Source organism: Exiguobacterium sp. s146 (assembly GCF_018618415.1).
In the GTDB taxonomy this organism is placed as follows: domain Bacteria; phylum Bacillota; class Bacilli; order Exiguobacteriales; family Exiguobacteriaceae; genus Exiguobacterium.
On sequence record NZ_JACSMA010000002.1, the window covers coordinates 573117 to 630580 of the forward strand.

Here is a 57464-nt window from a genome sequence, read left to right on the forward strand (position 1 = left end):
GAGTTGTTCGTTAACCAAATCATAATAAGGTTTTGCGAGTTCAGTTATCGAAATCGGCGCAGACCAATCTTGAGCACCTCGCTCCAACATTATTTTCAGTACGTTCATTTTATAAGGTCCTTGTCTATCGAACTCATCAATATACTGAATCAATCGTTTAAGTCGATTTTCCACAATTACGTCACCTTCATTCTGAAGCTTTTCGACTGAAGTAGTGATGCAGTCGCACTTCAACGATTTGATTAACCCATTCGTAAACCAAAGGATGAGCAAACGCTTCATTATGCTCAATATGTAACGACTCCCCTGACACGAAGAACGGTCCCTTAGCTATTTTATCAAACGGCATCCGTAAGAGTAACTTTTCGATTCGTTGTTGTCGGAACGGCGATTGGAAGTCTTTCGTTTGCCCATCAATCTGTTGTCGATATGGGATCGCATTGATGAACTCATAAAATGGAAGAGCCGCTTCGCTCGCCGAGAGTGGCTGAAGCCATCCGTCTTTCCCACGGCTCAACATGATTGATAACACAATCATCTTATAGCTCTTCGTCATGTCAGTGTATTCCACTTCGAGCAACAACGACTTCGACTCTTCAAACAGATGGTTCTCCTCGTCATTCAGTTCTCCTATCCGTTTGAGGAATCCGTAAAAACCACCGTCTTTCTTCCATTCAGACCGATAGGCGTCCATTGAGTATTCCCCTCGTTGAATCAACTCTAGATAACTCGGTCGTCTCCCGAGTTCCTCCTTCACCATGAAGTAGTTCCGCTCCAGCTGTTGTCGGCGCGTCGAAGAACGGGTCACCATCCGCTTCAACAAATCGATGGCGTGTAAATCGAATTCAATCGTACATCCTTTTGGTAAATCAGCTCCTGCCGGAAGCGATTTGACGAGCGGTTGCCGCTTCGTTGTCAACAGCGCCAACTTCTTATCGATGTTCTTATAGTTCCCAATCAAGTCGATGATGGTGCAATGCGTCTTCCCACTCAATAGACGTAATCCACGGCCGATCTGTTGCGTAAAGACCGTCAACGATTCAGTCGGGCGACAGAACAATAACGTATCAATCTCCGGGATATCGACACCTTCATTGAATAAGTTGACCGCAAAGATAATATCGAGATGTCCTTGTTTCAATTGACTCATCACATCGGCGCGGTCATATTCGGTCTGGCTATGTAACGCGACGGCTTGAACACCTTGCAGGCGGAAATAGTCGGCCAAATATTCAGCCTGAGTGACCGACGAGCAGAATCCGAGCGCTCGCGTTTGATGATGCATCTGCCATGCCTCAAAGATTTTTTGAGCAATACTTTCCTTCAACTGTTCCGCCAACAGTTCGTCCTGATCATAGCGACGGCCATTGATCAATCGAATCTGGGAATAGTCAATTTCATCATAAACACCGACATAATGGAACGGTGTCAAATACGACTCTTCAATCGCTTCAGTGAAGTGCATTTGATACGCGACATTGTCATCGCACAATGCGTAGACGTCTCCCCCATCCAACCTGTCCGGCGTTGCCGTCAATCCGAGCAAGAATTTCGGCTCGAAGTAATCAAGGACACGCCGGTAGGATGGCGCAGCCGAATGGTGGAATTCGTCGACGACAATTAAATCGAACTGATCTGGGGCAAGCTGTTGCATCCGATGTTTGGATGCCAATGTTTGAATCGAAGCGAAGAGTACGTCGGCTGACTGCTCATCTCTCGAGTCACCACCCAGTAATAGACCTGTCTTCCAGTCACTCGACACTCTTTTGTATGAAGCTTCCGCTTGGAGCAAGATTTCTTTCTGATGCGCGATAAAGAGCACCCGCTTGAACTGACGAGCGAAGAAAGCGCTCAAATACGTCTTCCCTAGTCCAGTAGCGAGCACGAGCATCGCTTTACGTCTTCCTTCGTCTATCGTTTCCCGTAACGCCTTCAAGGCGGCGTCTTGCACAGTGTTCGGCGTGATTGTATCGTCCTCGATATAAACAGGTGGTGGTTCTGCAATCAGCTCCGCTTCCTTCATCCGCTGTTGCTTCGCATCGTATTCTTCGCGATAAGGCTGTAACGAGATTGGGTTCATGATTTGAGCATAATCACTATAAAACAGGTCATGAAACGCGTCGACGGACTGTTCGAACACATCCTCCGAGATGCTTGCCGGAATCTCGACGTTCCACTCGACACCTCGATTCAAGGCACTATGCGACAGATTGGACGAACCCACAAAGAACGTCCCCCCATCTTTGGTACGGAACAAATAGGCTTTTGGATGGAAAGACTGTCCCTTCGAACGATACAGTCGCAGTTCAACGCCATCAATCTTCATGAGCATCTCGAGCGCATCCGGATTCGTCAAATAGAGATAATCCCCGATTAAAATCCGAACTTGTGCCCCTCGTTCTACTGCGTTCTTTAGTGCCTCAGCGATTTCCTGAACACCTGATACTTGCGCAAACGCGACGACCATATAAATTTCAGTCGCCGCGTCGATTTGGTGTTGTAATGGAATTCGTAAATGACTCGTATGCAAGCGTAACTCACTCATGATCAAGAACCTCTTCTAAGAAGAGACCTTTTTCAAACCCGCCCCGCTTCTCACGTTTCTCCTCACGAATACGATTCAATTCTTCAAAACTCGCACCATGCATCTTCCCTAACGTATAGACGAGTTCCAAAATGTCAGCAAGTTCTTCGAGCGATTCTTCATCGATGTTCGTCTCCTCATACTCTTTGATTTCTTCATAGAGTTTCAAGCGAGCCTGTTCGAAATGTTCGGCTTGATTAAGGTGTTTGACGACAGGAATTTGACCTGCTTCATGGATGATTTCAGGAATACGGTCGCGGATTAACTTACTATACTTAGTCATTTAATCGCCACTTTCTGAATTAAATTGAAAGACTCTTGAGTAACAAGTCAAACTCTTATTTACTTACTTTATTGATTTATTTTAAATTTCTTAAATCGTTGGTCATTTCAATTACTAGTTCTTCAAACAAATCATTAATACTCTCGATCATATAATGATTTTCCATTGGAATACTTCTATATTCATGAACAAATAAGTTTCTAACATTGTAGAGAGCTTCTGATGGATCGGTAAACTGTTTCCTACCAATTGACCTTAAAATCTCATTACATGATTCCATTAATCGAATTTTAATGTCTTGCTTTCGAGTATAAACAGTAAAAAGCTTGTTAATGCGTTTTTTTTCTTTCGCTATATTTCCAAGGTCCTCTTTGATTTGAAATAGTGTTTTTTCGTCTGTGCCTAAACTATCTAACATTTCACTAAATTCTTTCTTGAAGACTTTTTCAATTAATAATTCGATTACTTGATAAAGTAAATAAAATCTTACTAAATGATGATTATCTTGTAGTAGGAGTTTTTGAAATAACTGAATTATAAATTCGTCATTTCTAATTTCTTCTGATGTAACTTTTAAATTTAACCTTTTTCCATTACAACTTATAGGGGATTTATAATTATAATTATCAGCATAATATCCCTTGCCATATAGAAATGGAAGATAATTAATAATACTGAAATTCTCAATGTCTCGTGTCTGATTTTTATTCAATACCATAATTATCGTCTCATCAGCATTATAAAAATCACCCAAATTATACTCCCCATCTAAAGTAACTTCAGGAATTAAAGAATTAGGAAACTCTTCAATAATAAGTTTTTTAAAAGCCACTAAAGCATAAGGTAAAAAATGTTCATTATGTGCATAATCATGATTATTTGATAATAGTGATTGTAGCGGAAAAGTCCAACCTATCCGGGTACTACTCGCGTGATCATAAACTTGGTATATATCATTCTCTGCAAAAGAATTATTATAAAATGTAAATACCATATAATCATTCTCATTATGAATTTTATCCACATTTAACAGATGTTTAATTTTGTAAGTATATTCTATAGGGTTCATTTCTTTAAATACAATACTGGAGTCTTCTTGAAAAAATGCACCTTCACCTAAATTAACGATATTTTCATCACTTACCTTTAATTTTAAATTCATTTTTTTATTCCATTTGACTTCTGTATCTTTGATAGCCATTAGTCACTGCTTCACTTAAATTCAAATATGAATCACTGTCTTCATTAAATAGTTCTCTAAAGAACCAATAAAAATAGAGCCTTTGCGAATTTCCGATTTTTTTTGAATTAACTTTGATTTTGTCCAAATGCCAAATTAAATCTAGAATCCAATCTTCGAATTCTCCATTAAAAGTAATGTTTTGAATTTTTGATTCCCATTCTTCAAAATCATTAATCTTATTAAAATCTTTTAATTTCCCTAGTGCAGCTCCAAATCCAGTTATAGGTTGAGATTTATTAAATATTTTAAATACTACTCTACCAAACGGCTGTCCATCCAACTTTCGCGAACTTACTTCCAATTCTTCTTGACTACTTTGATTGAATTCCCACCCATCAGATAATTCTTGTACTTTAATTATGAATGTATCATAAGCAATCAAGAAGTCTTTAAATAAATCTTTCTTATGATTTTCTACTGATAGTTTTTCAAGACCTTTGATGTTATTTAATAATTCAAACCGATCAATTGGTAACTCATTTCTTTCCAAATAGGAATTAAATCCATCGATAATATCATTAAATTTGTACATTCTAATTTCATTGATACTGTCATTATCAACTTCTGAAACCAAATTTATTCCATTTATATTTTGATCTAGATAGTCTTTATACAAAATTTCTAATTGATGTCGAATAGACATAGGGGTTTGACCTGTATTTAAAGTTAACATTCTGTAGAGTATTCCAAATTTGTTTATCCCCAAGTATAACTCCATTCTTAGTTTATGATTATAAAATTTTTGAAGTTGTTCTTCATCTTTTGAATTCATCAATTCGAGTTCAACATCTAAAAAAGTGTATGTTCTTTGCAAACCATCCAAAATAATTAAGTTTTCTTTATGCTCACTCAAATAGTTAAGAATTTCTTCATCTGAGATTTCTGAAAGTTCTTGATGATTGTCATTTGACAAAGCTAATACAATAGGAGGCACTAAACAACCTTTCTTCAAGTCATTTCTTAACAAAGAGTATACCGTATTAGAAGATTTTACTCTCTTTCTTTGTAAAGGATTATTGAGTGTAATCAGTCGCGCAATTTCAATGTACTCCTTGTATGATAATTCAATAAAAATATTTTCAGCATTAATTCTTGTATCAGTAATTCTAGATTTAATCTCCATAAAATCTCTCCTTAACATTTTTTATTTCTAGTATAACTTATTTATAAAATACAAAATTAATATTTCGAGCTTAAATTACATTCTAATAAAATTTTGGTTTAGTTTTTTTCTGATGAATATCTTACTCCACAATCTCAAACGCTTTCACATATACGACATGGTCGAGGAAAATAATCCACTCGTCCTCGAACTGGACGAACCCGTCCGTCGCATGACGGAACGACTGATAAATCGATTCGAGTGCCGCATAACGACTCTCCGTCTCCACCACTTGCGTCAACACTTCATCATTGATCATATGGAACTCAATCTCGAACTGTTTCATCATGTCCACTCCCTTTCAATCCATTTCATGTCCTATTATCTCTTTTCCCAACTTGAGACGTCCTTTTAACCACGCTCTGGCTTCCTCGCATCGATGATTAGTGAAGGAAACGCAAGCTGATCCCCTTGGTTTCGAGGATTGTACTTCTTGGACCGAAAGATGACCCCCTCGGCCCCATCCCAATCCTGTTGATGAAACGTCCCGTCCTCATCGCAGTATTCAAGCAGTTCAACCTCAAAGCCCGCACTTTCAAACAAATCGATGATCGTTTGATACGTATGAACAATTTTATGACTCGCTGCCGGGTGGTCTTTCGGACCGGGTCCACCGACTTGAACAATATTTTGATACGATTCATCCGGAAAATATCCATCCGGTACTGCACAGCGAACGTAGCCTGAGGGCTTTAGATAAGTGAAACAGATTTCCGCTGCCGCCACCCCTTCCTCATACGTCAAATGTTCCCATACGTGTTCGGCTAGAATCGCCGTGATTGAATTCGGTTCGAATCGATGTTGCCACGTATGTATGTCCAATATATTTAATTCTTCTTCCTGTGTATGAATCCAGCCTGGATTGTTGTTGTATTCCCCGGCACCAATCACCAGCTTGATGTCCTTCTCCGTTTCATTCAATTGTCACATCCCCTTTCACTCGATTCAGCAATCCCTCTTACACTCTTTTCCCCATTCCGTCCCATACTCCTCTCGAAACCAAGATGAAAATTTTCTCGGCTATCAACAGGAAAGTTTTTCCTATACACTATGATAAATAGTCAGAAAATTACGTGTTCTTACATATTTAATATGACTATCGTAGTTCAACTTAGAGAGGAGCATTCCTATGGCCTATGACTTTGAATGCAAACACGTGACGAAACGCTTTGATAACGGCGACATCGCAACGCTCGCTCTCGACGATGTGAACCTCCACTTCGCCCACGGCGACTTCATCTCGATTATCGGTCCATCCGGTTCGGGCAAGTCGACGCTACTCAGCTTGATCGGCACGCTCGACCGTCCGACCGACGGCACGCTCTTGTTTAACGGCGAACCAATCTCGATCTTGTCCGCAAAACAGCTTGCCGACTTCCGCTTCGACAACATCGGTTTCATCTTCCAACAGTTCCACTTGATCCCGACGTTGACCGCGCTCGAGAACGTCATGGCACCGCTGTTCGGACGCAAAGTCGATTATGACGGGGAAGAACGGGCCCTCGAACTGTTAAAAGAAGTCGGTCTGAGCGACAAGGCGAACTCACTGCCGTCGCAACTGTCCGGAGGTCAGCAACAGCGCGTCGCCGTCGCCCGTGCCCTCATCCACCGTCCGAAGTGGCTGCTCGCAGATGAGCCGACCGGGAACCTCGACACGCATACGGGTGATATCATCTTCGACCTGTTGACGCGTCTGAATCGGGACAACGGTTGCGGCGTCTTGTTCGTCACGCATGACCCGGAGCTCGCCGACCGGGCGAACCGAAAAATCGAGATGCGCGACGGGCAGGTCGTCGCCATGAGCGACGTCCATCATGCTTAAGTTCATTTGGAACTCATGGTGGCGGAATAAGGAACGCTTCATCCTGCTCATGGTCGGGATGCTCATCGTCAGTACCGGGCTCAGCTATTTGCTCGGGGTGACCCAGGCGAACAACGGCACAGTCGTCAACGAGCTACAAAAGCGTTGGGACTCCTCGTACCATATCGTCGTCCGTCCGGAAGGTAGCCGCAGTGTGACCGAAGACTTGAACCTACTCGAGCCGAACTATATGAGCGGGCTCGAGGGCGGAATCACGCGCGAGCAATACGAGACGATTCAACAGATTGCCGACATCGATGTCGCCGCACCGATTGCCATGATTGGGTCGACCTATTCAAATTCGTTCACCCAAACGCATACGTTTGATAAAGTGGGTCTTTATCGACTCAAGATGAATACGCTCATCGATACGGGCATCGAAAAAATCAACGACTTCCAAGATTTGAAAGCTTATTTTTGGGTCGGCTGGATGCCGAACGGCGATTCGACCCATATCGGAATCGGCCCGACCGCCCTGTATGAAGAGTTTCCCCTCTCTTACGGGAGCGATGTCATGCTCGCCGGGGTGGACCCGGTCGCCGAAGCGAAGCTCGTCGGCTTAGACGATGCCGTCCAAGCGACAGAGTTCAGTCGTTATTTCAATGAAGAAGATGTCCCAGAGCCCTACGATCAGGACATCACGACGATTCCTATTTTGATGAGTTCAAAAGACTACGTCGATGCTTCGATCAACTACACGATTGAAGAAGTGGATGTCGATACGAGCGATCAAGAGGCGTTCATTAAAACGTATCTCGAGAAAGGGAAAGATGAATACCTCGATAGCTTGAAAGGGACGAAAGTCGCCTCATACGACTTTACAGCGCAACAAATGCACGACAATATCACAAAACACATTTTAGAAGGGAAACCTCAACCGCAAGACCCTCGTGTCACGGTTGACTATACTTGGCTTGCCGAAAAGGCGTCACCCCTCGTCTACGAGGGCGTGACGAGCCCGTTCCCGAAACGTTGGCCATACTCGTATCAAATCAAGCCGTTTCTCGCCGAGGGTCGCGTAGCTTATGGCCAAGAAAGTATGTATCGCAAGTCAAATAAATACGCGGAAGACATCAACGATGCGCCGAAAGTGAGATATAACTACATCGGCTTGTTCGACCCATCGAAACTGAATCTGTCAAAAGACCCACTGACGGAACTGCCGATGGAGACGTATTTCCCGGCCAGTGCCGAATGGGTCATGAACTCGAAGGACGAACCGGTCAACCCACCGACGACGGTGAAGCCGACGAACAACCCGTATAGCTTCCTCACGAAGCCACCGTCGATGTTGACGACGCTCGATGCCGCGTTCGCCATCGCCGGCGACAAAGCCATCTCAGCGATTCGCGTCAACGTCAAAGGCGTCGACGTGTTGAACGAAGCGAGTGAGGCAAAACTGCAAGCCGTGGCCAAAGAGATCGAAGACAAGACCGGTCTCATCACCGACGTGACGCTCGGCTCGTCGCCACAGTATGCCGTCACGTATTTACCAGGACTCAAAGGCGAGAGCGCCCTCGGCTGGATTCAACAGCCGTGGATCAAGCTCGGTTCGTCAATCACCATCTTCCAAGAAGCGAAACTCGGCTTCTCCGGTGTTGTCGCGAGCGTCATCCTCGTCGCGATGCTGTACGTGTTCAGCTCGAACATCATCATGCTGTACGCCCGGAAAAAAGAGTTCGCCATTCTGCTGTCGCTCGGATGGCGCCCGAGCCAGCTGTCGAAGCTGTTGTTCCTCGAAGCGACGATTCTCGGTTCGATGGTCGCGCTCATCTCGTGGATGATTCTAGGGACATTCCTGTGGACGGCAGCCGGCTCGACGTCGATCACGCGCATCCTGTTGATCGGACTAGCCGGTCTGTTGATTTATTGGCTCGGGACGCTCATCCCGATTCGACTCGTCCGGCGCATCAAACCGTACGAGACGATGCAGTCAGGCGAGGTGTCGAAAGGACGTCGATTGCTCCGCTCCCGCTCGAGCGTCGGCATGAGCTTGAACCAGCTCGTGACGTATTGGCCACGGACGACGTTGTCGATTCTCGCCATCGCCTTACCGACGAGCCTGTTCGGCTTCTTCCTATTCGTCACCTTCCGCCTCCAAGGCGTCTTGTATACGACATGGATCGGCGAGTTCGTCGCCCTTGAAGTCGGGACGATGCATTACGTCGCCATGGGTGTCGCCTTGCTCATCGCGATGCTGACGACGACCGAGATCATGTGGCAAAACGTCTCGGAACGTAAACCGCAGCTCGCCGTCTTGAAAGCGCTCGGCTGGCAGAACTCGTCCATCCGTCGCCTCGTCTTGACAGAAGGCGCGCTGACCGGGTTCTTCGCCGGACTGCTCGGCGTGACGGTCACCATCATCATCGTCACGATCATGTATCAGAAGTTCCCGACGTCCGAGTTGCCGTTCCTGCTCGCGACCATCCTCATCCCGGTCGTGACCGGTGTCCTCGGGGCGCTCCTCCCGGCGGAGCGGGCCGTCCGCATCACACCGGCTGAGGCCATCGGTGGGCACGTCATCAACCAGAAGAACGTCGAGAAACGGTTCCGAGTCGTGCTCGGGACGACGGCGACCGCTCTCGTTGTCAGTATCATCAGCTTGTTCGTCTTCACGTCACCAGAAGTGAAACCAGTGACGGAAGAAGCGAAGTCGACACCTGCCCCGACCGCGCAGACGACGGGTGCGAAACAGGCTGATTTAAAAGCTGATAAACCGAAAGAAGCCAAAGCCACCACACCAAAAGAAGATGACCTTCAAAAAATCATGAACCTCGGTACGTTCCAAACGTATATCGGTGACCCGAAACTGAAGAAACGTGAATTCCAAGTCGGTGAACCGGTCTACGCCTCACCGGATGGGACCGAACCGGAAGCCGGAAAACGATTCGTCAGCCTGCCCATCTCTCTCTTTAATGAGGATGATGGGTATGGTGGCACTATGGACTATCGACCGAACGGGTTCCGCATGTACACGCCAGACGGCACAGAGTACAGTCCGGTCGACATGGTCAACCACAACAAGAAAGCATTTCGGGGTGGATTCATTTACACACCAGGCGAAAAGTCCGAAATCGATTTAGTCTTCCTCGTTCCAGAGAAAGAGAAAACGCTCGTCTTGTATGCTTCAAGCGGTGCCATGCCGAAAACCTATACCGTTAAAATTGATGTGCCCTAACCCGAATCCATCTACCTGGGTCAAACAGAAAAAGGAAGATTGAACCGACTCGCATCGGGACAATCTTCCTTTTCTTTCGTCTTATTCAGTCTGTTCAATATGGTTCGTGAACGAATTTGAACGTTCGTTTTCCGGAAGACTTGGCACGGTACAGCGCCTCATCCGCTTGTTTCAACAGCATGTCTAATGTCGCACATTCGTCTGTTGTATATGTGACAATGCCGATGCTCGTCGAGACGTGATACGCCGTATCCCACGCACTCAACGTCTCGATGATCCGATTGGCGAGGGTGCGCCATGTTTCCTGACTTGCCGCGTGAGCAAAGTGGAGGACGAATTCATCGCCTCCAATCCTCACGGCGAACGCCTCTCCATGTTCATTCGCGATATGTTGCAGCCTAGACGCCACTTCTTGTAAGACCACGTCTCCGACATCATGGCCGTATGTGTCGTTCACGTTTTTGAATCCGTCCAAGTCGAGGAAGAAGAGCGCCCCGTGCTCGTTGACACGGTCTTCGAAGAATTTCGTCAAGTAGCGTCGGTTATACAGTTCCGTCAGCATGTCCCGCCATACGAATCGTTCTAATTCTAAATAGTACGAGAACAGCTTCACGATTCGTTGCAACAACGCGATGCTCCTCGAATCTAACAGACTCGCCTCGTCGTTGACGGCACAGAGCGTACCGAACTTTTCACCGTTCGTCAGCGAAATCGGGATGCCTAAATACGAGCGGATGTTCACGTCGTCAAGTAGCTTCTCCACTTCCTCCACATCACAGTCCTGCTTGACGTCCTCATACAACAACGGTTGATTCTTCTCAAAATCGATGCGACCACAAACAGAATTGCTCAAATCCACGACCATGTTTTCCGTGATTTGAATCGATGATTTTTGATTTGAGAGTTTTAAAATCACCTGTTGTGAGTCCGTGAACGCAGTCAGATAGAACATTTGCTCGGGCAAGATTTCATTTGCGAGGTCCAGGACATCGTTGGCCAGCTCGTCAAAGCTCTCATACATCTTCAATTCTTCAAATTGCGTGTTCATACATTCTTCCACCCCATCCCATTCTACGTACAACCTATGGCATTGAAAGGTTGTGCTTCTTTCTTCATCTTTCTTCATCTTACCATGGGAAGATTGAAAATAGAGACAGACGTGTGGACGAACGCTCAATTTGATCACTCGCTACTTCGTTTTCGTTCATGCCTCGTCCATTACCTCAGTAACGACGCCCGTATCCCCGACTTTCCCTAAATCGAGCACGGTCGGATCTTCGTATGCCAAGACATGAAACTCTTGCTCAATCGTGCGAATAACATAATGCGAGAGTTCGCCTCGGTCTGTATTGACCCGGTCCGTCCCCATCCATTCCGTGGCGAACTTACTCAAAAGAGAGGTTTTCAATTTCACGATGGGATGCCCGTTCGCTAACCCTTCTTCTGGAATCCCATGTTCTTCAAGCGTCCCGAGAAACACCGCATATTGCTCAAAACGGATCATGATACGGTCGCGTTCCACGTCCCATGTCAGCAAAGGCGTCGGGTCACTCGCCCCGAAAAACGTCCACTCGAGTGGATAGTAGGTTACACCCTTCATTTGGAACGACTCCGTTTCGAGCACATAGTCTTCCGTCGTCATCAAAAAATTTAAATCAATCGTCATTTATGCTTCCCCCAATCGATTCTTGTGATTGATCAGTACTGTCTTCATTCTCTACCGATAGAGATGATTATAATTCAAATCAGATTTACTCATTGCCCAAAATTCAAACAGCAAGGGCATACGTTTTTAAGAAACCATTAAAAAACGGAGCGTCCATCTCGGACGCTCCGTTTTTCGAATCAATAAAAGATAAACCACAGCGCCGCTGCCACTAAAAACAGGCCGGCCCCGATGAAGAGAATCTTCGCTAGTCTCTCGTATACCATGTCTTCACCTCACCAACGCTGCGCCGACGACGAGCGAGACCCCAATCGAGAGCAGGAACGCCATCAGACCGACGGCGATGTTCCCTTTCCCGATCTCCTCGTTCACTTTGAGCGACGGCGTCAAAAATTCGAATAGCCAATACGTCACCAACAAGAGCACGAAACCGAAGCTCCCTCCGACCATCACATCCATCGTCTGGTCGTGATGACTCTCGACGACGCGGAAAATATTGGCGAGCCCGACGATCTTCCCGCCGGTCGCGAGCGCGACGGCGATATTGCCTTTTTGAATCTCACGCCAATTGCTGTACGGCGTCGTCACCTCAAAGATGGCGAGACCGACGACAATCATGAGCCCGGCGATCGTATACAGACCGAGCGATTCAAGCAATACGTTGATGTTCACATTCCCCATTGCCATTGTTCCCCTCACTTCAGTTCGACGACCGTGACACCGAGTCCGCCTTCACCCATCCCACCGGGGCGCTGACTCTTCACGTGACGATGTCCTTTGAGGTACTCCTGCGTCGCTTGGCGCATCGCCCCGGTCCCGAGACCGTGGATGATGCGGACGTTGTCATACCCGGACACGAGTGCCTCGTCGATATATTTGTCGAGGCGGGAAAGCCCTTCTTCGACCCGGACGCCGCGCAAGTCGAGCTCCGACTTCGTCGAGCTCTGACGTTTGAGCGAGCTGCCTTTCGACTGGAGCGACTGCTCTTTCGACGGGCCGATCTTTTGAAGGTCGTCCGCTTTGACGTTCACTTTCATAATCCCGACTTGGACGTTGTACTCGTTATCGTTCAATTGCTTCACGATATAGCCCTTTTGGTTGAACGTCGTCACTTTCACTTCTTCGCCTTTACTGAACGTACGTTTCTGTTGCGCTTTTTGTTTCACTTTTTGGATCTTTTTATCTTGTAGTGTCGGTTTCGCCGATTCGAGCTGTTTCTTCGCAGCGATAATCTCGTGCTCTTTGACGATGCCTTCCTCACGCAGCTTCTTCAAGCGGTCGATGACTTCGTTCGCCTGGCGCTTCGCCTGTTCGACGGCCTTCTCGGCACGTGCCTCGGCCTCGCCGTACATCGTGTCGCGCTCACGCTCGAACTCGGTCAGCTTCGCCTCGAACGCCGCCTGTTCTTCTTCGAGATGGTGGCGTTTGACAATCAATTCTTTCTCGAGCTGCTCGGCACGATGCTTGGCCGCTTCGAGCTCGTTGATCATCGATTCGACCGACTCGGCGTCGGTGCCGACATGGCTCCGCGCCTTGTCGATAACTTGTTCCGATAAGCCGAGACGTCGGCTGATCTCGAACGCGTTCGAACGTCCCGGTACGCCGATCAAGAGGCGATACGTCGGGCTGAGCGATTCGATATCGAACTCCATCGAAGCGTTCATGACGCCTTCGCGGTTATAGGCGTACGCCTTCAGTTCCGAGTAGTGCGTCGTCGCCGCCACACGGGCGCCGCGACGTTTCACTTCGTCAAGGATGGCGATGGCAAGGGCCGCCCCTTCTTGCGGGTCGGTCCCGGCACCGAGCTCATCGAACAGGACGAGTGACATGAAGTCGATCTTGTCGAGCATGCTGACGATGTTCGTCATGTGCGAGCTGAACGTCGACAAGCTCTGCTCGATCGACTGCTCGTCGCCGATATCGGCGTAAATCGCGTCAAAGACGGACAGCTCCGTCCCGAATTCAGCCGGCACGTACAGACCTGACTGCACCATCAGTTGGAGCAGTCCGAGCGTCTTGAGCGTGACCGTCTTCCCGCCGGTGTTCGGTCCGGTGATCACGAGCGACGTGAACGCCTCGCCGAGCTCGACGGTGATTGGCACGACCTCGTCTTGCGGGATGAACGGATGTCGCGCCTGTTTCAATTTGATTTCGCGTTCGTCGTTCAGCTTCGGTTCCGTCGCCTTAAGCTCGTGGCCGTAGGCGACTTTCGCGAACACGAAGTCGAGCGTGGCGAGCACGTCGAGGTTCGTCACGACCGAATCGGCGACACCACCGACGAGGTCCGAGAGCTCGCTCAAAATGCGATCGATTTCAGCGCGCTCTTTCAAGCGGACTTCTTGAATCTCGTTATTGATCGATACGATTGCCTGCGGCTCGATGAAGAGCGTTTGGCCCGATGCCGATTGGTCGTGGACGATCCCGCCGAACGCTTGGCGGTACTCCATCTTGACCGGGACGACGTAGCGGTCGTTCCGAATCGTGACGATGGCGTCCGACAGCATCTTCGCGTTGTTGCGGAGGATGTTGTCGATCCGTGAACGGACGCTCCCCTCGAAGCTGCGGAGCTGGGTCCGGAGGCCACGGAGACGGTCGCTCGCCGAATCTTGGACCGTGCCTTGGTCGTCGATGGCGTGACGAATCGACTGCTCGACCTCGATCAGCTTCGTCAAACGCTCGGCATACTCGTCGAGACGCGGGATGCGGAGGTCTTCATTGTCCTCGTGCAGCTTCTCGAAGAAGTTCTTCACTTGGCGGCCGCTGTACATGACGGCGGCGACGGCGAGCAGTTCGCTCGTCGAGAGGACCGAGCCGATGGCGGCCCGCTTCACTTCACTGCGGACGTCGGTCAGTCCGCCGAGCGGCAACCGGTCGCGGAGCCTTACGACCTCGGTCGCCTCGCGGGTGACGTTCAAGTTTGACAATACTCGGTCGTACGTATAGTCGGGCTGCATGTTGAGCGCCCGTTCTTTCCCGAGCGAGCTCGCGGCGTGGGCGGCGAGCTGCTGGCGGAGTTTTTCATATTCTAAAACGCGTAACGCGTGATCCATCTAGCATGTTCCTTTCTGTCGCTTCGCGTCGATGAACGCCTTGGCGTCCTCGAACGAGAGGCAGTTGATGATGTCTGACGGTTCGAGATAGGCTTTTCGGGCGTGCAAGACGCCGAGTGCCATATCTTCCATCATATCAGGGTGGTGCGTATCGGTGTTGATCATCAGTTTGACGCCGGCCGCCTTCGCTTTCTTCAGCGTCGAGGCCGTCAAGTCGAGCCGGTTCGGGTTCGCGTTCAACTCGAGCGCCGTCCCCGTCTCTTTGGCGAGGGCGATCAAGCGCTCCTCGTCGATCGGATAGCCGTCACGACGACCGATGAGACGACCGGTCGGATGGGCGATGACGTTGACGTATGGCGAGCGGCAGGCGTTCTCGAGCCGGGCCATAATCTCGTCGACGGGTTGGTCCATCTTCGAATGAATCGAGGCGACGACGTAGTCGAGCGTCGCCAAGAACTCCGGCTCATAGTCGAGCGTCCCGTCCGGGCGGATGTCCATCTCGACACCGCGCAGGACGTGCATGTCATGTTTCTTGGCGGCGGCGAGAATCTCTTCCCCTTGCGCCTCGAGCCGTTCCTCGGTCAAGCCGTTGACGAACGACATGTATTTGCCGTGGTCGGTGATGGCAATCCATTCATAGCCGCGTGCCTTCATCGCCGCGACGAGCTCGTCGACGGTGAGCTTCCCGTCCGACCAGACCGTATGCATGTGGGCGTCGGCCTTGATGTCATCGAGCGTGACGAGCTTCGAGAGGTCGTGCTCGAATTCCGCGTTTCCGGCGCGGAGCTCCGGCGGGATGAACGGCAGGCCGTATCGTTCGAACAGCTCGGCTTCCGTCTCCGGCTGCCATAGTCCGTCCGCGGTCTCGACGCCGTATTCGGAAATCGACTCACCTTTTGCTTTGGCGAGCTGGCGCATGCGGACGTTGTGGTCTTTCGAGCCGGTGAAGTGATGGAGCGTCGACGCGAAGGCGCCCGGTTCGACCATGCGGAAGTCGACCGACACCATCTCCTCACGTTCGAGGACGAGCGACACTTTCGTCTCGCCGGCCGCAATCACCTCGTTGATGAACGGGAGGGCGAGCAACTTGTCACGGAGAGCGACAGGCTCTTCGGTCGCGATGATGAAGTCTAAGTCTTTACACGTCTCCTCGGCACGGCGGAAACTGCCGCCGACCGAATGCCGGAGCACGAGCGGTTCGGCTTCGAGCACCGCTTCAATCTCTTCGACGACCGGGCGCATCATGGCGTACGCCAGGCGTTCCGGACGTGACTCGAGGTTCCGTGCCGCCGTGAGCAACTTCTCGACGCTCTTGGCGCCGAAGCCAGGCAGGCTCGCGGCCGTTCCGTCTTCTAATGCGGTGATGAGCGTCTCGAGGTCGACGACGCCGACTTCCCGGAGTTTGGCGAGCTTCTTGCCGCCGAGCCCTTGGATTTTGAGCAACTTCATCATCCCGTACGGAATCTCTGCTTGGAGCGACTCGAGCACTTCACTGCGTCCCGTGTCCCGCCACTCTTCGAGGACGGCGGCCGTCCCTTTGCCGATGCCGGAGATGGTCGTCAAATCCTCGATGTCCTCGAGTTCGAGCTCCGTGTTCTCGAGCGCCGTCGCGGCTTTGCGGAAGGCGTTGATTTTGAACGGGTTCTCCCCTTTAATCTCCATATATTGCGCGATTTTCTCTAGCAGCATCATCGCTTCGACTTTATTCATCGTGCTTCCCCCTTTTCCATACAGAAAAGGCCGAGACACAAGCACTAGCTTGCATTCCGGCCTGTCGTGTTACAACATCTTATTCGAGAACCATTCAGAGAGATATGGCGTATCTTGAATGATGTACGTCGCGAGCGACGAGTTGTCGACGGCGCTCTGGACGCTTGCCATCGGTACGAAGGCGATGACCCACAAAATGAAGAACGTGATCACGTACGCCTCGAAGAAACCGAGGACCGCTCCGATGATCCCTTTCAATTGACGCAAAATCGGCAAGTCCGTCAAGAAGTCGAGCATCGATAGGATGAGATGCAGGACGAGCTTCGTGATGACGAACAAGACGACGAACCAGAAGACGTTGTAGAACGTCATCTCGAGTCCTGTCAATGCGTTTAAATCGATGACACCTTCCGGTAATGACCCGTCGAGTTGCGACGGATATGGAATCCATAGCTTGAACGCCTCGGCGAGATCACGGTAGTATGCATTGGCGACGAGGAAACTGATGATGAGCGCGACCCAATGGCCGAGCTGCAAAATCGCCCCGCGACGGAATCCGTTGATGATCCCGATGAACAAGAAAAACAGTATAAGTAGAGTAACCATAAAGTGATTTATTCTCCCGTATTTCGTTTAGTTTTGACGTGATCACTCGCGATTTGGATAGCGGCGAGCACCGCTGCCTGACGAGCGTCTAGATGAGGGGACTGTTCACGAATCTCACGGATCTTCGTATCGACGAGAAAGCCCACTTCCCTCACATGATCGGCCGGCTCTTCGCTGACGATCGTATAGTCCTGACCCGCGATATGGATCGTTGTTCGTTGTACCTGCACGCGTCACCCCTCCTTTACGTCTATTCAAAATTAATCATAACATCGTTTGTATATTAGGAAAAGAAGAAGGTCCCTCCCTTTTCCACTCCAACATTTTGTGATACCCTATTTCAAAGTTGTCAAACGTCAATCTTCGTTGAAAAATGAAAGATAGGGTGGCAACACGCCGTTAAATGTGCGAAAATAGCAACAATTCAAACATTAAGAGAGGATGATTTTTTTGAAATTACGTATTGGCCTTCTAGGTCGCATCATCATCGCTATCGCATTCGGGATTTTAGTCGGTAGCATCGTACCAGAAAGCCAGAACTGGATTGTCCGGACGTTTGTCACGTTCAACACAGTCTTTGGGCAGTTCTTAGGCTTCGCCATCCCACTCATCATTCTCGCCTTCATCATTCCAGGAATCGGGGAACTTGGAAAAGGCGCTGGGAAATTGGTTGGTTTGACGGCCGCCATCGCTTACATCTCCACAATCGTCGCCGGGACGCTCGCTTACTTCACGACGAGCACGTTGTTCCCTCAAATTTTGTCACGTAGCAGGACGTCTGCCGAAAACCCGGAAGAAGCTCTTTTGAAAAGCTTCATGGAGTTTGAGATCCCACCAGTATTTGGCGTCATGACGGCGCTCATTCTCGCCTTCGTCATCGGCATCGGGATTGCCGCCATCGAAAGCAAGCGCTCGCTCGACCTAGCTATGGATTTCCGCGATATCATTGAACTACTCATCAGCAAAGTCATCATTCCACTATTACCGATTCACATCGCCGGAATTTTCATGAACATGACGTATGCCGGACAAGTCGCTGAGATTCTCTCGGTGTTCTCGCTCGTCTTCGTCACGATTATCGTTCTTCACTTGACGATGCTCTTGATTCAATACTCAGTCGCAGGTGCTCTCAACAAAGAGAACCCACTTCGTCTCTTGAAGACGATGATGCCGGCTTACTTCACAGCCATCGGGACACAGTCGTCAGCGGCGACAATCCCGGTCACACTTCGTCAATCGAAAGCGAACAACACGGACGAAGGCGTCGCCAACTTCGTGGTGCCGCTCTGTGCGACCATTCACTTGTCAGGGTCGACGATCACGCTCACGTCGGTCGGTGTCGCCCTCATGTACTTGAACGGCATGCCGATGTCATTCGCCATCGTGCTCCCGTTCATCCTCGCCCTCGGCGTCACGATGATCGCGGCACCAGGCGTACCAGGTGGAGCCGTCATGGCCTCTCTCGGTTTGTTCGGTTCGATGCTCGGATTCAGCGAAACGATGCTCAGTCTCGTCATCGCCCTCTATTTGGCACAAGATAGCTTCGGCACGGCGACGAACGTCACGGGAGACGGGGCCATCGCCAAAATCGTGCATTACTTCAAACGCAACACAAACATTTTGGATGACGCAAAAGAACGCGAGGAAATCGCGTAATCTCGTCTCTAATTTGATAGAATGAAAAAGACGGGCAAGCCATCAGGTTTGCCCGTTTTGTATACATACGCTGAAAGGGTGTTCATATGGAACTGATTCGTTGGAACGACCTGTCCGGATTTGAAGAACGTGTCATGCCCTACCTGCTCGAACATGAGGCCGAAAACAGCTTGATGATCGGCGTGCTCGATGCCATCAAGCAAGGCCGGTACGAGACGTATCATCAACTGACGGTCGAAGAGGACGGTGAGGTGCTCGCGATCCTGCAAGTCACGCCACCTCATCCGCTCAACTATGTGCTCGTGAAGCCGGAGCGTGAGGATGACGTCATCCGTTTCCTCGTCCCTGAACTGATGGAGAGCGGTATCCCGTTCACCGAAGTCGTCTCTCAAGCCGACCAGGCGATGAACTTCTACACCGTCTGGTACATCCTGACGGCGCGCGAGCCAAAAGTATTCATGGAGCAAGGCCTGTATCGCCTCGACCGCGTCAATGACATCCCGCTCGCAGAAGGATCGATGCGGCCGGCGACCGAGCACGATGAGACGTTCCTCGTGAAGGCGTATAACGCGTTCGAAAAGGAAACTGGTCTTCCGGCCTCCTCGAAAGACGAGGCCCGGCACAAAATCGCCGTCATGCTCGACAAGCACGAAGTGTACGTCTGGGAAGTCGAAGGCGAGGTCGTCTCCTGCGCGAAGAAGTCGCGTGAGACAGCGAACGGGGTCACCGTCTCGTTCGTCTACACGCCGAAAGCGTTCCGCAAGCGTGGCTATGCCCGCTCGCTCGTCGCCGAGCTGAGCCGAGAGCTCCTGACGACGAAACAATATTGCACGCTCTATACGGATTTGAGCAACCCGACATCGAACAAGATTTACAAAGAAGTCGGCTATCAAAAAATCTTCACCTCGGCGTGGATTCGATTGCCTAGCTGATTTGATGCGCCTCCCCTATACTGTAGGTGGAGGCGATTTTTGATGAACAGATTATTCGGTTGGTGGCAACGTATCCCGAGCCGGATCCGGATGACCGTCTTGACGCTTGTCACGCTCGCCGTGCTCGGCTATATGGTGTTTCTCGGGGGCCGGAGCATGCTTGACGACCCGAACCGGGACACGCTCTGGCTGAGCGTCATCGGTGCCGCCCTACTAACCTTTATCGCGTATAAGGCAACAAAAAAGTGATCGACGCGTTCGTCGATCACTTTTTGTATAGGCTTAGAAGAATGAAGCTGGGTTGACCGTGCTGCCCGCGCTCGAAGATGAGTACGAGTAACCGCCACGGTGGATTTCGAAGTGCAAGTGTGAACCTGTCGAGTTCCCTGTGCTACCCATCGCTCCGATGTTTTGACCTTGTGTCACACGTTGACCGGCCGATACCGATACCGAGCTCATGTGTGCGTAGACTGTCGTCCAAACTTGACCGTTCAAGACGTGCGTGATGATGACGTGGTTCCCGTAAGCGCCACCCCATCCGGCACGTGTGACCGTACCTGTTTGGGCTGCGTTGATCGGTGTGCCGACCGGTGCTGCGATATCAAGTCCGTTGTGGAACGAGTAGCCGTTCGCACCGCTTGCCGCGCCCCATCCTTGTGAGAGACGACCGTTCGCTGGACGTTGGAACATACCGCCGCTCGCTGGAACAGATGCCGCTGCCGAAGCTGTCGGTGTGCTTGCCGCGCTAGCGCCCGTGTTTGATGCTTGTTGTTTCTTCGCAGCCGCTGCTGCCGCTGCCGCACGTTTCGCTTCTTCAGCCGCACGACGTTGTGCTTCCATTTCAGCTTTGATGGCTTTCTCTTGCGCTTTGAGTGTCGACTCCATTTCCTGGAGGCTCATCAATTTCGATTCGAACTTCACTTTCTCAGCGTTGAGTTTCTTAATCTTCGCTGCGCGCTCTTTCATTTTCTTGTTGAGCGTCTTTTGACGTTGTTCGAGTTCTTCTTTTTGTTTCACGAGAGCATCGCGCTCGGCTTTCAACTCAGCTTGCGCTGCAGCCAATTTTTCTTTCGTCGCTTGATACTCTTCGAAGATTTGTTTGTCGTTCTCTTGAATCGTACCTGCCGTGATCATGCGTGTGAGCAAGTCACCGAAGTCTTTCGATCCGAAGATGAACTCCGCCCAGTCGATTGAGCCGCCGCCATTTTTTTGCATCGTGGCCATGCGCTCTTTCATGAGCTCTTCTTGTGCCTTCATTTTCGCTTCATATTGCTTGATCTGCTTTTGAAGGGCTGCAATTTTTTGTTGTGTCGCACGAATCTCAGCTTTCTTTTGCGCGACGTCGTTGATGACGTCTTGGAGTTCAGCATCTAACTTGTTGATTTCTTGCTGCTCTTTGCTGATCGCCTGTTCACGTTTTTTGATCGAGGCGTTCGCTTTGCTCTGTTCACTGTTATTCTGTTGTTGCTGCTGTTGCACCTTTTTCTGCTTGTCCGTAAGTGACGCTGCATAGCCAGGTGTCGTGCCGCTAATGAGAAGAGCTCCTAAAGTGACGGTTGCTGCAAGTTTCTTCAAGTTAACCAATGTGCTTCCCTCCGCTGAGTTCTCTGAATTTCTATATAAAATAGATCGCATAAGTTATAAGGCGAAATTCGTTATCGCTCTGAGACTCATTATAGCAATCTAAACCTAAAGTTATTTTACACTTATATTTCATTCCCGTTACATTGACCTCTTTTAGGTTTTATCCGTTTAAAAATGGGGGTATAGATCGGTTTTGCATTACTTCATGTCACAAAAACGTTATAAATAAAAAAGAAAAGCACTTCATGAAAGCGCTTTTCAAATAACTACCTATACGATTTTTTTACTACCTCGGAGCCACGAACCCCGATCGTGACCGATTATGACGTCTTTGTTTGAAAAGCAGAAATCCGCCGATGAGGAGGATGCCGCAGGCGGCACCAAAGCTGTCGAGCATGACGTCTTGAATGAGCGGCGTGCGCTCGGGCGTCAAGCTTTGATGGAACTCATCAAAGATGGCGACCGTGTTCGCGAGCGCCCAGGCGAACAAGAGTGTCAGCCCGGCATGGAGTCGCGTGCGCGACACCGCTTTGACGAGAAGGGCCCCGAGGGCGAAGAAGACGGTGAAGTGCGCCGCTTTCCGAATCAAGAACTCGATCAAGCCGGCGCTCCCTTTCGCCTCGAGCGATACCGGTCCTCCGGCGTACTCGAAGTCGACGGTCGAAAGGACGGGCTCGGCCCACGTCCAATCGATGCGTTCGAGCGGTGAGACGATGCTCTGGTCCGAATATGGGGTCGCGCTCGAGAAGAATAAGCCAATCAGGATCAATCCGATCCATATAAATTCATTTTTCAATATGTACATGACACCTTTCCTTTCTACAACGAGTTTCATTATACGTCGTCCCATCCGTCTTCAGGTAACAACGACATCATCGTTTCGTGACAATTTGATTGCGGGCAACCGATTCAAAGTCGTGTCTTGAAATCCCACTTGGTATAATAAAGAAAAAAAGGGGGAATCAGCATGATTTATCAATATGAAGCGGCCGACATGAACGGCAAGCTCCAACCGCTATCGAAATATGAAGGAGATGTCCTATTGATCGTCAACACGGCGAGCAAATGCGGTTTCACCCCGCAGCTCGACGGCCTCGAGAAACTATATGAACGTTATCAAGGCCGAGGGTTCCATATCCTCGGCTTCCCGTGCAACCAGTTCGGCAATCAAGACCCGGGATCGAACGAGGAGATCAACGAGTTCTGTCAATTGAACTACGGCGTGACGTTCCCGATGTTCGCCAAGGTCGACGTGAACGGCAAGGACGCCCACCCGCTCTTCCAATACTTATCGAAAGAAGCTCCAGGCCTGCTCGGCTCGAAGACGATCAAATGGAACTTCACGAAGTTCCTCGTCGACCGGAACGGCAACGTCATCGAGCGATTCTCGCCGCAGACGACGCCGGACGAAATCGAGACGGCCGTCAAACGCCTGTTATAAGTCAAAGGATGGTCCGCCGCAAGCCGGCAGGCCATCCTTTTTTTAGCGCGGCGTGATGAAATTGATCGTATAGAACGGGCTCGCCTCCTCATTGTAGACGAGACCGACCGATACGTGCGTGAAGCCATCTTTCAAGATGTTCTCCCGGTGGCCGAGCGAGTTCATCAGTCCCCAGTGGGCGTGAAAGACGCTCATCTGCCCCATCGCCAAGTTCTCGCCGGCGAGGGAGTAGGCGATGCCGGCCTCGTTCATCCGCTCGAACGGGTCGCGGCCTTCAGGGTCGGTATGGCTAAAGAAATTGTGCCGGGCCATGTTCTCACTATGGGCACGCACGACCGGTAACAGCGGTTCATAGTCGGCGAGCGCCGACAGGCCGAACTTCTGGCGGTCCCAGTTCACGAGCATCCGCATCAACTGCTCGTTCGCGACGAGATTGTCTTCCGACACATCACCGTAATAGCCGTCACTCGACTCCTCGACGTCCTGGTCGACCGTGAGCACAGCTTTTAGCTTGTCGTCGTCGTGTTGATCGAAGAAAAGCGTCACGTAGTCATCGTTCATGGCGTAGACCTTAAAGGACGGGTCGTCCGGAATCAAATAACGTTTCAGTCCTTTATTATAAGACTTGACCTCATCGAAGCCGATTTGCTCGACTTGTTGTCGTGTCGTCTCGCCCACGATGAGCCCTTCAAAGATGCTGCCCGTCTCGAACTGATACTGGCCTTGCTTCGACCCGTCGGCATCAATCAATTCGAGGCTACGGTCGCCGCTCTTCTCGAGCAAGTACCAGTGGTGCCCGGCATATTGGCTCGTGAAGCGCGGGGCGTCGGTCGAGCGTTCTTGCTCCTCCGCCACTTCCGTCGACTTCACTTGAATGCTCGTCGGCGCCGACACGTTTGGCACTTCAAATTTCCAGGCCGCATACATGCCGAAGGCGAGCAATAAAATCACTAGTTTACGAAACATCGCGTCTCCTTTCGAAAACCTACTCCTCTCGCTCACCGAACGCACGCAACCGCGCCTTGATGTCGATGAGCATCTCCATATAAGCGACATACGTCGCCTCATCTATATTCAGCATACCACTCACTTTGAGCGGTACCTCCTCGGCCTGCTTACGCAATGCGCTCCCAGACGGCGTGAGTGACAACAGGACACGGCGCTCGTCGTCGGTCGCCCGCACTTTCTCTACATAACCGATTTGAATGAGCCGTTTGACGAGCGGTGACAATGTGCCCGAATCAAGCGTGAGCCGCTCCCCGAGCTGTTTCAAATCGATATTGTCCTCTTCCCATAAAACGAGCATGACCAAGTACTGGCTATATGTCAGGTTTAACGGCGCCAAGATTGGGCGATATAATCTTGTAAGCTCTTTTGAAGCGGTATAGAGCTGAAAACAGATCTGATGCTCTAATGTTAACGAACTTTTCATAGTATTTCCTCCGGCTATAGTCTTAGGACAAGCATATCATTTGATTATCTGTTTGACTGCTCTATAATTAGATTGTGCACAACTTAATTGCCTAAAAACGAAATGGAGGAATTGAATCATGAAACCATTATTCACAGCTTCTGCAACTGCAATTGGTGGCCGCGAAGGTCGCGTCACATCGTCGGACGGCGTCATCGACTTGAACGTTTCGATGCCTGGCTCAAAACACGCGGACGAAGCGACGAACCCAGAGCAATTGTTCGCAGCAGGTTATGCGGCATGTTTCGGTAGCGCCTTGAACCTCGTTATCGGCAAAGAACGTATTAAAACAGATGGCTCGAACGTCACAGGACACGTGACGCTCAACCAAGACGATGAAGGCTTCTTCATCTCGGTCGAACTCGAAGTCGAAATCAAAGGTGTCGACCAAGCGACGGCGGAACGTCTCGTCGAAGCGGCACACCAAGTTTGCCCGTACTCGAAAGCGACACGCGGCAATGTCGACGTCAAATTGACAGCTAAAGCAGCATAATCCGATGGCCCGCTTCCGAGCGGGCTTTTTTTTGCGTCTCCCTACTCTACAGAGTAGAATGAAGAAACGAACGATTCATCGAAAGGAGGCGGACGATGTTCAAAGGTAAACGCAAATATGTGACAATCGGCGTCGGGGTCGCATTCCTCTTCGCCGCTTTCTATAATGGTCTGACCATCCGAAACTACGCAGTCGAGTCTGACAAAATCGCATCGGGACAATCGTTCCGGGTCGTCCTGTTGTCCGATTTGCATGGCTACTCGTACGGGGACGACCAACGCGTCTTAATTGACAAGGTGCGGGAACAAGAACCAGACTTGATCGCCCTACCCGGCGATATTCTCGACCGCTTTCGCTCACCCGACGCCTCCTTCGAATTGATTGAAGGATTGCAAGGTATCGCGCCGATGTATTTCGTGACCGGTAACCATGAGATTGACGGATCGGACGATTTCGTCCGTCATGACGTCAAAGACGTGTTCCGCTCCTATGGCGTGACGGTGCTCGAGAACGAGGTGGTCTCGGTCAACGTCAACGGCGTTGACATTCTCGTCGGCGGGCTCGAAGACCCGCTCCGAACGTACACCGAAAATATCCATGCGAGATGGGAAGAGACGGCGTTGACTTCGCTAGGCGATGTCGATACGGAGACGGCGTTCAGTCTATTGTTGTCACACCGGGCCGAACAGGTCGAGACGTACGCCGCCTTGCCGTTCGACCTCGTCCTATCGGGCCATGCCCACGGCGGTCAGGTACGCATCCCGTATCTATTGAACGGACTGTACGCGCCGGACCAGGGCTTCTTTCCGAAGTATGCCGGCGGTCTGTACGAGCACGAGTCGTTCACTCACGTCATCGGGCGCGGCTTCAACTATAGCGTTAGCGTACCACGTGTATTCAATCCACCGGAGATTGTCGTCATCGACGTCACTGGGACCGGGGCTCCTCAGTGAGCCCCTTTTCCTATTTTCCCCAAAAACCGGATTCGCATGCGTGTGAAACGGGTAGAATACTCTTGTTGTGACTTACCTGTTTTCAAAAAAAGGAGGAAGTGAACATATGCGTGCTGTCACCTATCAAGGAGCAAAGAACATCGAGGTCAAGGACGTGAAAGACCCGGAGATTGAGAATCGGGAAGAGATTATCGTCAAAATTACCTCAACGGCCATCTGCGGATCAGATTTGCACATCTACTTAGGCAATATGCCGACGCGACACGGCTACGTCATCGGCCACGAGCCGATGGGCATCGTCGAGGAAGTCGGACCGGATGTCACGAAAGTGAAAAAAGGCGACCGGGTCGTCTTGCCGTTCAACGTCTCATGCGGCCATTGTTTCTATTGCGAGAACGACATGGAAAGTCAGTGTGACAATTCGAACCACGCCCCGCATACGGACGCGGGCGGCTACTTTGGATTCACCGAGCAATTCGGGAACCATCCTGGGGGGCAGGCCGAGTATTTGAAAGTACCATATGGAAACTTCATGCCGCTCGTCATCCCGGAGTCGTGCGAACTCGATGACGAGGCGCTTCTCTTCCTCTCCGACGTCATCCCTACGGCGTGGTGGAGTTTGGACAGTTCCGGGATGAAAGCCGGCGACACGGTCGTCGTCCTCGGCTCAGGGCCCGTTGGCCTGATGACCCAAAAGCTCGCCTGGGTGCGCGGGGCGAAACGCGTCATCGCCGTCGACCCGGAATTGTATCGCTTGAACCGTGCCAAACTGTCAAACAACGTTGAGACCGTCCTCATGAAAGACCCGGTCGACACGGGCAAATACATTTATGAGATCACGAACGGCGGGGCCGACGTCGTCATCGACTGTGTCGGCTTCGACGGCAAGATGTCCCCGATCGAGAAAGTCGAGCAAAAGTTGATGGTCCAAGGCGGCACGCTCAGCGCCATCAAAGTCGCCAAAGAAGCGGTCCGGAAGTTCGGGACGGTCCAATTGACCGGGATTTATGCGATGAACTATAACCAGTTCCCACTCGGCGACTTCTTCACCCGCAACGTCAGCATCCGGACTGGACAAGCGCCAGTCATCCACTATATGCCTGAGCTGTTCCAGATGATCGTCGACAAGAAGTTCGACCCGACCGACATCATCACGCATCGCCTGCCACTCGAACAGGCGGCGGATGCCTACAAAATCTTTAACGACCATTTAGATGACTGTGTCAAAGTCGTTTTAAAGCCATAACGAAAGCGGTCCCCGACTTCTGTCAGGGACCGCTCGTTCGTTTACCAAATCGTCCGTTTGTCACAACACTGTGCTTCACGTTCGATTTGAACGGTCGATCGCTCGAACGTGGCGAACTGGCGGATGCGTTCCGTCACGTCACGCAAGACGCGCTGGTCGTCCGTGTCCGCCTCGATGATGACGTGGCACGTGACGGCGAGTTCGTTCGATGAAATCGACCAGACGTGCAAGTCATGGACTTCTGTGACCCCGTCCACGCCTCCGAGTTCTCGTTGCATCGCCACGACATCGACTTGGTCAGGTGTCCCTTCCATCAAGATGTGAATCGCCTCCCTCGTCACCCGGTAGCCGCTGAGCAAGATGAGCACAGCGACGAACAGGCTCGCAATCGGATCGGCGAGCGTCCACCCGAACGCCATAATCAACAATGCCGCCGTGATGGCCCCGACCGAGCCGAGCAAATCACCGAACACGTGCAGCAGCGCACTGCGGACGTTCAAATTGTCACGCTCTCCCCGCATGAGCAGCCACGCCGCGAGCACGTTGACGAGTAGCCCGATAATCGCGACCGTGAGCATACCGCCGCTTAAAATCTCAGGCGGTGCGAACAAACGCTGATACGCCTCGATGATGATATAGATGGAAATGACGAGCAACGTCAAACCGTTGACGAACGCCGCCAAAATCTCGAAGCGTCGATAGCCGAACGTCCGCTCCGGCGTCGCCTGCCGTGCCCCGAACCGGACGGCGAGGAAACTGAGCCCGAGCGCGGCCGCGTCGCTGAGCATATGGCCCGCGTCCGACAAGAGCGCCAAACTGTTCGTCCACAATCCGCCGATGACCTCGACGACCATGAACGTCGCAATCAGGACGAAGGACCAGAATAATGCCCGTTGATTCGTCGTATGATGATGGTGATGGTCGTGTCCGTGATGATCGTGATGTGCGCCCATTGTTTCTCCCCCTCTCCCTATTAGTGTATACCTTTCAACCCTAACATTCAAACTTTCATTTGAATGAATGCTTAAAAACAATCGTCGAGAGGATGTCCTCTCGACGATCGTCGTTATTTCTGTTCGAGCCGGACCCGCATGACGCCGTCATATGGGAACAGTTTCAACTGGCGGGTCTCGCCTTCATACCAACTGCCGGCGTTTTGGCTGCTCGTCGCCGTCACGTCAGGCGTCGCGACCGCTTGGCGGTCCCAATCGATTGCCTTCACTTGTTGGTCACGTACCATCAAGAAGAAGCCGTCATAGAAGTGATATTCGTTCACTTGATCACGCTGGACCGCCTTCGGGGCACCGAGTTTGGCTCGGACGCTCTCGATGTCTTGGCCGAGCACGTCAAGTGTCGAAGCATCCGCCGCCGGGACGACGCTTTTCCATGCCTCGGTCACGTCGTCATCGGAGACGCTCGTCGCTTCCGTCGTCACTTGCGCTTCTGTCACCCAGCCGGTCGTCCGTTCATTCAATTGAAGCTTGACGAAACCGCTGACGGCCTCGAGCTGTTTGAACCGGTCACCGAGGTCGGCCTCATACATGACCGTCACGCGGTCATCGGCGAACACTTTCGTATACGGTGCCGCGATATAGACGTACGTTCCTGCTGATTCGTCGGACTCCGCTTCTGGCTCGCCCTCTTCTGCCGCCTCTGATTCATTGTTGACCGACTCGGTCGCGATGTCGTCTGTCTCCGGCACCGCCGACTTCTTCGTGTCCATGAGGGCCGCGAAGGCGATGACGCCGACGAGTGAAACAATCAATGCGAGGACCGTCACCGTTTGCCATAGTCGCTTCCGTTTCCGTGACGCCGCCCGTGATGCCCGAACTTCTTCTTTCATATTATTCCACCCCTATTTGTTTCGTCTGTCCTGTTCCGATTCGGCAAGGGGGATGCCGTTTCCTGCTTCGTCGAAGAAAATGTGTGGCTCACTCGTCAACGTCTCGAGCGTCTGCAGCGTCGCATCGACATCGACCGGCGGCGCGGCTTCTCCCGATTCGAGGACACGCACCGTCTCCCCGAGCTCAATCGTCCGGTCCGTCAAGCGGTGAAACGTCCGGTCATGCGAGATGAGAATCAATCCACCTCGATACACCTCGAGCGCGGCCTCGATTTGTTCCCGTGTGGCCACGTCCAAATAGTTCGTCGGCTCATCGAGGGCGAGCAGGTCCGCGTCCGAGAAGTACAAGATGAGAAAGGCGATCCGGCATTTCTCGCCCATGCTTGCCTCTCGGATTGGCTTATATACCTCATCGCGGCGGAACAAGAAGTGGGCGAGCAGCGTCCGCGCTTCCGTCTCGGTGATGTCACTCTCGGCCAGGAGTGCGTCGAGCAACGTTCCTTCTGCTGGCAGTCGGGCGAGCGTCTGTGAGAAGTAACCGATTTTCAGTTTCGGATGACGCTTGACGTCCCCCACGTCCGGGACGAGTTCACTAATCAATAGTTTTAACAGCGTCGTCTTCCCGCTCCCGTTCGGCCCGACGATGGAGATGCGGTCACCCCGGTTCACCGTGAACGAGAGCTGTTCAAAGATTGGCTCGTCATAACCGAACGAGACGTTATCTACCTCAATCCACGTCTTCGCCTCGAGCGGGTCGGCTTGAAAGCGGACCGAGATGTGGGCCGCCTCTTTCGGACGGTCCGGTCGTGCCGCTTCGAGCTGTTCGAGTTTTCGTTCCCGGGCCTTCATCTTGATGGCGAGGTTCGCCGCGCCTTTTTGGGCGCCCGGACTTCGCACGCTCGCCGTCGCCTTCGCTTTCAAATGCCAGCCCTTGTATTGGGCGATCATGTCGAGCAGTTCTGACTTCCGCGCCATATAGCGAGCATGGGCCCGTTCGTCGCGTACCCGTTCTTCAGCTTTCTGATGTTTATACGCCGTATAATTGCCCGGATAGCGGACGATCGTCCCCTCATCTAGCTCGAGGATGACCGTCGCGACGTCATCGATGAACTGACGGTCGTGAGAGATGGCGAGTACCGTCCCCGGAAACTCGTTCACCCAGCGTGTCAGCCATTCAATCGAATCCAAATCGAGATGGTTCGTCGGTTCGTCGAGCAAGACGATGTCGACGTGTCGCATCGTGAGCCGCGCGAGTTGGACCCGTGTCTGTTCACCGCCGCTCAACTCACTGAGTCGGCTCGTCTCATGCCCATCAAGACCGAGCCGTTTGAGTGCTTGCCTCGCCTCCAGTTCGAGCCCGAAGGCTTCGGTCGCGATTGCTTCGTCATACGCCTCGAGCACGCGCTCCGAATCACCGGATGTGACGGCAACGTATAAGGCATACCGCGCGGAGTCGCCTTGCATGACGTAGTCGAGCGCGGTCGTTTCCCCGTCAAACACCGTCTGTTCGACGACACCGACCGTGCCCAAGACATCAATCACGCCCGACTGTGGGGACAGCTCACCGACGAGCAGCTTGAATAGCGTCGTCTTGCCGGACCCGTTCTGGCCGAACAAGATCGCCCGTTCGCCAGCTGCAACGTCGAACGAGACGTTATCGAATAATGGTTGCCGGTCGTGGTCGAACCGGACTTGCTTCATACTTAACATATTGTTTCACCTCGCTAATTTGTCCGATACGCGATGAAACAAAAAACACCATCCGCAACGTGCGGTGGTGTGAAGAGCTCCGGTCAAGCGGAAAGAAGGGTTACCCCCTAAGCCTGAAATTGGACACACTTCACCCGTGACTGTTCGTGCGAACAGTGATGATTCGTTTCATCAGTTGAGTGAGTGTGACTTTTTCATGGCACGCGGTACCTTCCTTTCCTAATCTACTGTCACCGTATCAAATTGAAAGCGGATTCGCAAGCGTTGACCCACAATCTCCCACTTTTTCTACACCTTCCGGCGGATGCGAGGGCGTCGGTCGAGCGGTATGATTAAACCATCTTAGATGATGAGGTGATGATGATGCGATTACGTAACCTACTCGTCCCGAGCGCCGTCTTGGCGAGCGTCGGTACGTTCTTATATACGCGATTGAAACGAAGACTGCCTCGTCCGGTCTTTAAAGTCCCGGCGTCCAAACCGGACCTCGCCTCGTTCGATGAGACGATGGTCAGTGCCACCTGGGTCGGCCATTCGACCGTGCTCATCCATTGGTACGGGTTGAAAATTTTGACCGACCCGGTGTTCTCAAACCGAATCGGGGTCCACGTCGGCCCGGTCACGTTCGGCATGAAACGCCACACCGCGCCTGCCCTCTCCATCGAGGAGATCGGGCACGTCGACGTCATCTTGCTCAGCCACGCCCATATGGATCACTTCGACCATAAGAGCCTGAAGCGGCTCATCACCCGCGACACGGTCGTCATCTCGGCACCGGGCACGAGCAAGCTGTTGCGCAAATACCCGAGCCTGCAGACGCTCGAGATGCATCCACACGACAAGTTGACGCTCGCGAACGGGCTTCACGTCCAAGCCGTCCCCGTCGCCCATTGGGGCAATCGTTTCCCGTGGGACAAACATATGGGGTATAACGGCTACGTCTTGAAATACAAAGGCGTCCGCATGCTGTTCGCCGGGGACACAGCGTACACCGAGTCGTTCAACGGGCTCGCCAACAAAGAACCGATCGACCTCGCCTTCTTCCCGATTGGCGCCTATCAACCGGAATCGTTCGAGGAGGCACATTGCACCCCCGAACAGGCGTGGACGATGTTCAAACAGAGCGGCGCGAAACGTTTCTTCCCGATGCATTGGGACACGTTCGTCTTATCGTACGAACCGGTCGAGGAGCCGTATGAACGCCTCGTCGCCGCAGCCAAACTCGAACGTGACCAAATCGTGATCAAGGCGCACGGCGAAAGCATTCGGCTGTAGCTTTCGCTTTCACTTCCGTCCGATTTTCGGTAACGTAAGAGTTAAGAGGGAGGGAATCAATATGGAATGGGCAACACTCAACAATGATGTGAAACTGCCGATGGTCGGGCTCGGGGTGTACAAAGTGGAAGACGGCGCGGTCACGGTCGATACGGTCAAAGCGGCGCTCGATACCGGCTATCGCTTGATTGACACGGCCGCCATCTATCAGAACGAGGAAAGCGTCGGCCAAGCGATTCGCGAATCCGGTGTCCCGCGGGAAGACATCTTCGTGACGACGAAGCTATGGAACGAGTTCCACGGTTTCGACGAGGCGCTCCAAGCGTTTCAGGACAGCCTCGACCGGCTTGGTCTCGAGTATGTCGACTTGTTTTTGATTCACTGGCCGATGCCGCGCTTCGGCAAGTTCGTCGAGACGTATAAGGCGCTCGAACAATTGTATGAAGAAGGCAAGGTCCGGGCCATCGGTGTCTCGAACTTTGAGATTAGCCACCTCGAGCAGATCATCCAGTCGTGCTCGATCGTCCCGGCGGTGAACCAAGTCGAGATCCACCCATACTTGTCCCAAAAAGAGTTGATCGCATTCTGCCAACGGTACGATATTCAAATCCAGGCGTGGAGTCCGCTCATGAAAGGACGCGAGGCGCTCGAAGATCCAGTCATCAACGAGATCGCGGCCAAGCATGGGAAGTCGCCGGCTCAGGTCATCCTGCGTTGGCACTTACAGAACGGCGTCGCCGTCATCCCAAAATCGGTCACGCCGAGTCGGATTCGCGAGAATATAGAGGTGTTCGACTTCACGTTGACGAAAGAAGAGATGCACGCGATCGACGGACTCAACCGAAACGAACGGACCGGGTCTGACCCGAACGAGATGCACAAAATCCACTACTGAGGAGAGATAAGACATGTTCAAAAAACTAGCTTCTGATTTGACGGGATTCAGCGATATCGGTGAAGTCATCGACCCGCAAGACTTCGATAAGGCGGATTCAGATGATTACGTCCTCCATGAGGACAACGAGAAGATTTACTTCTTAATCAAGTCGAAATCAGACGAATATTGCTTTACGAACTTGGCGATGATTCACCTCGACGGGACGAGTGCAATGAGCTCGAAGCGCGTCCTCTATCGCTATCCGTACGCCCACTTCCCGCTCAACAGCGTCATGTTCGAGACGGCCGGTACGGTCGACATGGACGTCGAAATCAAGTTCACCATCGGCGACAAGCCGTATTCGATTGACGTGAACAAGAAACAAATCGAGCATGTGAAAGACTTGTATAAATCGCTCCTCGCCATCGCCGAGAAACAGCGCGAAGGTCGCAAGATGATGGAGTACGCCAACGCGTCACTCACGCATTCGGTGTCGATTTTGAGCGGGCTGCGTCAAGGCGATATGAACGTCGCCGCGACGTTCAAGGAATTGAACGAACAGAGTTTCGATTGGCTCAAAGGCCACTATCACGAGTGGAACCGCAAAGACTTCGGTGATGTGTTCGAGAAATATATCAACAACTAAAAACATGGCCCTCGATTCGTCTCTGAATCGGGGCCATTTTCATTTACTTTCATCAATCAACTGTTCGGCGAGCCGTTGAAACAAATGGCTCATGTGCACGGCCGAGGCGATGGCAAGCGACTGTTGGATGCCGTTCGCCTCGTTCGTCCGCACGTTGGCTAGGAGCGTCTCGGCCTGTGCCTCGAACGCCTGCATGTTCTGCTCCTTCTGCACCTGGTACGCATCATAGAAGTCCTCGAGCGAGAAGCCCTCGTCCGACTCGTTCAACGGCCGGAGCGTCTCTTTGATGTCGTTGATCGAGAGCAACCCTTTCATCTCGTAAATCAGGCTGAGCAACATCAAGTGCTCGTTCGTGTACTTCTTGTTTTTGACGGGGTGGAACAGCTTGCCCTTGGCGTAGTTATTGATCATCGTCTTCGTCAAAATCGTCTCGTCGTCACTGCGTTTCATCTTACCGTAATGTTGCTCGAACAACTGGATGACCTGATCCATATATAAGTCGATTGTCGGGAGCACCTGCTTCGGGAGCGTCCCTTCCGTCTCTATAATCTCGTGCGGTTTCATTGAATCACCTCCCCTTCAGTATACGGACAAACCGGATTTGTCGAAACAAAAACCTTGTTGTTATTTCGTATACAGCTTATCATGTAGTTATGGATACTACATGACGTGATAAGGAGTGTTTTACATGAATTCGATTTTTCGGGAACCGATTAACGCACTGACCCATTTGGCCGGGGCCGTGCTCGCGTTCGTCGCGTTGATTGCGATGACGGTGAAAGCGTCACTGCTCGGCGAGCCGCTCGCCATCATGGCCGCGATTTTGTTCGGCATCAGCCTCGTCTTCCTCTATTTGTCGTCCGGTCTGTACCACAGCATCATCGCCTCACCGAACGTCATCGCCTTCTTCCGAAGAATCGATCATGCGATGATTTACGCCTTGATTGCCGGGACGTATGCCCCGCTCACGTTGCTCGCGCTCGAGGGACCGACGCGCTGGGTGCTGTTCGGCACCGTCCACGCACTCGCCTTGTTCGGCATCGTCTTCAAGCTCGTCTGGTTCCACGCCCCGCGCTTTCTGTCGACAGCGCTCTATATCGGCATGGGTTGGTTATCGGTCTTCTTCATCGGACCGCTCCATAACGTCATCGGCAACGCCGGCATCTTCTGGCTCATCCTTGGTGGCGTCATGTACACGATTGGCGGACTCATCTACGGCTTCAAGCCGAAGTTCGTCAACTGGCGCGGTTGGGGCTTCCACGAGGTATTCCACTTGTTCATCTTGTTCGGTAGCTTCGCCCACTTCGTCTGCGTGTTCTGGTATGTCTTCTAAGCCCTCCTCGTGAGGGCTTTTTTTCGTGAGCACATTGATTTACTTCGAATTCAAGACATCCTACACTGACTATAGGAGGGATTCACTATGAAAATTGAAGTTTGGTCAGATTACGTCTGCCCGTTCTGTTATATCGGCAAGCGTCGTTTAGAAGAAGCGCTTGAGCAGTTCCCGCACGCGGACAACGTCGAAGTGGAGTTCAAGAGCTTCGAGCTCGACCCGAACGCCCCGACGACGGACTCACGCTCGATTTACGAAGTGCTCGCCAAGAAATACAGCATGCCACTCGAGCAGGCGAAAACGACGACGGCACAAGTCGCCGCCCAAGCCCGCACGGTCGGTCTCGACTACGATTTTGACAACATGGTCGTCACCGGCACGCTCGACTCGCACCGCTTGACGCACTATGCGAAAACGGTCGGCAAAGAGAAAGCCTTGTCGGAAGCGCTCCTCAAGGCGTACTTCGTCGATGCGAAACATATCGGCGACCACGACATCCTCGTCGAGATCGCGACGAGTGTCGGACTCGATGCTGACGCCGTGAAAGACGTGCTCGCTTCAGACGTGTACACGGAAGATGTCCGTGCTGAAGAGAAACGCGCGAGCGACCTCGGCATCACCGGCGTCCCGTTCTTCGTATTCGACAACAAATACGGCGTCTCTGGCGCGCAGCCGACCGAGGCGTTCACGCAAGTGCTCGAGAAGACGTGGGCTGAATCGGCACCGACGCTTCAAGTGCTTTCGGGCGGTGCGACGTGCACGGATGACAACTGCGATATTTGATGTTAAATGAATAAAAGCAAAGCATTCGCCCATATTTGGACGAATGCTTTTTTGTTAATTTAAATCTTTCATCATATCCTCAAATGAAACGGTTTCAGGACGTTCTTTATGCCTACGCATTGCTTCGTTGTAAAATTTCGAATCGAGTTCATTCTCGATACGTTCAAAGACAGTGTCTCGAACGAGAGTCGAGAGGGACAGGTTCTTAGACTTCGCATACGCTCTAATCAGACGCTCGTCTTCTTCGTTGAGTTCAAAAGATATCGTTCTCATACAATCGACCTCCTAAATGGAACATTGTATTACAAAATGGAAATGTTCATGTAGTCAAAACTTATATCTCTCGGAAGCCGAATCCCGGCTTCTTTTTTGTAGCTTTCTAAATCGTTCTGAAGGATACTTATTATCATCTGATAAGAATCGAGGACTTAACCATATGTGGAAAAATCGCAACGTCTGGATCATCTTGACCGGGGAGTTCGTAGCCGGTCTCGGGCTTTGGCTCGGCATCATCGGTAACTTGGAGTTCATGCAGGAAAAAGTACCGTCTGACTTCGTCAAAGCGCTCATCCTCGCCGGCGGCTTGCTCGCCGGGGTCGCCATCGGGCCGCTCGCCGGCCGCCTGACCGACCAAGGCTCGAAAAAGAAAATCATGCTCATCTCGAGCGTCGTCCGGGCGCTGAGCGTCTTGTTCATGTTCGTCGCTATCGAGACCGGAAGCGTCCTCTGGATGGTCATCTTCCTCGTCTTCCTGCAAGGGTCGGCCGCGTTCTATTTCCCGGCGCTCCAGGCGGCGATTCCGCTCATCGTCAAGGAACGGGAACTTCTCGCCTTGAACGGGATTCATATGAACGTGTCGACGCTATCCCGGGTCATCGGGACGGCCATCGCCGGGATCTTGCTGACGCTCATCTCGCTCCGGGACGTGTATGCGCTCTCGCTCGTCGCCTATCTGCTCCTCGCCGTGGCGACGTGGTTCTTGAACATCGATGAGACGGTCGCTCCGTCCGGGAAGAAAGTCGACAAGTCGTCCGGCGGGTTCAAGGACGTCTTCCCGATCATCAAGTCGATTCCGGTCATCTTCATGACGCTCGTCATGACGCTCATCCCGCTCCTCTTCATCGGCGGGTTCAACCTGCTCGTCATCAACATTAGCGAGTTGCAGGATTCGACGGCCATCAAGGGATGGATTTATACGGCCGAAGGGATTGCCTTCATGGCCGGTGCCTTCCTCATCAAGCGGATCGGTGAGAAGTTCTCGGTGTTCTCCATCTTATTCACATTCTCGTTCTTGATCGGCGTCGCCCAGCTCATGCTCTACTTCGCCGACATCCCAGCCGTCTCGATTGCGGCGTTCGTCTTGTTCGGCTTCTCGGTCGGCTGCTTCTTCCCGACCGCGGTGACGATTTTCCAGACACGGATGCCAAAAGACTATCACGGCCGCTTCTTTTCGTTCCGGAACATGCTCGACCGCATCGTCTTCCAAGTCGTGTTGCTCGTCACCGGCTTCTTCCTCGACTTGATCGGCTTACAGCTCATGGTCGTCATGTTCGGGATTAGCTCGATTCTCATGACGGGAGCATTCCTCGTCTATACGCGTAAACACAAACTTCATATCGAGACGGACGAGGCCGAACGCCTCTCTTCGTAAAAAAACAAGCGCTGACCGAATTTGGTCAGCGCTTGTTCGTGTCCTCTATGTCACGCCACCATTCACGCGTGTCGTTTCGTCCGTCGAGCGTGATCCGTTCCCCGATCACCGGTGTGAGCACATCCTCGCGCGGCAACAGGCCGACCATCTGTTCGGCCGGGTCGAACCAGGCGTGGAACGATAACGTGAACGCGCCCCAGTGAATCGGGAGCACCTTGTCGGCTCGGACGTCACGGAACGCCTGTGCCGTCTCACTCGGTTGCATATGCACGTCCGGCCAGCGCTCGTCATATTGCCCACACTCGAGCGCTGCGAAGTCGAACGGTCCGTACGCGTCGCCAATCTCTTTGAAGTGGGGCCCATACCCGCCGTCCCCACTGAAGAACAGGCGGTCCGTCTCACCGATGACGACCCATGACGCCCAGAGCGTCGCGTTACGGTCGGTGAGCGAACGGCCCGAGAAGTGCCGCGCCGGCGTACAGACAAACGTCCATGGCCCGAACTCGTACATCTCGCCCCAATCGCGCTCGACGATGCGTTCCGCCCCGACGCCCCAGCGTTTCAAGTGGCTGCCGACGCCGAGCGGGACGATGAAGACGGCGACCTTGTCTTTGATTGCTTGAATCGTCGCATAGTCCAAATGATCGTAATGGTCGTGCGTGAGCAAGACGACATCGATGTCTGGTAAGTCATCGAGCTCGAACGGCAAGTCCTCGCTGAACCGCTCGTTCTTCGCGAACGGCAGCGGCGACGGGCTCCGGCCGAACATTGGGTCGACGAGCATCGTCTTGCCGTCCATTTGGACGAGCATCGCCGAATGGCCGAGCCAATAGATACGGGTGAAGCTCGAGCCGAGTTTCTCGCTGAAGTCGATTGGGACGACCGGCAACCGTTCGCTCGGTTTCCGGAGCGAGTCCGGATTCAAATATTCCTTCGACATCGAGATCATGTCGTCCGATGAGAACCGCATCGGCGTGTCGAGCTGGTTCCGGAACTTCCCGTTCACGAGGTTCGACGACCGGAGCGCCTTCGGCTTTTGCCCGAGCGGTTTATATTGGGTGAGCACCGTCCCTGTCACGGCAGCCAAACCCATCAATGAAAATAATAACGTCTTCTTCAATCTCATCCACTCCTCTACGTTTCCATTATACGCCACGAGCGCCGATTCCCCTGTTTTTGAAGACAGAAAAGACGGCACGAGGCCGTCTTAAGACTCTTGTAAAATCTTGATGTCGTTGACGATATCCTCAATCGGCACGTCTTGGAACCCTTGATACGCTTTGATGATTTTCCCGTCCTCGTCGACGAGATAGAACCACGTCGCGTGGTCAACTTGCGTGCCTACTGACGGTTTGCGGACGAGCGCTTTGAAGTTCTGTTGCGCGAACGACTCAATCTCCTCTTGCGAATAGCCCGTCAAGAACTGCCAGTCGGCTTGTGCTAAGTCATAACCGGCCATAAACTCCTGAATCTTGTCCGGCGTGTCGACGGTCGGGTCGACGCTGAACGACACGAACTGGACGTCTTCAACGCCTTCCTCGACGAGCGCCTCGTTGAGTTTCGTCATGTTGTACGTCATCGGTGGGCAGACCGTCTCACAGCTCGTGAAGACGAAATCGGCCATCCAGACTTTCCCTTTCAAATCGTCGAGACTGACTTGCTCCCCCTCTTGGTTCATATAGTCGAACGACTCAATCTCCCAATTGAGCGGGTCTTCAATTTCCTGGCCGCATGCGGCGAGCACCGCCATGAGACTGATCAATCCGATGAGCATCCATTTCTTCACACGTTCCATCTCCTTCATTGTCAGTTGCGTCTCACGCGCCAGACGAGGAGCGTGATCAAAGTAAATGCCGTCAAGGCGAGGAACGGAATCGTCACGAACCCGAACCAATTGATGTACTGCACGTTGCACGGAACGCCTTGCACACACGGCTTGATATCGGCGAAACCGGGTACTTTTTGAACCAAATAATGGTACAGTGAAATCAGACCTCCGATGATAGAGAGCGGCAATACATACTTCTTCACCGCCCGGTCATCCGTGAATACGGCGACTCCGAGCAAGATGACGAGCGGATACATAAAGATGCGTTGAATCCAGCAGAGCTCACATGGCACGAACTCGCGAATCTCGCTGAAGTAGAGACTGCCGAGCGTCGCCGTCAAGGCGACGAGCCAAGCAAGATATAGACCGTAGCGGGTCAAGAATGACTGTTTCATGGTGTACCTTGCTCAATCAAGCGCTCAATCGTCTCATAATCGAACGGGTCTTCGAGCATGACGCCGTTAATCATGATTGATGGCGTGAACTGGACCCCGTGCTCTTTGACGAGGCCGTCATCGAGACTCACTTGTTCGAGCACGGTCGAGTTCTCACTCAAATCATCCTCGAGCTTCGCCACGTCGACCGATGTCGTCTCGCTCGCAATCTCTGTCAACCGCTCGACCGTGACCCATGCCTCGTCATGCTGCTGACTCGCCGGTTGCGCGTCGTAAAGTGCCTTATGGAACTCCCAAAATGCGTCCGGGTCTTGCTTATACACCGACTCAGACGCGAGCGATGCCAAAATCGACTCTTGTCCGTGGAACAGGACGTTGATGTAGCTGAAACTGATTTTACCGGTGTCGATATAGTCTTGCTTCAGCTTCGGATAGACCGTCTCGCCCCATTGCTTACAAGACGGGCATTTGTAATCCCCGAACTCGACGACCGAGACAGGTGCGTCCGCATCGCCGAGCGTCGGCTGACCTTCTGTCGACACGTGTTCCGTCTTCGCCGGTGACGCCGTTTCGGCTTGGTCGGTCGGTTGATTCATCAAGACGACCACGACGGCCACGAGGGCGACCGCGAAGAGCGTCGCAATGACCAATAGTTTATTCTGTTTCATTCGTCTCACCTCTATTTATATCGATTCGTCTTTCATTATAACGAAAGCGCTATCTGTTTCCACGAAATCGACCTTGTTTTTTCTCAACTTTGCTTCATGTCACGGAAAAGATGACGATGAACAAAGTGGATGTTGTTATGGTAGGAGGAATTTACGTATGAAATCATTTTCGATGCGCCTCGGTCTCATCTTGGCGCTCAGCATCGCCACGCTCGTCTTTTTGCTCACCATCACGTTGACGTACATGACGAGTCAACGTTCCGCCGCCTCACTCGAAGCAGAGATTGGGGAACGGCTGTCGATGACGTCCCATCAGCTCGTCGACAAGCTCGACTTTTACATGTGGTCACGCTATCAAGAAGTCCAATTGCTCCAAGGGCTCGACGCCTTGAACGACCCCGCCTCGAGCCGGGCGTTGCTCGACCAGGTCCAGACGAATATCCCCGCTTTCTCGTGGATGGGCGTGACCGACGCGTCGGGTAACGTCGTCGCCTCGACGAACGGGATTTTAGAAGGCGCCAGCATTAAAGAACGCCCCGTTTTCCTCGAGGCACAGAATGAGCCGTTCATCGGGGATGTCCATGAGGCGGTACTCCTCGCCGAACTGTTACCGAACCCGAGTGGTGAACCGCTCCAGTTCGTCGATATCAGCGTCCCGCTCGTCCGTGATGGGGCCTTCCAAGGCGTGCTCGCGACCCACCTCAGTTGGGAATGGGGCAAGGAAGTGCTTCGCCACTTCAATCGGACGCTCCATCATCAATCCGACTATACCGATTTGTTCGTCGTCAGCGGACGTGACAACACGGTGTTGCTCGGGCCGGACCACCTTATCGGCAAGCCGCTCCCGACGTCATTGAAAGAGGGCTGGCACGTCGACACGTGGCAGGATGGAACGTCTTATTTGACTGGTGTCGCCACCGGTGAAGGGTATGAAGAGTATGCTGGTCTCGGTTGGAGCGTCGTCGTCCGCCAACCGACCGAGGTCGCGTTCGCCCCAGTCATCGAACTCGAGAATAAGATTTTATGGATCGGTCTCATCGCCTCGCTCGTCACGTCGACGCTCGGATGGTTTCTCGCCTCGATTGTGACGCGGCCGCTACAACGGATCACCGAGACGGCCGCCCTTATGAAACAAGGGAAGGCAAAGACGTTCCCGCATCAGTCCGGGATCCATGAGATCGAGTCGCTCGCGTTCGCCCTCGAGTCACTCGTCACGTCGCTCACCGAATCCGAGACGGAACGGGTCCATTACGAGTCGCTCGCCAACCACGACGTCTTGACCGGACTCGCCAATCGGACGGCGCTCCGTCACTATTTGAACGAAGCGCAGGAGACAAGTAACGAGTTTGTCTGCTTTTATATCGACCTCGACGGCTTCAAAGCGGTCAACGACACGTACGGCCACGCCACAGGTGATGTCGTCTTGATTGAGATTGCGGAACGGTTGAAGCGTGTGACACTCGACGGTGCCTATCCGGTCCGGTTGAGCGGGGACGAGTTCTTCCTCTTGTTTAAACGGAATGGACAGAGTGAACAATCGATCACCCAAATTGGACAAGACATCATCGCTTCCTTGTCCGAACCGATTACGATTGACGGTGGGGCGACTAGCGTCGGGGCAAGTATCGGCGCGTCGCTCTGGCAGACGGAGACGGTGCCGCACGCCGCCATCGAACGGGCCGATCAGGCGCTCTATCGCTCGAAAGCGAACGGGAAGCATCAAATCACGCTCGATGAGACACTCATCGCATAAGCAAAAGTCCATGCCGCGTGGCATGGACTTTTTTTGGATTACGCTTCGAACAACAATTGTTCTGGATCTTCAATCATGTCTTTGATGTGCTTGAGGAACGTCACGGCCTCACGACCATCGACGATGCGGTGGTCATACGAGAGTGCCACATACATCATCGGACGGTTCTCCATCGTTTCCGCGTCGATGGCGATCGGACGGAGTTGAATCGAGTGCATCCCGAGGATGGCGACTTGAGGGCCGTTCAAGATTGGTGTCGACAAGAGTGAACCGAAGACACCACCGTTCGTGATGGTGAACGTTCCACCTGTGAGGTCGCTCAACCCGAGCTTGTTGTTACGGGCCTTATCGGCGAGGTGCAAGATGTCCTTCTCGATTTCCCCGAAGTTTTTGCGATCCGCTTCGCGCACTACCGGGACGACGAGGCCGTCCGGAGCCGACACGGCGATGCCGATGTCATAGTACTTCTTCAAGACGATCTCGTTGCCTTGAATCTCTGCGTTCAAGTATGGCATCCGTTTGAGTGCCGCCACGGCCGCCTTCGTGAAGAACGACATGAACCCGAGTTTGACGTCGTTGTCTTTGACGAACTTCTCTTGGCGACGTTTACGGAGCGCCATGACAGCTGACATATCGATTTCGTTGAACGTCGTCAACATCGCTGCCGTCTGTTGCACTTCGACGAGGCGGTTGGCAATCGTTTGACGACGGCGTGTCATTTTGATGCGTTCTTCGTCTTTGCCGCTCGCCGCCGGTTGTGGTGCCGCAGCTGGTGCTTTCGGTACTTGTGGCGCTGGCGTCGATGCCGGTTTCGACTCATGGTTCGTCACGTCATGGACGTTGATGCGGCCAATCGGGTCGTTCGTTTGGATGGCTGACAAGTCGATGCCTTTCTCACGGGCCAATTTACGGGCCGCTGGCGTCGCAATCGGTCCTTTCCCTGGGCTCGCGACGTGCTCTTCACGACGCTCGACTTTCTTCGCTTCCCCGACCGCTTCGACTTTCGTCTCAGCTGGTGCCGGAGCCGCTTCTGTCGCTGCTTCCGTTTTTGTCTTCGTCGCGACGGCCGTGCCGCCACCCGAGCCTGAGCTGAGGCGAGCGATCACTTGTCCGACTTGTACCGTGTCCCCTTCGGCCGCCAATTGCTCGTCGAGCGTGCCCGACTCATCGGCCGGCACCTCGATGTTGACCTTGTCCGTCTCTAGTTCGACGATGGCTTCCCCTTTTTCGACGTGGTCGCCTGGCTGTTTAAGCCACGACGCGACCGTTCCTTCCGTAATGGACTCTGCTAATTCCGGTACTTTAATTTCGATCACAATGAGTTCCCCCTTAACTTATTTACGATCTTTTTGGTATGTGCTCGTGCCGGCAGCAGCCGAGACGGCGTCACGTGAGATAGCTTCACGGATGATGCGTGCTTGCTCTTGTTTATGGGCTGTCGGATTTCCTTCAGCCGGGCTCGAACGACGGCGACGGCCGACGTAACGGACGTTCAGACGGTTCGATGTGACCGCTTCAAGACGTGGCTCGATATACGTCCATGCCCCCATGTTCTTCGGCTCTTCTTGCACCCAGACGATTTCTTTCGCGTTCGGGTAGCGGCTAATCAATTCACGGATCTCACGTACCGGGAACGGATAGATCTCTTCGACGCGGATGATGTGCAAGAAGTCAAGTGACTCCTCTGACTTCATCGTCGCTTCTTGCAAATCGATTGCCATCTTCCCTGAACAGAAGACGAGACGCTCGACTTGCTCCGGATTCTCACCGAGACCGGCTTGTTCGATAATCGGACGGAAGCTGTTGTCTGACAGTTCATCGACCGATGAGGCTGCAAGCGGATGACGGAGCAGGCTCTTCGGTGTCATGATGATCATCGGACGGACTTGTTCCGTGCCGAGCATCTTCGCCTGACGACGCAAGATGTGGAAGTACTGCGCGGCCGTCGACAAGTTCGCGACCGTCCAGTTTTTCTCTCCGGCGAGCGTCAAGTAACGCTCCATACGGGCGCTCGAGTGCTCTGGCCCTTGGCCTTCATACCCGTGCGGCAACAGCATGACGAGACCTGACTTCTGTCCCCATTTGGCGCGACCGGCCGAGATGAACTGGTCGAACATGACTTGGGCCGAGTTGGCGAAGTCACCGTACTGCGCTTCCCAAAGCACGAGCGTGTCTTGGGCGAACACGTTATAGCCGTATTCGAAGCCGAGCACCGAGCCTTCCGAGAGCGGACTATTGTGGACCGAGAACGAGGCGTTCGCCGTCGACAAGTGATGGAGCGGCGAGAATTTCTTGCCCGTCTCAACATCGTTCAACATGATGTTCCGTTGCGCGAACGTGCCGCGCTCCGAATCTTGACCACTCAAGCGAATCGGTGTGCCGTCCGAGATGATCGAAGCATACGCGAGTGTCTCGGCATGACCCCAGTCGACTTTCCCGTTGTCCGCGAACGCGTCACGACGACGGTCGAGTACTTTTTGGAGCTTATGGAACACGCCGAAGCCTTCCGGCCAGACGAGTAGTTCGTCATTCAATTGTTGAAGCACGTCACGTTCGACACCCGTCTCGACGAACGGGAACCCTTTGTGGACGGCGTCCGGCAAGATGATGTCGGCATCTTCTTCTTCGGCCGGGACGAGGTCACGGGCCGATTTGAGACGTTCTTCAATCGATTGCTCGATTGTCGCTTTGTCTTCTTTCGACATGACACCTTCCGCTTCGAGCACGTCTGCATAGACGTGACGGACCGATTGGTGTTCTTTGATGGCCTTATAGAGCACCGGGTTCGTGTTCATCGGCTCATCCATCTCGTTGTGACCGTAGCGGCGGTAACCGATCAAGTCGACGAGGATGTCTTTATGGAACTTGGCGCGATATTCGCTGCACAGTTTCGCGACAGCGACACACGCTTCCGGGTCGTCCGCGTTGACGTGGAACACCGGAATCTCATAGCCTTTGGCGATATCGCTCGCATAACGTGTCGAGCGCGAGTCGCTCGGGTCAGTCGTAAAGCCGATCGTGTTGTTGGCGATGACGTGGACCGTCCCGGCCGTGCGATAGCCTTTCAAGTTCGTCATGTTGAGCGTCTCGGCGACGATGCCTTGACCTGGGAACGCGGCGTCCCCGTGAATCAAAATCGATGCCGCTTTGTCGTCATGTTGTACGGCCATCCCTTTTTCTGAGCGGTCGTCTTGCGCGGCACGCGTATAGCCTTCGACGACCGAACCGACGAACTCGAGGTGACTCGGGTTGTTGGCGAGGTTCAAGCGGACTTCTTTCTTCTCTTCTAACACCTTGCGATCGAGACCGAGGTGATATTTCACGTCGCCGGACCAACCGAAGTTGATTCCGATTGACCCTTCTGACGGAATCAATTCTTTATTCGGGGCGTGCTGGAACTCGGCAAAAATCATCTCATACGGTTTGCCGAGCACGTGCGCGAGTACGTTCAAGCGTCCGCGGTGGGCCATCCCGATGTTGATATGCTCGGATCCGCTCGAGATCAAGCCGCCGACCATCGCGTCAAGGAGCGGCACCATCGCGTCGAGCCCTTCGATCGAGAAGCGCTTCTGTCCGACGTATGTCTTGTGAAGGAACGACTCGAACAGTTCTGTCTCGGCGAGGCGTTGGAACAACTCGATTTTCTCGTTCTTCGAGTATTTCGCTTTCAACGCGCCCTGCTCGATGCGGCGGCGAATCCAGCGTTTCTCTTCCATGTCGTCCAAGTGACGGAGTTCGATGGCGACCGTGCCTGTATAGACGTCAAGCAAGTGACGCACGAGCTCGAGCGCGTTCGCACCCGGCTTCGGAACGTCTTCCGACAACAAGTGGGCCGGTACTTGCTCGAGGTCTGCCTCACTTAACCCGTAGCGGTCAAACGCAAATAAGCCGTGCTCGCGCGGGTGGTCTTTGAGCGGATAAATGTCGGCCGCTTTATGGCCGAGTGCCCGAATATCATTGACCAACCGTGTCGCTGCCACGACTTTCTCTAAATCAAACGATGCAGCCGGTGCGACTGGTGAGCTAGCTTCCGGTGCCCCGTGTTCGTCAAAGTATTGACGCGTCTCCGCATCGACTGATTCTGGGTCTTCCACATACTGCTCGTACAATTCAACGATGTAGCCTAAGTTTGGACCATAAAATGCTTGTACTTCTTCGCGACCGTTCGACGACTCTCCCATTGAATAAATCCCCCTATCCGTTCCTGCGCGTCCGATGTGTGAACGCTTTCATTTTAACATTAAGCACGAAGCAGTTCATCCTTCTGATTCGTGCTGCAAAAAGAGCCAAATCTTGCCTCTTTCTCTCCTCTTCATACTACACCTTTCCTTATAGAAAGACCCTTTCAAATTCACAATTCGTCCATACTATTTCGATAAGTTTTACTTATCAACAAATTGTGAAATCGGCGTTTTTTTCAACAATTTCAAAAATAGGTGAAACCTTGTTTCAATCTGTCCCGTATATACGAGTAATCCAGTTGGAAAATACTCTCAACGAAAGCAAGGTGACCTTATGTTATCCGTACAAAACGTACACAAGAAAATGGGACAGACGAACGTCTTGACGAACGTCAGCTTTGACGTCACCCCTGGAGAAATCTTCGGATTCCTCGGACCGAACGGTGCCGGGAAGACGACGACGATCCGAATCATCACCGGCCTCATGCCGGCATCGCACGGAACCGTCATCGTCGATGGGTTCGACGTCTCGACAGATCGCCAACAAGCGCTCAGTCGCATCGGAGCCATCGTCGAGAACCCGGCCTTCTATCCGTACTTGACGGGCCGCGAGAACTTGATTCATGCGATGAACTTGATTCCCGGCCTGAAGAAAGTCGACTTGAACGCCCTAGGCGCCCTCGTCGGACTCGAGACGAAGCTCGATATGAAAGTGAAACAATACTCGCTCGGGATGAAACAACGCCTCGGGATTGCCCGTGCCCTGCTCCATAACCCGAAAGTCTTGATTCTCGACGAACCAACGAACGGGCTCGACCCAGCCGGCATCGCCGATTTGCGCAACTACTTACGGCACTTGGCCGACCATCGCGGCATCGCCATCCTCATCTCGAGTCACTTGTTGAGCGAGATGGAACTGATCACCGACCGGTTCGCCATCATCGACCAAGGACAAATCAAGTCGATTCAAGGTGACGGCGAAGCGAAGACGGAGAGCGTCATCCTCTGTAAAGTCGACCGCAAACAGATGAACGAAGCGCTCGATGTCGTCGCGCTCGCGTTCGATGACGTGAAAATCATTCAAGAGTCGGCCGAGACGTTCATCGTCCCGCGTCCGGAAACGGATATCCCACACTTGTTGAAACACCTCGTCGACCGTGACATCGCCGTCTATCAAATCGGCATGAAGCACGAGACGCTCGAGGAACAGTTCTTGAAAGTGACGAAGAAAGAAGGAGGCACGAACAATGCGTTCATTACTAGCCAATGAATTTATGAAGTGGCGGCGCACGATCAAACCGTTGATCGCGCTCGGCATGTATACCGGGATCATCGTCTTGACGTACTTTATCGTCCGGAGCGGCGACAATCCAGGTACCGCGGAAACATTCGTCAACTATGCGACGATGGCCGCCATGACGTTCCTCGGGATTTTCACGATCGTGTTCACGGCCGAGATGATCGGGAATGAATTGAAATTTGATACGTTGAAGCATTTGCTCATGAGTCCATACTCCCGCGACCGCATTTTACTCTCAAAACTCGTCGCCGCGCTCTTGATCATGCTCGTCCAGTTCGTGTTCATCCTTGTCGTCACATACGGTTTCGCCTGGACACTCGACGGCGCGTTGACGTTCGAGCAGTTCCGCAACATCTTACTTAGTGTCTCGAGCGGCGTGTTCGTCATCTTCTTGACGCTCATGTTCTCGGTCGTCTTCAAGTCCGTCGGGGTCGTCATCGGATTCACGGTGCTCGCGAACTTCCTCTCGACGATGATTGGTGGTCTTCTCATCACGTGGAAACCGGACATCGCCAAATGGATTGTCTTCCTGCACACCGACCTGTCGATTTACTACCAAAGCCCTGGCTTCATGGAGACGATGGATGTCACGATTTGGTTCTCGGCGTTCTACGTACTGATTCATATCGTCGCGTTCTACGTCATCACGGCGTTCGTGTTCCGGAGCAAAACTTTTGCGGAATGACGATTAGCGCCGGCGACGGAGTGGTACCTCATAAAGTGAGACTCACTTTTAAATGGAGGGACCACGATGTCAAAGACGGCGTTACTCATCATCGACCTGTTCAATGATTTCGACTTTGTCGGCGGGGAGGACCTACTTCGAAACACGGTGCCGATTGTCGACCCGATTCTGAAACTGAAGCGTCATTTTAAGGCGAACGACTTGCCTGTCATCTATTGCAACGACAACTTCGGACAATGGAAAGACAGCACCGAAGACATCATCCGTCACGTCGAGTCGTCGAAAGGCAGCGCCATTGCCAAACGGATCGCGCCGGAAGAGAAAGAATACTTCATCATCAAGCCAAGGCATTCGACGTTTTACGGGACGCAGCTCGACATCTTGTTGCGACAACTTGACGTCACCTCGCTTGTCCTGACCGGCGTCGCCTCGGACATCTGTATTTTGTTCTCAGCGAACGACGGGTATATGCGCGAGTATGAGCTCCACGTCCCGCGCGACTGTGTCGCAGCCGAGACAGATAAACGAAATGACAGCGCCTTAATCGTTATCCATGAGGCGCTCGGCATCCCGATTGACGATGCCGAGACGTACATCGATCAACAAAACGTGTGATAAAAGCCTCTGATTGTTGGACACAGAATCCCAACATTTCAGAGGCTTTTTCGTTTCGTTTTCAGTTATGCTTAATCTATGAAGAAACAATGAAGGAAGTGACAACATGTATCTCATCATCGGATTATCATTGCTCGTTTGCTTGCTCGCCCTCATCTTTACGATCATGGTCGGGCTTGGTAAAGACAAATCGGATTACAGCCAGAAGAAAAGTTGGTCGATGGTGTCGTGGACATATATCGTCCTGTTCCCGGTCTCATTTCTAGCGCTCGGCCTGTTATACTATTTCATTACCCGATGACCTCGTTCATCGGGATTTTTTTATTTGACCGCGACGGTGATGCCAATCGGATAATGACGCGTTCCCCGCCTCGGTTCGACGAGCACGCCACGCTGGTAATAGAACTCGGTCGATGTGAATGGTGTGAACAACGACGCGAACTCGGCCTCGGTGAACTGATGGGCATGGAACGGCTCATTCGTCGGTTGCCCAATCCCTTGACCGAACGGTGTCGATAAGACCAAGACACCGCCTGGCTTGAGTAAATCCCATACATTCGCCATGAACGCTTCATAGTCGGTCACATGTTCAATCGTCTCGAAGCTGACGATGCAATCGAACGTCCCAAGTTTGTCCGGTAACGTCCGGTCGACGACATCGCCGACGATATAATTGACGTTCGGATGGTGATAACGCCCCTTCGCATAGCGCGTCGCCTCTTCTGATAAGTCGACGGCGATGACCTCAGTCACCGTTCCCTTCAAGTTCTTGGCAATCAATTGACTGCCATACCCGCTCCCGCTCGCCAAATCGAGGACGCGCCCGTTCATATACAACAAGGCGAAATGATAACGTGCGATATGTTCGAGCAACAAGCCGTTCAGCGGGTCCATGCGATCTGGGATGACCCGTTCCCCCGTATAGTCTAATGTCATAGGATTCTCCTTTTATGTGTACACTTCTTTCATCTTAGTCTTCCTCGGGCACGACGACCACAAAAAAAGAGAAAAGATTGTCTCCAATCTTTTCTCTTCTCTGTTATTGGTCTTGTTTGAAGCGGAGTAAATCCGAATAGATGAGCTGATCGTTCATCTCGAGGATTTTGTTCGCTTCTTCTTCAAGTGGGCCACAGGCCTCACCATCTTCAGCGACCTCACCTGTCTTGGCATCGTAACACGTCGACTGCGTGAACAGATGGTCCTGCGTCACGACCGTCCCATCTCGGAAGATGGCGCGGTCATAATGCTCTTTAGAGAACAAGTCGTTCCCGAAGCCGACCTGCTCCGACGTGTCGATTCCGAGCAAGTGCTGAATCGTCGGGTTCATGTCGACATGACTTCCGATCGTCTCATGCACTTCACCCTTCTCTTGTCCCGGCAAATGAATCGCGAACGGGACCGCTTGGAGCTTGGCGACGTCGAACGGTGTCAACTCGTCTTTCCCGAGCAAGTCAGCCATGGCGGCGTTGTGGTTCGTCGAGATGCCGTAATGGTCACCGTAGACGACGAAAATCGTGTCATCCCACATGCCATTCGCCTTCAACTCGTCGATGAACAAGCCGAGGGCATAGTCCTGATAGGCGAGCGCTTGCGGGAAGTTGTTGAGTGTCGTCGAGTTCGTCTCGAATTTCGGGACGAGTTCGTGCTTCTCACTCGGCATCGTGTATGGGAAGTGGTTCGTCAACGTGATGAATTTCGCGTAGAACGGTTCCGGTAGCTCTTCAAGCATCGGTACTGATTGGCGGAAGAACTCATCATCGAGGAGACCCCACTCCGTCATGTCCTCAGGATTTCCGAGGTCATAGCTGGCTTCGTCAAAGAACTTATCGACGCCGATGTTTTGATACATCTGATCGCGGTTCCAGAACGATTTGTTGTTGGCGTGGAACACGGCCGAGTAATAATTATCTTCTTTAATTACTTCTGGGAGTGCATTGTACTCGTTGTCGGCGTTCGTGAAGTAGACGCCGCCACGCGAGAGACCGTACAGCGAGTTATCAAGTGCGAACTCAGCATCTGACGTCTTCCCTTGACCGGTCGTATGGTAATAGTTCGGCCAGTAATGCGACTCTTCAATCAGTTTGTTCAAGTTCGGCGTGATGTACTCGCCGTTCGATGCTTTCATGTTGTGCGTGAAGTTCTGGGCCGACTCGAACGAGACGACGACAACATTCTTGCCTTTATACTTCCCGAACATCTCTGGGTCCGGCGCTGCATAGTTCTGGCGCGTGAAGTTTTCGACTTCATCTAGTTCTGAACCGTCCGCGAGCGCCTTCTGAGCCGATGTCTTCGTTTGAAGCATGGCATCATAGACGTGGAAGTTGAACGTTCCTAAGTTTTTCACTAACAGTTCCCGGTCGAACGAACGCGTCAACAGTTCTGGACGCTCTGTCTCAGCGAGAACGAGGTTGAATCCGAACATCGCCGCGGCTGCCGTGAACGTGATCAACACGCGGTGTTGTGACGCCTGGCTCGTCTCTTTCATCTTCCATAGAAGGAACGGAAGCACGACGAGGTCCCCTAACAACAGCAAGTCTTTCCATTCGAGAAGCGACAGGAATGACGACGAGAGCGTCTCCATGTTCGACGATTGGAATAAGACCGGTACAGTCAGGAAGTCTGTAAACTCACGGTAATACGTCGTATCCGCGAACAAGATGAGCGAGGAGACGAGGTACAGGCTGTATAATGCCCACTTCCGCTTATTCCCACCAAAGAAGAAGCTGAAGGCAAACAGGAACAACGTAAAGCTGAGCGGGTTGATGATGAGGATGAATGCCTGGACCGCGTTCTCGGCCGGCATGTTGAAGAAGAACTGATACGCGATCAGTGACTTCGCCCACAACAAGATGGTGAACATCCAGAACAGACGGTGCGTCTTGAACGAGTCGAGCGCCGCCTGGCGGAATCGGTCCATCCTCCCTTTCGGTTGATTCGTGTGATTCATGAAAACACTCCTTATATGCAATTCAATTCTAGTTAATGGTTCATTCTCTTTTAGACGTATACCCCATATTTTAACGTTCCCTTGAACTCAATTCAACCAATTGATGTTTACAACTATACACAAACTTAACAATCTCATAGCAAATTTTACGCAAAAACGGCTACCTAGTCGCCTCGGTAGCCAGTTATGGGTGATTCGCTCATTCGATGATATCCATCCAAATTTTTACTGTACTCGCCAAGATGAGCAGTGCCAAAATGAGTTGCAGTGACTTCGTCTTCATATTCTTACCGACGTTCGCGCCGATTGGAGCCGCAATCAAACTGGCGATAATCATGATGACAGCAGGTTCCCAGACGATTTGATCGGTAATGATTTTACCGGCCGTCGAGCCGATGGACGAGATGAACGTGATGGCAAGCGAACTCGCGATTGCCATCTTCGTCGGGATGCGGAGCACGACGAGCATGATCGGCATCAAGATGAACGCCCCTGCCGCCCCGACAATCCCTGCGGCCACCCCGACGATGAACGCCGAACCTGCCGCAATCACTTTATTGAATGTGACTTGATCAAGCGGGACGTCCTCGACGTTCTTTTTCGGTAAGAACATCATAATCGTCGCAATCGTCGCGAGCACGGCGTAGACGACGTTAATCAAGTTCTCAGACAAGAGCGTCGAGCCATAGCCGCCGATGAAACTTCCGATTAAGACGGCGACACCCATATATAGGATGAGCTGCTTATTCAAATAGCCACCTTTCCGGTACGCATAAATCCCGCCGATGGTCGCAAAGAAAACTTGAATCGCACTGATTCCTGACACTTCGTGGGCACTGAACGCCGCAAATCCGAGAAGCGGCGGAATGTACAACAACATCGGATATTTAATGATCGATCCGCCAATCCCGACCATCCCTGAAATGAACGACCCGATGAAGCTAATCAAAAAGATGGTGATGATAAATCCAAATTCCATACTAACTCCTCCAATTCCCTACCCTAATTAATAAGTAAGTTTTATTTTTGTTCCCAGGCAATCATGCCGCCTGAGACGTCATAGATTTCAGTGTAGCCACGTTCTTGCAACAGCTGGGCCGCTTGGGCACTCCGGTTCCCGCTCCGACAGATGACATAAATCGGATCGTCTTTCAGATAAGGCAATTCGATTTCATCTAATGAAGAAAGTGGTGCGTTCACCGCTCCTTCGATATGCCCCCCATCGTATTCATCCAATTCTCGGACGTCTAATAAGGTTATTTCTTCGTTTTCCAATCTGTTTTGTAGTGTTTCGACGTCGATTTTTGTAATTCCACTCTCATTTGACGTGAAAATGACGATTCCGACCGTCGACAGCACTAAAATCGATACAATTATCATGATTTTCTTCAATTTTCGACCTCCGATTCTTTTTCTTGCACTCAGTATACCTCAGGGGGTATATTGAAAACAACGAAAGAAACTCACTTTAAAAATTCTTAAACGACAAAGGAGATTTATCACTCATGAAAACCATTTCGACGACTGAACTAGAAACGTTGCTTCAAGCTGACGAGTCACTCAACTTGATTGATGTGCGCGAGACAGACGAGTATGCAGGCGGCCACATCAAGCAAGCGAAAAACGTCCCGCTCTCTGAATTCGGTGCGAAAGTCGATGAGCTCGATCGTTCGAAACCGATTCACGTCATCTGTGCGGCAGGCGGACGGAGTATGAACGCTTCGGCGTACCTTGACTCACTCGGCTTCGATGTCATCAACGTCGATGGCGGCATGATGAGCTGGACAGGCGAAACGGTCTAACAATCTTCTATATATACAGTTAAAAAACCAAAATCGTTCACAGTCAACTATTCTTAGGGGGTATTTCACATGTTATTACGTTATTTCTATGATCAAAAATTAGCACAAGCATCTTATATGGTCGGTTGCCAAATGACCGGCGAAGCCGTCGTCATCGACCCGGCCCGTAACATCACACCGTATCTTCAAGAAGCTGAAAAAGAAGGCATGAAAATTGTCGCAACAGCTGAGACTCACATCCACGCCGACTTCGTATCTGGTTCACTCGAACTAGCGAATCGCACCGGTTCAACAGCTTACCTATCAGACGAAGGCGACGCGTCATGGAAATATGCGTTCGCGAAAGACATCGACTCGAAACTCGTCAAAGACGGTGACACGTTCAAAGTCGGTAACGTCACACTTGAAGTCATGCATACACCAGGTCACACGCCAGAACATATCTCGTTCTTGCTCTATGACCGCAACCAAACACAACCGATGGGGATCTTCACAGGCGACTTCGTCTTCGTCGGTGACATCGGTCGTCCTGACCTGCTTGAAGAAGCAGCCGGCGTAAAAGGCACGACAGCCATCGGCGCCGAGCAAATGTTTGACTCGCTCAAGAAGTTCAAAGACCTTCCTGACTTCGTTCAAGTCTGGCCGGGCCATGGTGCCGGCAGTGCCTGTGGGAAAGCGCTCGGCGCCATCCCGACTTCGACGGTCGGTTACGAGAAAGCGACGAACTGGGCGCTCCAAATGACAGACAAAGACGCCTTCATCAAAGAATTGACGACGGACCAACCAGAACCGCCGAACTACTTCGCAATGATGAAGAAAGTAAACAAAGAAGGCGTTCAAGTGACGAACATGATTGCTCGTCCAGAAGTCGTCGGCACGGACCGTCTCGACACGCTCGTCGACGAGACACAAGTCGTCGATACACGTAAAGGTGAAGAGTTTGCCAAAGGACACGTTCCGGGCACAATCAACATCCCTTACAACACGAAGTTCGTCTCATGGGCCGGCTGGCTCGTCAACTTCGACAAAGACATCACGCTCATCGCGAGCGCGGAAGACGTCGAGCAAGTACAGACGGACCTTCAATCGATCGGTCTCGATCGTCTCCGCTTCGTCATCCCTGTCGAAGAGCTCGGTCAAGAGCTGTTGACGGAAACATACACGGACGTGACAGCCGAGCAAGCAATCGAGTCGGCTGAAAAAGGTGACGTCTTCGTCCTCGACGTCCGCAATGCGACGGAATGGAACGCGAGCCACTATGAAAAAGCCGAGCGTATCCTCCTCGGTAAGTTGGCACGTGACCATGCAGGTCTCCCGACCGACCAAACGATTGCCGTTCACTGTGCATCAGGCGTCCGTTCACGGATGGCCGCGAGCGTGCTTCAATCACTCGGCTACAAGGATATCCAAAACATCCTCGGTGGCTACGGTGCGATGAAAACTGTCCTCAATGCAGAACAAATCGGCTAATGCTATACTACAAACAAAGAAAGCGCCCACTCGTCTGGGCGCTTTTTCTCTAGGAGGGATTGTGTGATTGCGATCGGTCCATTGAACGTTCGACTCGATTTACTGGCCATGATGGCCAGCCTGCTCATTCTCTACATCGGTTTAAAAAAAATCGGCTTGGCCGAAAAAGAACGAGACGCCGTCCTCGGTACATGGTTCGCCGGGTTCCTCGCTTGGAAAGGAAGCGCCATCGTCCTCGGGCTCGCCTCGACGGGCAGTCTCGCCTTGTCCCTCTATGCGACCAGAGGCACGTGGTCACTGCTCATCGCCGCCGGTGTGATTGCATTCTTCGTGTTCCGGCTCGATGCTCACCTCCGTGGCTATTGGTTGTTTTCGGCCTTATCCCTTTGGTTTGCGACGACGGTCGTCGTTCCGAAATATGGGACGCTCCCGCTGCTTTCGTCACCGCAGCCGCTCCACATCTACATGGCCGTCCTCATCAGCTTGTTGCTCGTCGTGACGTGGCGCTGGATGCGGACACCGACGCTCGGGGCGTTGATTTGGACGGGAGTCGGTACTATCGCGATTTGGTTGATCGGGACTTATGTGACCGGCACGTTCGAATGGTGGGGACTCATCCTATTCGTCGGGCTCTTCGCCATCGCCGTATATATGGCGCGGCCGTCTAAAAAGGCGGTCCAATACGGACTCGCCCTTCTCGTCCTGCTCGCCGTCATCAACGCCAGCCTGCCAGACGAGACGCCACGGCTCGAGGCGGACTCGTCTCAGACCGGGTTGAATATCGGTCAAATGCCGCCGAACTTCGAACTGAAGCGGACGGATGGGACGACGTTCAACTTGGAGGAGTTACGTGGACAGCGTGTCGTCGTCAACTTCTGGGCGTCATGGTGCCCGCCTTGCCGGGCCGAGATGCCGGACATGGCCAAGTTTGCCCGTGAACAAGACGATGTGACCATCGTCGCGGTCAATGCGACGACGAGCGAACGAGATGTCGCTGATGCCGAATCGTTTGTCGCCCCATATGAAGACGCGTTCGAGGTCGTCTATGACGAGAACGGGATTGTCGGGGATGCGTACCGGATTCAAGCGATGCCGACGACGTACGTCCTCGATGAAGATGGCGTCATCGTTGCCAAGCAGTTCGGGGCGATTGACCACGCCTGGCTTAAAACCCATACCGATTAAAAAAAGGATTGGCTTTTCTCAATCGAGAGAACGCCAACCCTTTTTTGTATCGCCGTCATTCACTCAGCTTTTTTTTGTATGCTTCAAATGCTTTCTAGCCTCGTTTTGGAGGTGTCGGGTCCTGTTGAATGGATAACCAGCCGATTAGACCGGTGACAAGCGAGAACAAGAATATTCCTAGTTGTGAAATCGACACCGATGCCATCCAGCGGTCAATGACGTGAAGGATGATATATGTACTCGCAATGTGTAGGAACAAGGCGAACACCCCTTTATGGGATTGGATAATTTCGAGCGTCTTCAACGCCTTCAAGCATGCAGATAGAAATAAGTTGGTCGGAATCTCTGAAATTCCATATATGAAGAAAAAGAGAAGCAGACTCCACAATGATTCATATTGTAGACCGAAAAGGTTCAACATTAGAAATTCAAACGAAGTAAATACAATCAGTATGATTGAAACGATCAGCGTACAGATTAATATAGTTTTGATTCTTTTTATTATGATGGCCCCCTCCTGCTTAGATAGCGTGGCAAAACTAAAAACCGCCTAAGCGGTTCTTAGTTTTGCTTTGAGTAACCTTGTGTCTTCAAAAAGTCTTTCACGTCGAGCCGGGTCGGTTTCGACAACATCCGTCCCATTTGTCCGGTCCACGTGTCGCTTCGTTGGTTCGACCCGCGTGCCGCATAGTAGTCGTGAATCGTCGCATCATACGCATCGAGTTCTTGTTTCAATTGCTCGGTGTCGGCGACGTATGTGTTTTCGTGATAAATATGTTCGAGCGGGAGGCGCGGCTTCTGGCCTTCGACGTGCGCCGGAACACCGACGGCAAGTCCGAAGAGCGGTAATACCCGCTCCGGCAGACCGAGTACTTCCTTCGCGGCGAACATGTCATTACGAATCCCCCCGATATAGCAGATGCCGAGGCCCATCGACTCGGCGGCGACGACCGCGTTCTGTGAGGCGAGTGCGGCATCGATGACGGCGACGAGCAACTTCTCGTCCGTTTCGAGCGTCGCATTCACTTCGGCGTCCCGCAGTTCTCCAATCAACTCGTGTCGATACAAATCGGCGCAGAAGACGAAGAAGTGACCGTTGTCGATGACGTATTGCTGGTTACCAGCAATCTCGGCGAGTCGTGCTTTCTTCTCCGGATCACTTACCCCGATAATCGAATACGCTTGGATGAAGCTAGACGTCGATGCGCGCTGGGAACTCTCGACGATGAGTCGAATTTGTTCGTCGGTCAACGCCTCGTCCGTGAATGAACGGACGGAGCGGTGATTCAGTAATGTGTCGATGACTTGATTCATGAAGCATCCCCCTTTTTTCTTATCTTGGCATAAAGGGAACGTTTCAGACAATGTTCGCGACTTCACTCCACTCGGCAACAAAGA

Annotated in this window: 58 protein-coding genes (1 of these 58 only partly in view); 23 read left to right on the forward strand and 35 right to left on the reverse strand. The window is 52.1% G+C overall.

Translation table 11 applies throughout. The features are described 5' to 3' along the window. The 7 genes from KNP83_RS09575 to KNP83_RS09605 all read right to left on the reverse strand — a co-directional run. Positions 1-174, reverse strand: the beginning of a protein-coding gene (locus KNP83_RS09575) for a hypothetical protein (protein WP_214762258.1). It extends 270 nt beyond the left edge of the window; only the first 174 of its 444 coding nucleotides appear in the window; its start codon is at positions 172-174; its stop codon lies beyond the left edge, outside the window. A 13-nt stretch (positions 175-187) separates the two neighbouring features. Then, positions 188-2545, reverse strand: a complete 2358-nt coding sequence (locus KNP83_RS09580) for a DEAD/DEAH box helicase family protein (RefSeq protein WP_214762259.1) — start codon at positions 2543-2545, stop codon at positions 188-190. Then, positions 2538-2867, reverse strand: a complete 330-nt coding sequence (locus KNP83_RS09585) for a nucleoside triphosphate pyrophosphohydrolase (RefSeq protein WP_214762260.1) — start codon at positions 2865-2867, stop codon at positions 2538-2540. The genes KNP83_RS09580 and KNP83_RS09585 overlap by 8 nt, the downstream gene beginning before the upstream one ends. A 76-nt stretch (positions 2868-2943) precedes the next feature. Next, positions 2944-4068, reverse strand: coding sequence for a hypothetical protein (locus KNP83_RS09590; protein ID WP_214762261.1), 1125 nt, complete (start codon positions 4066-4068; stop codon positions 2944-2946). Beyond that, positions 4034-5233 carry a hypothetical protein gene (locus tag KNP83_RS09595; protein ID WP_214762262.1) on the reverse strand — a complete coding sequence of 400 codons (1200 nt, stop codon included), beginning with the start codon at positions 5231-5233 and terminating at the stop codon, positions 4034-4036. The genes KNP83_RS09590 and KNP83_RS09595 overlap by 35 nt, the downstream gene beginning before the upstream one ends. Positions 5234-5354: 121 nt before the next feature. Continuing rightward, positions 5355-5561, reverse strand: a complete 207-nt coding sequence (locus KNP83_RS09600) for a hypothetical protein (RefSeq protein WP_251139297.1) — start codon at positions 5559-5561, stop codon at positions 5355-5357. A 62-nt stretch (positions 5562-5623) separates the two neighbouring features. Further along, on the reverse strand, positions 5624-6193 hold the full coding sequence (locus KNP83_RS09605; RefSeq protein ID WP_214762263.1) for a class I SAM-dependent methyltransferase: 570 nt from the start codon (positions 6191-6193) through the stop codon (positions 5624-5626). A gap of 208 nt (positions 6194-6401) precedes the next feature. Here KNP83_RS09605 and KNP83_RS09610 point away from each other — a divergent pair, with 208 nt between their 5' ends. Further along, a complete protein-coding gene (locus tag KNP83_RS09610; RefSeq protein WP_214762264.1) occupies positions 6402-7094 on the forward strand; it encodes an ABC transporter ATP-binding protein in 693 nt (230 codons plus the stop codon). Then, positions 7087-10311, forward strand: coding sequence for an FtsX-like permease family protein (locus KNP83_RS09615; RefSeq protein WP_214762265.1), 3225 nt, complete (start codon positions 7087-7089; stop codon positions 10309-10311). The genes KNP83_RS09610 and KNP83_RS09615 overlap by 8 nt, the downstream gene beginning before the upstream one ends. 94 nt (positions 10312-10405) lie before the next feature. On the opposite strand, the gene KNP83_RS09620 is transcribed toward KNP83_RS09615, so the two are convergent. The 7 genes from KNP83_RS09620 to zapA form a co-directional block, all read right to left on the reverse strand. Then, the gene (locus tag KNP83_RS09620; protein WP_214762266.1) at positions 10406-11359 is read right to left on the reverse strand and encodes a sensor domain-containing diguanylate cyclase; all 954 of its coding nucleotides are present in this window, start codon (positions 11357-11359) and stop codon (positions 10406-10408) included. 156 nt (positions 11360-11515) lie between these two features. Next, entirely contained in the window at positions 11516-11977 is a 462-nt protein-coding gene (locus tag KNP83_RS09625) for a hypothetical protein (RefSeq protein ID WP_214762267.1), read from the reverse strand. A 270-nt stretch (positions 11978-12247) separates the two neighbouring features. Then, positions 12248-12664, reverse strand: coding sequence for a DUF350 domain-containing protein (locus KNP83_RS09630; RefSeq protein ID WP_214762268.1), 417 nt, complete (start codon positions 12662-12664; stop codon positions 12248-12250). Positions 12665-12672: 8 nt separating this feature from the next. Beyond that, the gene (locus KNP83_RS09635; RefSeq protein ID WP_214762269.1) at positions 12673-15027 is read right to left on the reverse strand and encodes an endonuclease MutS2; all 2355 of its coding nucleotides are present in this window, start codon (positions 15025-15027) and stop codon (positions 12673-12675) included. Next, entirely contained in the window at positions 15028-16737 is a 1710-nt protein-coding gene (gene polX, locus KNP83_RS09640; RefSeq protein WP_214762270.1) for a DNA polymerase/3'-5' exonuclease PolX, read from the reverse strand. Positions 16738-16806: 69 nt separating this feature from the next. Beyond that, entirely contained in the window at positions 16807-17343 is a 537-nt protein-coding gene (locus tag KNP83_RS09645; protein WP_021066786.1) for a CvpA family protein, read from the reverse strand. Positions 17344-17351: 8 nt separating this feature from the next. After that, positions 17352-17573: a cell division protein ZapA gene (zapA, locus tag KNP83_RS15075; protein ID WP_214762271.1), complete on the reverse strand. Its 222-nt coding sequence runs from the start codon at positions 17571-17573 to the stop codon at positions 17352-17354. Between the two features lie 211 nt (positions 17574-17784). Between zapA and KNP83_RS09655 the strand changes: the two genes are divergently transcribed. The 3 genes from KNP83_RS09655 to KNP83_RS09665 all read left to right on the forward strand — a co-directional run bounded on the left by KNP83_RS09655 (position 17785) and on the right by KNP83_RS09665 (position 20180). Further along, positions 17785-18999 (forward strand): dicarboxylate/amino acid:cation symporter, encoded by a 1215-nt coding sequence (locus KNP83_RS09655; RefSeq protein ID WP_214762272.1) that lies wholly within the window; start codon positions 17785-17787, stop codon positions 18997-18999. 86 nt (positions 19000-19085) lie between these two features. Next, positions 19086-19931: a GNAT family N-acetyltransferase gene (locus tag KNP83_RS09660; RefSeq protein ID WP_214762273.1), complete on the forward strand. Its 846-nt coding sequence runs from the start codon at positions 19086-19088 to the stop codon at positions 19929-19931. A gap of 42 nt (positions 19932-19973) precedes the next feature. Next, on the forward strand, positions 19974-20180 hold the full coding sequence (locus tag KNP83_RS09665) for a hypothetical protein (protein WP_214762274.1): 207 nt from the start codon (positions 19974-19976) through the stop codon (positions 20178-20180). Positions 20181-20213: 33 nt separating this feature from the next. Here KNP83_RS09665 and KNP83_RS09670 read toward each other — a convergent pair whose 3' ends face one another. Together KNP83_RS09670 and KNP83_RS09675 are read right to left on the reverse strand one after the other, a co-directional pair. Continuing rightward, positions 20214-21515 (reverse strand): murein hydrolase activator EnvC family protein, encoded by a 1302-nt coding sequence (locus KNP83_RS09670; protein WP_214762275.1) that lies wholly within the window; start codon positions 21513-21515, stop codon positions 20214-20216. A gap of 286 nt (positions 21516-21801) precedes the next feature. Beyond that, entirely contained in the window at positions 21802-22320 is a 519-nt protein-coding gene (locus KNP83_RS09675; protein ID WP_214762276.1) for a VanZ family protein, read from the reverse strand. A gap of 162 nt (positions 22321-22482) precedes the next feature. On the opposite strand from KNP83_RS09675, the gene KNP83_RS09680 reads away from it, so the two are divergent. Then, complete coding sequence (locus KNP83_RS09680) at positions 22483-22956, forward strand: glutathione peroxidase (RefSeq protein WP_214762277.1); 474 nt, start codon at positions 22483-22485, stop codon at positions 22954-22956. 42 nt (positions 22957-22998) lie between these two features. On the opposite strand, the gene KNP83_RS09685 is transcribed toward KNP83_RS09680, so the two are convergent. After that, positions 22999-23922 carry a CAP domain-containing protein gene (locus KNP83_RS09685; RefSeq protein ID WP_214762278.1) on the reverse strand — a complete coding sequence of 308 codons (924 nt, stop codon included), beginning with the start codon at positions 23920-23922 and terminating at the stop codon, positions 22999-23001. Between the two features lie 19 nt (positions 23923-23941). Then, the gene (locus tag KNP83_RS09690; RefSeq protein ID WP_214762279.1) at positions 23942-24388 is read right to left on the reverse strand and encodes a MarR family winged helix-turn-helix transcriptional regulator; all 447 of its coding nucleotides are present in this window, start codon (positions 24386-24388) and stop codon (positions 23942-23944) included. A gap of 118 nt (positions 24389-24506) precedes the next feature. Between KNP83_RS09690 and KNP83_RS09695 the strand changes: the two genes are divergently transcribed. The 3 genes from KNP83_RS09695 (at position 24507) to KNP83_RS09705 (ending at position 27119) form a co-directional block, all read left to right on the forward strand. Continuing rightward, entirely contained in the window at positions 24507-24920 is a 414-nt protein-coding gene (locus KNP83_RS09695; protein WP_214762280.1) for an organic hydroperoxide resistance protein, read from the forward strand. Between the two features lie 95 nt (positions 24921-25015). Then, positions 25016-25873 carry a metallophosphoesterase gene (locus KNP83_RS09700; RefSeq protein WP_029595904.1) on the forward strand — a complete coding sequence of 286 codons (858 nt, stop codon included), beginning with the start codon at positions 25016-25018 and terminating at the stop codon, positions 25871-25873. Positions 25874-25979: 106 nt separating this feature from the next. Then, positions 25980-27119, forward strand: a complete 1140-nt coding sequence (locus KNP83_RS09705) for a zinc-dependent alcohol dehydrogenase (RefSeq protein ID WP_214762281.1) — start codon at positions 25980-25982, stop codon at positions 27117-27119. 41 nt (positions 27120-27160) lie between these two features. Here KNP83_RS09705 and KNP83_RS09710 read toward each other — a convergent pair whose 3' ends face one another. The 3 genes from KNP83_RS09710 to abc-f all read right to left on the reverse strand — a co-directional run bounded on the left by KNP83_RS09710 (position 27161) and on the right by abc-f (position 30672). After that, a complete protein-coding gene (locus tag KNP83_RS09710) occupies positions 27161-28072 on the reverse strand; it encodes a cation diffusion facilitator family transporter (RefSeq protein ID WP_214762282.1) in 912 nt (303 codons plus the stop codon). Positions 28073-28185: 113 nt separating this feature from the next. Next, the gene (locus KNP83_RS09715; RefSeq protein ID WP_214762283.1) at positions 28186-28962 is read right to left on the reverse strand and encodes a hypothetical protein; all 777 of its coding nucleotides are present in this window, start codon (positions 28960-28962) and stop codon (positions 28186-28188) included. Between the two features lie 12 nt (positions 28963-28974). After that, complete coding sequence (gene abc-f, locus KNP83_RS09720) at positions 28975-30672, reverse strand: ribosomal protection-like ABC-F family protein (RefSeq protein ID WP_214762284.1); 1698 nt, start codon at positions 30670-30672, stop codon at positions 28975-28977. 363 nt (positions 30673-31035) lie between these two features. Between abc-f and KNP83_RS09725 the strand changes: the two genes are divergently transcribed. The 3 genes from KNP83_RS09725 to KNP83_RS09735 all read left to right on the forward strand — a co-directional run bounded on the left by KNP83_RS09725 (position 31036) and on the right by KNP83_RS09735 (position 33470). Beyond that, positions 31036-31947 (forward strand): MBL fold metallo-hydrolase, encoded by a 912-nt coding sequence (locus KNP83_RS09725; protein WP_214762285.1) that lies wholly within the window; start codon positions 31036-31038, stop codon positions 31945-31947. 61 nt (positions 31948-32008) lie between these two features. Beyond that, positions 32009-32842 (forward strand): aldo/keto reductase, encoded by an 834-nt coding sequence (locus KNP83_RS09730; protein ID WP_214762286.1) that lies wholly within the window; start codon positions 32009-32011, stop codon positions 32840-32842. 13 nt (positions 32843-32855) lie between these two features. Further along, complete coding sequence (locus KNP83_RS09735; protein WP_214762287.1) at positions 32856-33470, forward strand: PH domain-containing protein; 615 nt, start codon at positions 32856-32858, stop codon at positions 33468-33470. 39 nt (positions 33471-33509) lie between these two features. Here KNP83_RS09735 and KNP83_RS09740 read toward each other — a convergent pair whose 3' ends face one another. Then, positions 33510-34034 (reverse strand): DUF1836 domain-containing protein, encoded by a 525-nt coding sequence (locus tag KNP83_RS09740; protein ID WP_214762288.1) that lies wholly within the window; start codon positions 34032-34034, stop codon positions 33510-33512. A 124-nt stretch (positions 34035-34158) separates the two neighbouring features. Between KNP83_RS09740 and trhA the strand changes: the two genes are divergently transcribed. After that, the gene (trhA, locus tag KNP83_RS09745) at positions 34159-34803 is read left to right on the forward strand and encodes a PAQR family membrane homeostasis protein TrhA (protein WP_021066766.1); all 645 of its coding nucleotides are present in this window, start codon (positions 34159-34161) and stop codon (positions 34801-34803) included. Between the two features lie 87 nt (positions 34804-34890). Beyond that, positions 34891-35586 carry a DsbA family oxidoreductase gene (locus KNP83_RS09750; RefSeq protein WP_214762289.1) on the forward strand — a complete coding sequence of 232 codons (696 nt, stop codon included), beginning with the start codon at positions 34891-34893 and terminating at the stop codon, positions 35584-35586. Between the two features lie 54 nt (positions 35587-35640). On the opposite strand, the gene relB is transcribed toward KNP83_RS09750, so the two are convergent. Then, positions 35641-35859, reverse strand: coding sequence for a type II toxin-antitoxin system RelB family antitoxin (gene relB, locus KNP83_RS09755; protein ID WP_214762290.1), 219 nt, complete (start codon positions 35857-35859; stop codon positions 35641-35643). Between the two features lie 163 nt (positions 35860-36022). On the opposite strand from relB, the gene KNP83_RS09760 reads away from it, so the two are divergent. Continuing rightward, positions 36023-37237, forward strand: a complete 1215-nt coding sequence (locus KNP83_RS09760; RefSeq protein WP_214762291.1) for an MFS transporter — start codon at positions 36023-36025, stop codon at positions 37235-37237. A 25-nt stretch (positions 37238-37262) separates the two neighbouring features. Here the strand turns inward: KNP83_RS09760 and KNP83_RS09765 are convergent, their stop codons facing one another. From KNP83_RS09765 to KNP83_RS09780, 4 genes are all read right to left on the reverse strand, one after another. After that, the gene (locus tag KNP83_RS09765) at positions 37263-38357 is read right to left on the reverse strand and encodes an MBL fold metallo-hydrolase (protein ID WP_251139298.1); all 1095 of its coding nucleotides are present in this window, start codon (positions 38355-38357) and stop codon (positions 37263-37265) included. 87 nt (positions 38358-38444) lie between these two features. After that, positions 38445-39032 carry an SCO family protein gene (locus KNP83_RS09770; RefSeq protein WP_214762292.1) on the reverse strand — a complete coding sequence of 196 codons (588 nt, stop codon included), beginning with the start codon at positions 39030-39032 and terminating at the stop codon, positions 38445-38447. An 11-nt stretch (positions 39033-39043) separates the two neighbouring features. Then, the gene (locus tag KNP83_RS09775; RefSeq protein ID WP_114166344.1) at positions 39044-39460 is read right to left on the reverse strand and encodes a disulfide oxidoreductase; all 417 of its coding nucleotides are present in this window, start codon (positions 39458-39460) and stop codon (positions 39044-39046) included. Then, positions 39457-40128 carry a DsbA family protein gene (locus KNP83_RS09780; RefSeq protein ID WP_214762293.1) on the reverse strand — a complete coding sequence of 224 codons (672 nt, stop codon included), beginning with the start codon at positions 40126-40128 and terminating at the stop codon, positions 39457-39459. The genes KNP83_RS09775 and KNP83_RS09780 overlap by 4 nt, the downstream gene beginning before the upstream one ends. Positions 40129-40285: 157 nt before the next feature. Between KNP83_RS09780 and KNP83_RS09785 the strand changes: the two genes are divergently transcribed. After that, positions 40286-41881 (forward strand): diguanylate cyclase domain-containing protein, encoded by a 1596-nt coding sequence (locus KNP83_RS09785; RefSeq protein WP_214762294.1) that lies wholly within the window; start codon positions 40286-40288, stop codon positions 41879-41881. Positions 41882-41919: 38 nt separating this feature from the next. Here the strand turns inward: KNP83_RS09785 and odhB are convergent, their stop codons facing one another. Both odhB and KNP83_RS09795 read right to left on the reverse strand, forming a co-directional pair. Continuing rightward, entirely contained in the window at positions 41920-43197 is a 1278-nt protein-coding gene (odhB, locus tag KNP83_RS09790) for a 2-oxoglutarate dehydrogenase complex dihydrolipoyllysine-residue succinyltransferase (protein WP_214762295.1), read from the reverse strand. Between the two features lie 18 nt (positions 43198-43215). Beyond that, positions 43216-46062, reverse strand: a complete 2847-nt coding sequence (locus KNP83_RS09795; RefSeq protein ID WP_214762296.1) for a 2-oxoglutarate dehydrogenase E1 component — start codon at positions 46060-46062, stop codon at positions 43216-43218. A gap of 334 nt (positions 46063-46396) precedes the next feature. On the opposite strand from KNP83_RS09795, the gene KNP83_RS09800 reads away from it, so the two are divergent. The 4 genes from KNP83_RS09800 (at position 46397) to KNP83_RS09815 (ending at position 48963) form a co-directional block, all read left to right on the forward strand. After that, positions 46397-47332, forward strand: coding sequence for an ABC transporter ATP-binding protein (locus tag KNP83_RS09800; protein WP_214762297.1), 936 nt, complete (start codon positions 46397-46399; stop codon positions 47330-47332). Further along, positions 47310-48047 (forward strand): ABC transporter permease, encoded by a 738-nt coding sequence (locus tag KNP83_RS09805; protein WP_214762298.1) that lies wholly within the window; start codon positions 47310-47312, stop codon positions 48045-48047. Before KNP83_RS09800 ends, KNP83_RS09805 begins: the two co-directional genes overlap by 23 nt. A gap of 66 nt (positions 48048-48113) precedes the next feature. Then, on the forward strand, positions 48114-48662 hold the full coding sequence (locus KNP83_RS09810; protein WP_214762299.1) for a cysteine hydrolase family protein: 549 nt from the start codon (positions 48114-48116) through the stop codon (positions 48660-48662). A 106-nt stretch (positions 48663-48768) separates the two neighbouring features. Further along, positions 48769-48963 carry a hypothetical protein gene (locus tag KNP83_RS09815; protein ID WP_214762300.1) on the forward strand — a complete coding sequence of 65 codons (195 nt, stop codon included), beginning with the start codon at positions 48769-48771 and terminating at the stop codon, positions 48961-48963. 20 nt (positions 48964-48983) lie between these two features. Here the strand turns inward: KNP83_RS09815 and KNP83_RS09820 are convergent, their stop codons facing one another. The 4 genes from KNP83_RS09820 to KNP83_RS09835 all read right to left on the reverse strand — a co-directional run bounded on the left by KNP83_RS09820 (position 48984) and on the right by KNP83_RS09835 (position 53001). Continuing rightward, positions 48984-49598: a class I SAM-dependent methyltransferase gene (locus KNP83_RS09820; protein ID WP_214762301.1), complete on the reverse strand. Its 615-nt coding sequence runs from the start codon at positions 49596-49598 to the stop codon at positions 48984-48986. Positions 49599-49701: 103 nt separating this feature from the next. Further along, the gene (locus KNP83_RS09825; protein WP_214762302.1) at positions 49702-51609 is read right to left on the reverse strand and encodes an LTA synthase family protein; all 1908 of its coding nucleotides are present in this window, start codon (positions 51607-51609) and stop codon (positions 49702-49704) included. 199 nt (positions 51610-51808) lie between these two features. Beyond that, positions 51809-52588 (reverse strand): sulfite exporter TauE/SafE family protein, encoded by a 780-nt coding sequence (locus KNP83_RS09830; RefSeq protein ID WP_214762303.1) that lies wholly within the window; start codon positions 52586-52588, stop codon positions 51809-51811. 41 nt (positions 52589-52629) lie between these two features. After that, positions 52630-53001 carry a rhodanese-like domain-containing protein gene (locus KNP83_RS09835; RefSeq protein ID WP_251139299.1) on the reverse strand — a complete coding sequence of 124 codons (372 nt, stop codon included), beginning with the start codon at positions 52999-53001 and terminating at the stop codon, positions 52630-52632. A 113-nt stretch (positions 53002-53114) separates the two neighbouring features. Between KNP83_RS09835 and KNP83_RS09840 the strand changes: the two genes are divergently transcribed. The 3 genes from KNP83_RS09840 to KNP83_RS09850 all read left to right on the forward strand — a co-directional run bounded on the left by KNP83_RS09840 (position 53115) and on the right by KNP83_RS09850 (position 56066). Further along, a complete protein-coding gene (locus KNP83_RS09840) occupies positions 53115-53411 on the forward strand; it encodes a rhodanese-like domain-containing protein (protein ID WP_214762304.1) in 297 nt (98 codons plus the stop codon). 69 nt (positions 53412-53480) lie between these two features. Then, a complete protein-coding gene (locus tag KNP83_RS09845) occupies positions 53481-54881 on the forward strand; it encodes an MBL fold metallo-hydrolase (protein ID WP_214762305.1) in 1401 nt (466 codons plus the stop codon). A gap of 63 nt (positions 54882-54944) precedes the next feature. Next, positions 54945-56066 carry a TlpA family protein disulfide reductase gene (locus KNP83_RS09850; protein ID WP_214762306.1) on the forward strand — a complete coding sequence of 374 codons (1122 nt, stop codon included), beginning with the start codon at positions 54945-54947 and terminating at the stop codon, positions 56064-56066. A gap of 94 nt (positions 56067-56160) precedes the next feature. Here KNP83_RS09850 and KNP83_RS09855 read toward each other — a convergent pair whose 3' ends face one another. Both KNP83_RS09855 and nfsA read right to left on the reverse strand, forming a co-directional pair. Further along, entirely contained in the window at positions 56161-56574 is a 414-nt protein-coding gene (locus KNP83_RS09855; RefSeq protein ID WP_214762412.1) for a YrvL family regulatory protein, read from the reverse strand. A gap of 53 nt (positions 56575-56627) precedes the next feature. Further along, on the reverse strand, positions 56628-57380 hold the full coding sequence (gene nfsA, locus KNP83_RS09860) for an oxygen-insensitive NADPH nitroreductase (protein WP_214762307.1): 753 nt from the start codon (positions 57378-57380) through the stop codon (positions 56628-56630). Between the last annotated feature and the right edge of the window lie 84 nt (positions 57381-57464).

Bases quoted from the DNA above. Each gene is read 5' to 3' on its own strand.
- nfsA (WP_214762307.1), bottom strand. From the start codon at position 57,380: ATGAATCAAGTCATCGACACATTACTGAATCACCGCTCCGTCCGTTCA.
- KNP83_RS09635 (WP_214762269.1), bottom strand. From the start codon at position 15,027: ATGGATCACGCGTTACGCGTTTTAGAATATGAAAAACTCCGCCAGCAG.
- KNP83_RS09760 (WP_214762291.1), top strand. From the start codon at position 36,023: ATGTGGAAAAATCGCAACGTCTGGATCATCTTGACCGGGGAGTTCGTA.
- KNP83_RS09680 (WP_214762277.1), top strand. From the start codon at position 22,483: ATGATTTATCAATATGAAGCGGCCGACATGAACGGCAAGCTCCAACCG.
- KNP83_RS09615 (WP_214762265.1), top strand. From the start codon at position 7,087: ATGCTTAAGTTCATTTGGAACTCATGGTGGCGGAATAAGGAACGCTTC.
- KNP83_RS09690 (WP_214762279.1), bottom strand. From the start codon at position 24,388: ATGAAAAGTTCGTTAACATTAGAGCATCAGATCTGTTTTCAGCTCTAT.
- KNP83_RS09840 (WP_214762304.1), top strand. From the start codon at position 53,115: ATGAAAACCATTTCGACGACTGAACTAGAAACGTTGCTTCAAGCTGAC.
- KNP83_RS09785 (WP_214762294.1), top strand. From the start codon at position 40,286: ATGAAATCATTTTCGATGCGCCTCGGTCTCATCTTGGCGCTCAGCATC.
- KNP83_RS09780 (WP_214762293.1), bottom strand. From the start codon at position 40,128: ATGAAACAGAATAAACTATTGGTCATTGCGACGCTCTTCGCGGTCGCC.
- KNP83_RS09750 (WP_214762289.1), top strand. From the start codon at position 34,891: ATGAAAATTGAAGTTTGGTCAGATTACGTCTGCCCGTTCTGTTATATC.
- KNP83_RS09845 (WP_214762305.1), top strand. From the start codon at position 53,481: ATGTTATTACGTTATTTCTATGATCAAAAATTAGCACAAGCATCTTAT.
- relB (WP_214762290.1), bottom strand. From the start codon at position 35,859: ATGAGAACGATATCTTTTGAACTCAACGAAGAAGACGAGCGTCTGATT.
- KNP83_RS09695 (WP_214762280.1), top strand. From the start codon at position 24,507: ATGAAACCATTATTCACAGCTTCTGCAACTGCAATTGGTGGCCGCGAA.
- KNP83_RS09740 (WP_214762288.1), bottom strand. From the start codon at position 34,034: ATGAAACCGCACGAGATTATAGAGACGGAAGGGACGCTCCCGAAGCAG.
- KNP83_RS09620 (WP_214762266.1), bottom strand. From the start codon at position 11,359: ATGAACACGCAATTTGAAGAATTGAAGATGTATGAGAGCTTTGACGAG.
- KNP83_RS09610 (WP_214762264.1), top strand. From the start codon at position 6,402: ATGGCCTATGACTTTGAATGCAAACACGTGACGAAACGCTTTGATAAC.
- KNP83_RS09600 (WP_251139297.1), bottom strand. From the start codon at position 5,561: ATGATGAAACAGTTCGAGATTGAGTTCCATATGATCAATGATGAAGTG.
- KNP83_RS09770 (WP_214762292.1), bottom strand. From the start codon at position 39,032: ATGGAACGTGTGAAGAAATGGATGCTCATCGGATTGATCAGTCTCATG.
- KNP83_RS09810 (WP_214762299.1), top strand. From the start codon at position 48,114: ATGTCAAAGACGGCGTTACTCATCATCGACCTGTTCAATGATTTCGAC.
- KNP83_RS09775 (WP_114166344.1), bottom strand. From the start codon at position 39,460: ATGAAACAGTCATTCTTGACCCGCTACGGTCTATATCTTGCTTGGCTC.
- KNP83_RS09630 (WP_214762268.1), bottom strand. From the start codon at position 12,664: ATGGCAATGGGGAATGTGAACATCAACGTATTGCTTGAATCGCTCGGT.
- KNP83_RS09805 (WP_214762298.1), top strand. From the start codon at position 47,310: ATGCGTTCATTACTAGCCAATGAATTTATGAAGTGGCGGCGCACGATC.
- polX (WP_214762270.1), bottom strand. From the start codon at position 16,737: ATGAATAAAGTCGAAGCGATGATGCTGCTAGAGAAAATCGCGCAATAT.
- KNP83_RS09685 (WP_214762278.1), bottom strand. From the start codon at position 23,922: ATGTTTCGTAAACTAGTGATTTTATTGCTCGCCTTCGGCATGTATGCG.
- KNP83_RS09825 (WP_214762302.1), bottom strand. From the start codon at position 51,609: ATGAATCACACGAATCAACCGAAAGGGAGGATGGACCGATTCCGCCAG.
- KNP83_RS09795 (WP_214762296.1), bottom strand. From the start codon at position 46,062: ATGGGAGAGTCGTCGAACGGTCGCGAAGAAGTACAAGCATTTTATGGT.
- KNP83_RS09830 (WP_214762303.1), bottom strand. From the start codon at position 52,588: ATGGAATTTGGATTTATCATCACCATCTTTTTGATTAGCTTCATCGGG.
- KNP83_RS09645 (WP_021066786.1), bottom strand. From the start codon at position 17,343: ATGGTTACTCTACTTATACTGTTTTTCTTGTTCATCGGGATCATCAAC.
- KNP83_RS09625 (WP_214762267.1), bottom strand. From the start codon at position 11,977: ATGACGATTGATTTAAATTTTTTGATGACGACGGAAGACTATGTGCTC.
- KNP83_RS09595 (WP_214762262.1), bottom strand. From the start codon at position 5,233: ATGGAGATTAAATCTAGAATTACTGATACAAGAATTAATGCTGAAAAT.
- KNP83_RS09580 (WP_214762259.1), bottom strand. From the start codon at position 2,545: ATGAGTGAGTTACGCTTGCATACGAGTCATTTACGAATTCCATTACAA.
- KNP83_RS09800 (WP_214762297.1), top strand. From the start codon at position 46,397: ATGTTATCCGTACAAAACGTACACAAGAAAATGGGACAGACGAACGTC.
- KNP83_RS09815 (WP_214762300.1), top strand. From the start codon at position 48,769: ATGTATCTCATCATCGGATTATCATTGCTCGTTTGCTTGCTCGCCCTC.
- KNP83_RS09715 (WP_214762283.1), bottom strand. From the start codon at position 28,962: ATGAAAGAAGAAGTTCGGGCATCACGGGCGGCGTCACGGAAACGGAAG.
- KNP83_RS09730 (WP_214762286.1), top strand. From the start codon at position 32,009: ATGGAATGGGCAACACTCAACAATGATGTGAAACTGCCGATGGTCGGG.
- KNP83_RS09655 (WP_214762272.1), top strand. From the start codon at position 17,785: ATGATTTTTTTGAAATTACGTATTGGCCTTCTAGGTCGCATCATCATC.
- KNP83_RS09660 (WP_214762273.1), top strand. From the start codon at position 19,086: ATGGAACTGATTCGTTGGAACGACCTGTCCGGATTTGAAGAACGTGTC.
- KNP83_RS09735 (WP_214762287.1), top strand. From the start codon at position 32,856: ATGTTCAAAAAACTAGCTTCTGATTTGACGGGATTCAGCGATATCGGT.
- KNP83_RS09665 (WP_214762274.1), top strand. From the start codon at position 19,974: ATGAACAGATTATTCGGTTGGTGGCAACGTATCCCGAGCCGGATCCGG.
- KNP83_RS09590 (WP_214762261.1), bottom strand. From the start codon at position 4,068: ATGGCTATCAAAGATACAGAAGTCAAATGGAATAAAAAAATGAATTTA.
- abc-f (WP_214762284.1), bottom strand. From the start codon at position 30,672: ATGTTAAGTATGAAGCAAGTCCGGTTCGACCACGACCGGCAACCATTA.
- KNP83_RS09705 (WP_214762281.1), top strand. From the start codon at position 25,980: ATGCGTGCTGTCACCTATCAAGGAGCAAAGAACATCGAGGTCAAGGAC.
- KNP83_RS09675 (WP_214762276.1), bottom strand. From the start codon at position 22,320: ATGTACATATTGAAAAATGAATTTATATGGATCGGATTGATCCTGATT.
- KNP83_RS09820 (WP_214762301.1), bottom strand. From the start codon at position 49,598: ATGACATTAGACTATACGGGGGAACGGGTCATCCCAGATCGCATGGAC.
- KNP83_RS09585 (WP_214762260.1), bottom strand. From the start codon at position 2,867: ATGACTAAGTATAGTAAGTTAATCCGCGACCGTATTCCTGAAATCATC.
- KNP83_RS09710 (WP_214762282.1), bottom strand. From the start codon at position 28,072: ATGGGCGCACATCACGATCATCACGGACACGACCATCACCATCATCAT.
- KNP83_RS09700 (WP_029595904.1), top strand. From the start codon at position 25,016: ATGTTCAAAGGTAAACGCAAATATGTGACAATCGGCGTCGGGGTCGCA.
- KNP83_RS09725 (WP_214762285.1), top strand. From the start codon at position 31,036: ATGCGATTACGTAACCTACTCGTCCCGAGCGCCGTCTTGGCGAGCGTC.
- trhA (WP_021066766.1), top strand. From the start codon at position 34,159: ATGAATTCGATTTTTCGGGAACCGATTAACGCACTGACCCATTTGGCC.